Origin of the sequence: Dokdonia sp. Asnod1-B02, assembly GCF_045063955.1 — a bacterium.
In the GTDB taxonomy this organism is placed as follows: domain Bacteria; phylum Bacteroidota; class Bacteroidia; order Flavobacteriales; family Flavobacteriaceae; genus Dokdonia.
In genome coordinates, this window is the sequence record NZ_JBEFNW010000002.1 from 288,358 (window position 1) to 346,028 (window position 57,671).

48 protein-coding genes (2 of these 48 only partly in view) are annotated in these 57,671 nt (G+C 38.7%); 29 read left to right on the plus strand and 19 right to left on the minus strand.

What is annotated here, in order from left to right:
• Together ACJJVU_RS01285 and ACJJVU_RS01290 are read right to left on the minus strand one after the other, a co-directional pair.
• Window positions 1–2,979: the 5' portion of a glycosyl hydrolase gene (locus ACJJVU_RS01285; protein WP_405221443.1), read on the minus strand. It extends 129 nt beyond the left edge of the window; only the first 2,979 of its 3,108 coding nucleotides appear in the window; its start codon is at window positions 2,977–2,979; its stop codon lies beyond the left edge, outside the window.
• 438 nt (window positions 2,980–3,417) lie between these two features.
• Entirely contained in the window at window positions 3,418–4,800 is a 1,383-nt protein-coding gene (locus tag ACJJVU_RS01290; protein ID WP_405221446.1) for an MATE family efflux transporter, read from the minus strand.
• A gap of 158 nt (window positions 4,801–4,958) precedes the next feature.
• On the opposite strand from ACJJVU_RS01290, the gene ACJJVU_RS01295 reads away from it, so the two are divergent.
• On the plus strand, window positions 4,959–5,369 hold the full coding sequence (locus tag ACJJVU_RS01295) for a hypothetical protein (RefSeq protein ID WP_298323121.1): 411 nt from the start codon (window positions 4,959–4,961) through the stop codon (window positions 5,367–5,369).
• A gap of 56 nt (window positions 5,370–5,425) precedes the next feature.
• Here ACJJVU_RS01295 and hemH read toward each other — a convergent pair whose 3' ends face one another.
• Together hemH and ACJJVU_RS01305 are read right to left on the minus strand one after the other, a co-directional pair.
• Window positions 5,426–6,466, minus strand: a complete 1,041-nt coding sequence (hemH, locus tag ACJJVU_RS01300) for a ferrochelatase (protein WP_339845881.1) — start codon at window positions 6,464–6,466, stop codon at window positions 5,426–5,428.
• 121 nt (window positions 6,467–6,587) lie between these two features.
• Window positions 6,588–7,478, minus strand: coding sequence for a helix-turn-helix transcriptional regulator (locus ACJJVU_RS01305; protein ID WP_405221451.1), 891 nt, complete (start codon window positions 7,476–7,478; stop codon window positions 6,588–6,590).
• Between the two features lie 210 nt (window positions 7,479–7,688).
• Here ACJJVU_RS01305 and hemA point away from each other — a divergent pair, with 210 nt between their 5' ends.
• From hemA to ACJJVU_RS01345, 8 genes are all read left to right on the plus strand, one after another.
• On the plus strand, window positions 7,689–8,933 hold the full coding sequence (hemA, locus tag ACJJVU_RS01310) for a glutamyl-tRNA reductase (RefSeq protein WP_108877569.1): 1,245 nt from the start codon (window positions 7,689–7,691) through the stop codon (window positions 8,931–8,933).
• Window positions 8,926–9,840 carry a hydroxymethylbilane synthase gene (hemC, locus tag ACJJVU_RS01315; RefSeq protein ID WP_405221456.1) on the plus strand — a complete coding sequence of 305 codons (915 nt, stop codon included), beginning with the start codon at window positions 8,926–8,928 and terminating at the stop codon, window positions 9,838–9,840. The genes hemA and hemC overlap by 8 nt, the downstream gene beginning before the upstream one ends.
• Window positions 9,837–10,517, plus strand: a complete 681-nt coding sequence (locus ACJJVU_RS01320) for a uroporphyrinogen-III synthase (protein ID WP_405221459.1) — start codon at window positions 9,837–9,839, stop codon at window positions 10,515–10,517. The genes hemC and ACJJVU_RS01320 overlap by 4 nt, the downstream gene beginning before the upstream one ends.
• Before the next feature lie 100 nt (window positions 10,518–10,617).
• Entirely contained in the window at window positions 10,618–11,646 is a 1,029-nt protein-coding gene (gene hemE / locus ACJJVU_RS01325; RefSeq protein WP_405221462.1) for a uroporphyrinogen decarboxylase, read from the plus strand.
• On the plus strand, window positions 11,646–12,140 hold the full coding sequence (locus ACJJVU_RS01330) for a DUF6973 domain-containing protein (protein ID WP_405221465.1): 495 nt from the start codon (window positions 11,646–11,648) through the stop codon (window positions 12,138–12,140). The genes hemE and ACJJVU_RS01330 overlap by 1 nt, the downstream gene beginning before the upstream one ends.
• 63 nt (window positions 12,141–12,203) lie before the next feature.
• Entirely contained in the window at window positions 12,204–12,962 is a 759-nt protein-coding gene (locus tag ACJJVU_RS01335; protein WP_405221468.1) for an EI24 domain-containing protein, read from the plus strand.
• 131 nt (window positions 12,963–13,093) lie between these two features.
• Window positions 13,094–13,999: an oxygen-dependent coproporphyrinogen oxidase gene (gene hemF, locus ACJJVU_RS01340; RefSeq protein WP_405221471.1), complete on the plus strand. Its 906-nt coding sequence runs from the start codon at window positions 13,094–13,096 to the stop codon at window positions 13,997–13,999.
• A gap of 61 nt (window positions 14,000–14,060) precedes the next feature.
• The gene (locus tag ACJJVU_RS01345) at window positions 14,061–14,834 is read left to right on the plus strand and encodes a T9SS type A sorting domain-containing protein (RefSeq protein ID WP_035334972.1); all 774 of its coding nucleotides are present in this window, start codon (window positions 14,061–14,063) and stop codon (window positions 14,832–14,834) included.
• 48 nt (window positions 14,835–14,882) lie between these two features.
• Here ACJJVU_RS01345 and ACJJVU_RS01350 read toward each other — a convergent pair whose 3' ends face one another.
• Window positions 14,883–17,546 (minus strand): DEAD/DEAH box helicase family protein, encoded by a 2,664-nt coding sequence (locus ACJJVU_RS01350; protein WP_405221474.1) that lies wholly within the window; start codon window positions 17,544–17,546, stop codon window positions 14,883–14,885.
• Window positions 17,547–17,673: 127 nt separating this feature from the next.
• On the opposite strand from ACJJVU_RS01350, the gene hemB reads away from it, so the two are divergent.
• Together hemB and ACJJVU_RS01360 are read left to right on the plus strand one after the other, a co-directional pair.
• A complete protein-coding gene (gene hemB / locus ACJJVU_RS01355; protein WP_035334975.1) occupies window positions 17,674–18,657 on the plus strand; it encodes a porphobilinogen synthase in 984 nt (327 codons plus the stop codon).
• Between the two features lie 175 nt (window positions 18,658–18,832).
• Complete coding sequence (locus tag ACJJVU_RS01360; RefSeq protein WP_405221478.1) at window positions 18,833–19,282, plus strand: DUF3291 domain-containing protein; 450 nt, start codon at window positions 18,833–18,835, stop codon at window positions 19,280–19,282.
• A 29-nt stretch (window positions 19,283–19,311) separates the two neighbouring features.
• On the opposite strand, the gene ACJJVU_RS01365 is transcribed toward ACJJVU_RS01360, so the two are convergent.
• A complete protein-coding gene (locus tag ACJJVU_RS01365; protein ID WP_405221481.1) occupies window positions 19,312–19,983 on the minus strand; it encodes an HAD family hydrolase in 672 nt (223 codons plus the stop codon).
• Between the two features lie 184 nt (window positions 19,984–20,167).
• On the opposite strand from ACJJVU_RS01365, the gene ACJJVU_RS01370 reads away from it, so the two are divergent.
• Entirely contained in the window at window positions 20,168–21,283 is a 1,116-nt protein-coding gene (locus ACJJVU_RS01370) for a CNNM domain-containing protein (protein ID WP_298323167.1), read from the plus strand.
• 2 nt (window positions 21,284–21,285) lie between these two features.
• On the opposite strand, the gene ACJJVU_RS01375 is transcribed toward ACJJVU_RS01370, so the two are convergent.
• Window positions 21,286–23,475, minus strand: coding sequence for a response regulator (locus tag ACJJVU_RS01375; RefSeq protein ID WP_405221485.1), 2,190 nt, complete (start codon window positions 23,473–23,475; stop codon window positions 21,286–21,288).
• 132 nt (window positions 23,476–23,607) lie between these two features.
• Here ACJJVU_RS01375 and ACJJVU_RS01380 point away from each other — a divergent pair, with 132 nt between their 5' ends.
• The 3 genes from ACJJVU_RS01380 (at window position 23,608) to ACJJVU_RS01390 (ending at window position 25,193) form a co-directional block, all read left to right on the plus strand.
• Window positions 23,608–24,081, plus strand: coding sequence for a methylated-DNA--[protein]-cysteine S-methyltransferase (locus ACJJVU_RS01380; RefSeq protein WP_405221488.1), 474 nt, complete (start codon window positions 23,608–23,610; stop codon window positions 24,079–24,081).
• Between the two features lie 181 nt (window positions 24,082–24,262).
• The gene (locus ACJJVU_RS01385) at window positions 24,263–24,979 is read left to right on the plus strand and encodes a 3'-5' exonuclease (protein WP_405221491.1); all 717 of its coding nucleotides are present in this window, start codon (window positions 24,263–24,265) and stop codon (window positions 24,977–24,979) included.
• 16 nt (window positions 24,980–24,995) lie between these two features.
• Window positions 24,996–25,193 (plus strand): gliding motility protein GldL, encoded by a 198-nt coding sequence (locus ACJJVU_RS01390; RefSeq protein ID WP_405221494.1) that lies wholly within the window; start codon window positions 24,996–24,998, stop codon window positions 25,191–25,193.
• Between the two features lie 121 nt (window positions 25,194–25,314).
• Here the strand turns inward: ACJJVU_RS01390 and ACJJVU_RS01395 are convergent, their stop codons facing one another.
• Window positions 25,315–29,280, minus strand: a complete 3,966-nt coding sequence (locus tag ACJJVU_RS01395; RefSeq protein ID WP_405221497.1) for a M36 family metallopeptidase — start codon at window positions 29,278–29,280, stop codon at window positions 25,315–25,317.
• 349 nt (window positions 29,281–29,629) lie between these two features.
• On the opposite strand from ACJJVU_RS01395, the gene ACJJVU_RS01400 reads away from it, so the two are divergent.
• Window positions 29,630–31,318, plus strand: a complete 1,689-nt coding sequence (locus ACJJVU_RS01400) for an ABC transporter ATP-binding protein (protein WP_405221500.1) — start codon at window positions 29,630–29,632, stop codon at window positions 31,316–31,318.
• A gap of 815 nt (window positions 31,319–32,133) precedes the next feature.
• Here the strand turns inward: ACJJVU_RS01400 and ACJJVU_RS01405 are convergent.
• From ACJJVU_RS01405 to ACJJVU_RS01430, 6 genes are all read right to left on the minus strand, one after another.
• Window positions 32,134–32,790, minus strand: coding sequence for a CoA transferase subunit B (locus ACJJVU_RS01405; protein ID WP_298323187.1), 657 nt, complete (start codon window positions 32,788–32,790; stop codon window positions 32,134–32,136).
• A gap of 2 nt (window positions 32,791–32,792) precedes the next feature.
• Entirely contained in the window at window positions 32,793–33,494 is a 702-nt protein-coding gene (locus ACJJVU_RS01410; protein WP_108877549.1) for a CoA transferase subunit A, read from the minus strand.
• Window positions 33,495–33,636: 142 nt separating this feature from the next.
• A complete protein-coding gene (locus ACJJVU_RS01415; protein ID WP_405221504.1) occupies window positions 33,637–35,967 on the minus strand; it encodes a penicillin-binding protein 1A in 2,331 nt (776 codons plus the stop codon).
• Window positions 35,968–35,977: 10 nt separating this feature from the next.
• Entirely contained in the window at window positions 35,978–36,454 is a 477-nt protein-coding gene (locus ACJJVU_RS01420; RefSeq protein ID WP_339845946.1) for a gliding motility lipoprotein GldH, read from the minus strand.
• Window positions 36,447–37,934, minus strand: a complete 1,488-nt coding sequence (gene ricT, locus ACJJVU_RS01425; protein WP_405221507.1) for a regulatory iron-sulfur-containing complex subunit RicT — start codon at window positions 37,932–37,934, stop codon at window positions 36,447–36,449. Before ricT ends, ACJJVU_RS01420 begins: the two co-directional genes overlap by 8 nt.
• A gap of 159 nt (window positions 37,935–38,093) precedes the next feature.
• Window positions 38,094–39,125: a rhodanese-related sulfurtransferase gene (locus ACJJVU_RS01430; RefSeq protein WP_405221510.1), complete on the minus strand. Its 1,032-nt coding sequence runs from the start codon at window positions 39,123–39,125 to the stop codon at window positions 38,094–38,096.
• A gap of 404 nt (window positions 39,126–39,529) precedes the next feature.
• On the opposite strand from ACJJVU_RS01430, the gene recA reads away from it, so the two are divergent.
• The 3 genes from recA (at window position 39,530) to ACJJVU_RS01445 (ending at window position 42,767) form a co-directional block, all read left to right on the plus strand.
• Entirely contained in the window at window positions 39,530–40,537 is a 1,008-nt protein-coding gene (gene recA / locus ACJJVU_RS01435; RefSeq protein WP_298323206.1) for a recombinase RecA, read from the plus strand.
• A 197-nt stretch (window positions 40,538–40,734) separates the two neighbouring features.
• Window positions 40,735–41,310, plus strand: coding sequence for an RNA polymerase sigma factor (locus ACJJVU_RS01440; RefSeq protein WP_298323209.1), 576 nt, complete (start codon window positions 40,735–40,737; stop codon window positions 41,308–41,310).
• Window positions 41,310–42,767: a hypothetical protein gene (locus ACJJVU_RS01445; RefSeq protein ID WP_405221514.1), complete on the plus strand. Its 1,458-nt coding sequence runs from the start codon at window positions 41,310–41,312 to the stop codon at window positions 42,765–42,767. The genes ACJJVU_RS01440 and ACJJVU_RS01445 overlap by 1 nt, the downstream gene beginning before the upstream one ends.
• A 147-nt stretch (window positions 42,768–42,914) precedes the next feature.
• On the opposite strand, the gene ACJJVU_RS01450 is transcribed toward ACJJVU_RS01445, so the two are convergent.
• Window positions 42,915–43,646, minus strand: a complete 732-nt coding sequence (locus ACJJVU_RS01450) for a lysophospholipid acyltransferase family protein (RefSeq protein WP_405221517.1) — start codon at window positions 43,644–43,646, stop codon at window positions 42,915–42,917.
• A 70-nt stretch (window positions 43,647–43,716) separates the two neighbouring features.
• Between ACJJVU_RS01450 and trpS the strand changes: the two genes are divergently transcribed.
• The 4 genes from trpS (at window position 43,717) to ACJJVU_RS01470 (ending at window position 47,056) form a co-directional block, all read left to right on the plus strand.
• Window positions 43,717–44,688 (plus strand): tryptophan--tRNA ligase, encoded by a 972-nt coding sequence (trpS, locus tag ACJJVU_RS01455; protein WP_405221520.1) that lies wholly within the window; start codon window positions 43,717–43,719, stop codon window positions 44,686–44,688.
• Window positions 44,689–44,857: 169 nt separating this feature from the next.
• Entirely contained in the window at window positions 44,858–45,310 is a 453-nt protein-coding gene (locus ACJJVU_RS01460; RefSeq protein WP_013750569.1) for a 6-carboxytetrahydropterin synthase, read from the plus strand.
• 6 nt (window positions 45,311–45,316) lie between these two features.
• The gene (locus ACJJVU_RS01465) at window positions 45,317–46,078 is read left to right on the plus strand and encodes a UDP-2,3-diacylglucosamine diphosphatase (protein WP_339846517.1); all 762 of its coding nucleotides are present in this window, start codon (window positions 45,317–45,319) and stop codon (window positions 46,076–46,078) included.
• A 45-nt stretch (window positions 46,079–46,123) separates the two neighbouring features.
• A complete protein-coding gene (locus ACJJVU_RS01470; protein WP_405221523.1) occupies window positions 46,124–47,056 on the plus strand; it encodes an alpha/beta fold hydrolase in 933 nt (310 codons plus the stop codon).
• Between the two features lie 64 nt (window positions 47,057–47,120).
• On the opposite strand, the gene ACJJVU_RS01475 is transcribed toward ACJJVU_RS01470, so the two are convergent.
• The 4 genes from ACJJVU_RS01475 to ACJJVU_RS01490 form a co-directional block, all read right to left on the minus strand.
• Entirely contained in the window at window positions 47,121–47,315 is a 195-nt protein-coding gene (locus ACJJVU_RS01475; RefSeq protein ID WP_298323230.1) for a hypothetical protein, read from the minus strand.
• Between the two features lie 196 nt (window positions 47,316–47,511).
• On the minus strand, window positions 47,512–49,206 hold the full coding sequence (recJ, locus tag ACJJVU_RS01480; protein WP_339845970.1) for a single-stranded-DNA-specific exonuclease RecJ: 1,695 nt from the start codon (window positions 49,204–49,206) through the stop codon (window positions 47,512–47,514).
• Complete coding sequence (locus ACJJVU_RS01485; protein WP_405221527.1) at window positions 49,206–50,747, minus strand: SPOR domain-containing protein; 1,542 nt, start codon at window positions 50,745–50,747, stop codon at window positions 49,206–49,208. The genes recJ and ACJJVU_RS01485 overlap by 1 nt, the downstream gene beginning before the upstream one ends.
• A 4-nt stretch (window positions 50,748–50,751) precedes the next feature.
• The gene (locus tag ACJJVU_RS01490) at window positions 50,752–51,204 is read right to left on the minus strand and encodes an OsmC family protein (protein WP_035335019.1); all 453 of its coding nucleotides are present in this window, start codon (window positions 51,202–51,204) and stop codon (window positions 50,752–50,754) included.
• Window positions 51,205–51,310: 106 nt separating this feature from the next.
• On the opposite strand from ACJJVU_RS01490, the gene ACJJVU_RS01495 reads away from it, so the two are divergent.
• The 6 genes from ACJJVU_RS01495 to ACJJVU_RS01520 all read left to right on the plus strand — a co-directional run.
• Window positions 51,311–51,901, plus strand: a complete 591-nt coding sequence (locus ACJJVU_RS01495) for a carboxymuconolactone decarboxylase family protein (protein WP_035335022.1) — start codon at window positions 51,311–51,313, stop codon at window positions 51,899–51,901.
• A 28-nt stretch (window positions 51,902–51,929) separates the two neighbouring features.
• On the plus strand, window positions 51,930–52,565 hold the full coding sequence (locus tag ACJJVU_RS01500) for a porin family protein (RefSeq protein ID WP_405221531.1): 636 nt from the start codon (window positions 51,930–51,932) through the stop codon (window positions 52,563–52,565).
• 106 nt (window positions 52,566–52,671) lie between these two features.
• A complete protein-coding gene (ileS, locus tag ACJJVU_RS01505) occupies window positions 52,672–56,079 on the plus strand; it encodes an isoleucine--tRNA ligase (protein ID WP_405221534.1) in 3,408 nt (1,135 codons plus the stop codon).
• A gap of 2 nt (window positions 56,080–56,081) precedes the next feature.
• Entirely contained in the window at window positions 56,082–56,465 is a 384-nt protein-coding gene (locus tag ACJJVU_RS01510; protein WP_035335029.1) for a TraR/DksA C4-type zinc finger protein, read from the plus strand.
• A gap of 98 nt (window positions 56,466–56,563) precedes the next feature.
• Window positions 56,564–57,190: a hypothetical protein gene (locus tag ACJJVU_RS01515; protein WP_405221537.1), complete on the plus strand. Its 627-nt coding sequence runs from the start codon at window positions 56,564–56,566 to the stop codon at window positions 57,188–57,190.
• Window positions 57,191–57,224: 34 nt separating this feature from the next.
• Window positions 57,225–57,671: the 5' portion of a lipoprotein signal peptidase gene (locus ACJJVU_RS01520; protein WP_405221539.1), read on the plus strand. Its footprint extends 189 nt past the window's final position; the window shows 447 of its 636 coding nt (coding positions 1–447); it begins with the start codon at window positions 57,225–57,227; its stop codon lies beyond the right edge, outside the window.

Sequence of the window (57,671 nt, forward strand, 5' to 3'; positions counted from 1 at the left end):
TTCATTCTTTACAGCTACGTCTTGATCTGTAGGCCCAAAATCTCCCATACCCACAAGACTATTTAAGTGCCCTAGTTTGTTTGTTAACTTAATAGGGAAGTTAAGTGGATCTTGTCCTGAGCGATTCTTAGTTTGATATAATTCCTTCTCAATCTTACCAAACTCTTCTTGCATTGTATTTGCTTTCTCACGCAAATCTGCAGTACGTCCATCGTCTTTGTATTGCGTAGTAAACGACTTGAGCTGATTATTAATTTTCTTAATCTTTTTTATGCTTTGGTGCGCTCTGTCTACAGATTTATTTACATCAGATATAAAGTCATGTTGCTTTTGCATATCTGCTACCGTAGCCTCTGCATTTGGATTTGCCACTATCTCAAACGTTTCTGTTTGCACCTCACCATTAACATTAAGAGCTACTTTATAATTTCCAGGTACCGCTTTAGGTCCTTCTAAACTTGCCCACCATAATACCATTTTATCAAGCTTTTCGGCGCCGTCTGTACGTGTGTTCCATGCAAACATATTCCCACCTTTCTTAGCTTTCAGCTTTTCACCTTTTTTCTTAGCACCTGTGCTAAACGACTTGAGTGTATCACCAGCCATCGTCATATAAGATAGCGTCACGGTATCTTTCTTAGTGTCAAACTCTTTCAAGTTGAAGTAAGTCATCACACCACCTGGATGATTAGTTCCAGTAGTCAGGCTTGATTTTCCACCGTTTCCGCCCATTCTGTAGGTTGGTTTTGGCTTAAATAATTTATTTGTTCCAGCTTTCGCGAAAGCGGACTGATGCAACATCCCAAGGTCATCTATAATCCAAAGGCTACGTCCTTGTGTTGCTACTATGAGGTTATCATCCTTAATCGTAAGGTCTGTAATAGGAACGATAGGCAAGTTAAGTTGGAACGATTTCCAGTTTTTACCATCGTCAAAACTGATGTACATTCCCGTTTCTGTACCGGCGTATAATAATCCCTTTTGCTTAGGATCCTCTCGCACTACACGTGTAAAATGCTCTGCTGGTATACCATTGGTGATTTTTTTCCACGACTTTCCGTAGTCTGTGGTTTTATATAAATAAGGAGCAAAATCACCTAGTTTGTATCTAGTTCCTGCCACGTAAGCAGTTCCTTCTTCAAAGGCAGATGGCTCTACGCTATTTATCATCATATTTTCTGGCATCCCTTTAGGCGTTACGTTTTCCCAAGATTGTCCTCCATTACGAGTAACGTGTACAAGTCCATCATCACTACCTACATACAATAGTCCTTCCTTCATAGGAGACTCTGCTGCTGCAAATATGGTACAGTAGTACTCTACAGAGGTATTGTCTTGTGTGATAGGTCCTCCAGAAGATTTCATTTTTTCTGGATCGTTTGTCGTAAGGTCACCACTTATTACTTCCCAGCTTTGACCTTCGTTTTCACTTACATGCACGCTTTGTGAGAATGTGTACAACCTCTTAGGGTTATGTTTTGAGAAAATGATAGGAAAATTCCACTGGAAGCGGTATTTCATATCTTCTACACCATGTCCCATCGGGTTATCTGGCCATACAGATACGCTACGTACCGTGTTTTTCTCGTGGTTTACACGCGTTAAGAATCCGTCGTAACTACCTCCATACACAATTTCATTATCCTCTGGATCTACCGCAATATGTGCCGACTCTCCTCCCGCGGTGCTTTCCCAGTCTGTCTCTCCTATAGATCCACCTTCTGTTCTGTGTGGGATGCGTATTGTACTATTATCTTGCTGTGCTACATAAATTCTGTATGGAAATGCATTATCTGTGGTCACACGGTAAAACTGAGCCGTAGGCTGATTCATATACGTACTCCAAGAACGCCCACCGTCATAAGACACTTGTGCGCCACCGTCGTCACCTATAATCATTCGGTTAGGATCTTCTGGAGATATCCATAAGTCATGGTGATCTCCGTGTGGTGCGTTATGCGTACTAAAAGTTTTACCTCCATCTGTAGATTTATGGTAACGCACGTTTAATACGTACACCGTATTCTCATCCTTAGTATCTGCATATAGACGTGTGTAATACCAAGCACGCTGGCGCAATTTGCGCTCATCGTTTATTTTTTTCCAAGTTGTTCCTGCATCTGTAGATGTGTATAAACCACCCTCTTCTTGGTTTTCTACCATTGCATATAGTCGGTTACTGTTTGCTGGTGAAACAGTAATTCCCATAATACCCAAGATACCTTCGGCAAAACCATCATTTGTAGAAATCTCTTTCCACGTTTCACCACTATCTGTACTTTTCCATACGGCAGATCCTTCTCCACCAGAACTCAAGCTATAAGGTGTTCTTCGAGCATTCCAAGTTGTTGCATATAACACACGTGGATTGTTTGGGTCTATAATTAAATCTACTACACCACTATCTGCATTTGAAAATAAGGTTCTTTTCCAAGTCTTCCCTCCATCTGTACTTTTATAAACACCGCGCTCTTGTGTAGGCTTATAGATATTACCTAAAACGCCAGCATATACAATATCAGAATTAGTAGGATGGACACGTATTCTTGGCACGTGGCGGCTTTCTTTAAGACCCGACTGGATCCACGTTTTTCCTGCGTCTTCAGACTTCCAGATTCCGTATCCAGAAGATACGTTCCCTCTGAGAGTTTTCTCTCCACCACCTACGTAAATAACGTTTGGGTCGCTTTTTGAAACCTCAACAGCTCCTATACTACCTCCAAAATATCCATCGGAGATATTTTCCCATTCTTTACCACCATCTGTAGTGCGCCACACACCGCCACCAGTACTTCCCATATAAAATAAGTCAGGCTGACCTGGCACTCCAGTAACGGCAGCACTTCGACCACCTCGGAAAGGACCAATGAGTCTATATTCTAAAGCTTCGTAAGTAGAAGGATCTGGTGATTGTGCGAACGTATCAAAAGATAGTACTGAACACACTGCCAGTAATAGGTAGCATAATTTTGTCTTCATTTGGATTGTGTTTGTTATAGCTAAGAAAATTACACAATTCTCTATGAAGTAAGAAGCAAGGATGAGTTTTTAACGCTTTCGCGAAAGCGTATACCCTATAATCTCTATAAAATTAACGTCATTATTATCATCTCAACAAAGGAGAAATGACAAACAATCGTCATCTCGACGAAGGAGAGATCTCACATCAAGCTCAGGATATTATCAATAAAACAATATTCAACTGTAACTGCTCACTGTTATGAGATTTCTCGTCAAGCTCGAAATGACAAGCAATAGTCATCTCGACAAAGGAGAGATCTCGCATCAAGCTCAGAAAAATTCTAATAAATCATTCTCATCAACAACTGCTCACGTCATGTGATTTCTCGACAAGCTCGAAATGACGGAAATAAGATTTTTTAAAGTAATTCACATTTTCGCGAAAGCGTAGTACTTCTATTCTTCTGCTACTGTAAGATTTTTAGTCACATCACGCCTTAAGAAATATCCTGTAACCATTGTGGATAGTACATCTGCAATAGGAAATGCAATCCAAACGCCAAAAACTCCCAAGTAATTAGGTAATATCAATACAAGCGGAATTAAGAAAAAACCTTGTTTTGTAAGACTGAGTAATAATGCAGGAACGGCCTTACCTATCGCTTGGAAATAGACAGCGCCTATTAATTGAATCACAATTACTGGTGTCGCCGCAAAAACCCATCTCAAAGCATCTGGTGTGCGCTCCATTAGTATATTATTATCTGCAATAGCCTGAGCGTCTGCATGACTATCACTTATAAACCATGAGACAAAGAAATCTGGAACTACCATAATAATGATAAAAATGGCGAGTGCTAATCCTCCTGCGTAAATGATAGATGTTTTAATAGTTTCTCGCACCCTATCATATTGATTTGCGCCATAATTATAGCTAGCGATAGGCATAAAACCTTGTGTAACCCCTATCACGGGAAACAGGGCAAACATTAACATCCTACTTATAATCCCATAACTCGCAACGTCAAGAGCGTCTCCATAATTGATAAGTACATTATTAAGTAAAATAGTAAGCACAGATATCACTCCTTGACGTGCAAGGGTTACTGCGCTAAGCCCTGAAATCTCTGAAACGACTTTCTTTTTAAGTTTGAGACATTCGGCTACGATTCTTAGTTCGCTCTTGAATATGAAAAACCAAACGATAAATGCAAAGCATATAGCATAACTAATAAAAGTTGCCCAGGCGGCACCTTCCATGCCATAACCTAGTACATTTATGAGTACGTAGTCCATACCTATATTACCTATTGCAGGAAGAATCATAGCATACATAGCAAACTTAGGCTTGCCTTCTGCGCGTATCACGTTATTACCCATCATGCACATAGCGAGCATGACAATGCCATAAAGCACAATACGATAATAAGTAAGCGCCATATCTTTAAAGGAGTCATCTGCTCCAAAAAACTCAATGAGCGTATCTTGAAATACAAGCCCTAAGACTGCTAGAAGCCCAGATACTAGAAAGGTAAGTGTGATCTGATTACCAAAAACACGAAGTGCCTTATCATCATCACCAGATCCTAAGGCGCGGGATAGTACAGAACTACCTCCTATACCTACTGCTAGCCCTATAGCTGCTATAAAAAATGTTACAGGAATAACAACTGTAATAGCACTAATTGCAAGAGGGCCTATCCATCTCCCTACAAAAATGGTATCTACAATCATATTGAGCGACATTACAAGTATTCCTATAGATGCAGGAACGGCTTGCTTAACCAATAGTTTTGAAATGGGCTCTGTGCCTAAGGCTGTAGAATTTTTATTTGCCAAGTTAATATTGAGTTTTAATACTAGTTGCTATGGTACAATTAAAATATTATTTAGTGTGTAGTTAACAGTCAATCAAATATATAATTCTTAAATTACCTACTATCCCTATTTAAACTGATGTTTTTCAAGACATTGAAACCTCCCAAACTAGTGCAACTATGGATGATTTACTACAAAAAAAAGATCTCAATTTTGCTATAATTGAGTTTTACAAAACCTATGTGGTTTGTAAAATGAATGAAGGTATCGTTCTAGATGTTCCTAAAGCAATAGCTCTTCATGAGCAATCTCGCCCCTTCTACAACGGTTTAAAATATGGATTCATATTTGACAGAACCATTGATTATACAATCGACCCTATTGTTTATATACAGTGTCCTTATTATGCAGATATTAATGCAATGTTTGTGGTTGCACAAAAGTTTAACACCAAGCAGATAGTGCAGTTTGAGCAAAATTTTTCAAAATATAAACTCACTGTTTTTGATACCCTTGAGGAGGCACAAAAAGAAATAAAGAAAGTGAAATTTGGTGAAAAATCACCACTCACAGAAGAACCGTTAAGGTAATTATATCAAGCAAAATTCACTTTCCATTACTTCAAGTAATGTATTTATAGCTTTTATTAAGCTATAGCTTTGCCACTTTCTACAAGTGCCCACTCATTTGCCCATTTGGCGATAAGCGCAGCCCAGTCATCTCGATCATTTATGCAAGGAATGGTATGGAAATCCTTTCCTCCAGCTTCGTGAAAGATCTCTTCTCCTTCCATCGCAATTTCTTCTAAGGTCTCTAAGCAGTCTGAAACAAAAGCTGGTGTAGCAATTGCCATTTTCTTAAATCCTTCTTTTCCCATGCGCTCAATAGTACGATCTGTATAAGGTTGTAACCATGGATCAAAACCTAAACGAGACTGGAAACTAGTAGAAAACTTTAAAGGCTCCCATCCTAGATATTCTCCTACCATTCTAGTAGTCTCATAACACTGGTGCCTGTAGCAAAATTCATGTGCTGCAGACTCAGACATACAACATGAACCATCAATTTTACAGTGTACCTTAGTTACATCGCTTTTACGTATGTGGCGCTCAGGAACTCCGTGATAAGAAAATAATACGTGCTCATAATCTACACCCTCAAGACTCTCTGCAATAGAATCTCCTAATACTTTAATGTAATCTGCATCCTTGTAGAATGGTTTTACATCTGTAATTTTCATCTTTGGGAAAAACTCAGCTCTTAACTCCTCTGCAAGTACCGTAATGGTTTCTGTGGTTGCCATTGCATAATGAGGATATAGTGGTAAAAGCATCACCTCATCTACTCCTTGATCATGCAATTTCTGGAGTCCTTCTTTAATAGATAGAGAACCGTAACGCATCGCAATCTCAACAGGCAACTTTGTATGCTCTTGCACTTTTTTCTGAAGGCGCTGTGTAAGTACAATTAACGGTGATCCTTCATCCCACCATATTTTACTGTAAGCCTCTGCACTCTTCTTTGGACGTGTATTTAATATAATTCCCTTTACTAGTAATGCGCGTGCTGCATAAGGAACATCAATTACGCGTTCGTCCATTAAGAACTCGCCTAAATATTTTTTTACGTCTTTTGGGTCTGTACTATCTGGTGATCCCAGATTTACCATTAAAACTCCTTTGTTCATTTATTCTCAGTTTTTCCTTAACAAAAATACAGTATATCAATCGTATCATCCTCATGTTATCCATAAGACTTTATGATACTGGTATTGTCTTTTTTATGCTTTCGCGAAAGCGTGATAACTTTTACCCTAAGCTCATTAAATACTTTTTTGGCGTAGTACCAAATTTCTTCTTGAATGCCGTAATAAAGTGACTTGCGGTGCTGTAGCCTACCTTTAATCCTACTTCGTTCACATTGTGGGATCCTGTTTCTAGCAGCTGGCGCGCAACTTCCATCTTATAATCAAACAGAAAACTAAACACCGAATCTCCATAAATCTGCTTAAAACCTTCTTTAAGCTTATTAAGTGATAAACCTATCTCATCTGACAGTTCGCTCAATGTAGGTGGTGCATCCATTCTAGCAATAATAATTTGCTTAGCACGCTTTATTTTCTGAACATTATCCTCATCTACAAGGAAAGGACATTGCTCAATATCTGCATCTGCAGGACGATTAAAATATAGACTAAGCAGCTCATAAGCCTTTCCTTTAAAATATAATTTCTGGATAGAAGGATGCAGGCTGTAATTCATTAACTGATTAAGCACAATCGCCATACTAGGAGAAATGCTACCATCTTTATAGTATTTACGATCTTTATTTTCATCACTCAAGAAGTGTATAAAACTCGCCTCGTTTGAAAATAAATTGTGAAACTTTTTAATAGACATCAAGAGTGTAACGACCCAAGTTTCTGGAGCTAGCTCTAAATTCATAGGTAAATCCCGCTGCGGATTGTAGAGTAATAATGAGTTTTCTTCTTGTATAGGTAGCTGATAAGCGCCATCATTAAAATTAAAAATAGCTGCCCCTTTCAAGCAAAAGTGAAACTGGATGTAACTACTATTTACCGTACGCTCAACTTGCTGTTTTTGAGCAGATTCATTATCAAATCTTAATATAAAAAAGCCATCTTCTATGAGGGTTTCATTAATTAGGCTTTCAGCGTTGTTTTTTTGTGATACATCCATAGCAAAAGTAATTATTTTATTTAGAATCGCTCTAAATAAACAAAATAGCAAGGGCATCTACTTTACTGTAAACACTGTGCTTCATGTAAAATTACGTCTTCTATCGTTCATTTTACACCTTGTACGATATAAATGATACCGCTAGCGTTATTTTTTTAAGAAAGTGACTATTACTTTTGCGTCCCTGATAGTATCAGAGGAAATGAATATTTGCTTTTGAAAAGACAACGATTTTACGCCATAGGTATTAGTTACAAAAAAGCCGACGCAACTACGCGCGGTCATTTTGCAATATCTGAAACTGCTCAAGAGGCAATTCTTAAAGGTGCCAAAAATGAAGGAGTAACTGCTCTTACTGTTATTTCCACTTGCAATAGAACAGAGTTATACGGCTTTGCTCCAGACGCAATGACGCTTGTTAAAATTCTCTGCGAGCACACCCACGGAACCATTGAAGAATTTCTTGACGTTGCATATTTACATAAAGGCGACGATGCAATTGCACACCTCTTTAAAGTAGGGACTGGTCTTGATAGTCAGATTCTAGGTGACTTTGAGATCATTGGCCAACTCAAAATTGGTTTTAAGCGTGCTAAGAAATTACAACTTATCAATCCATTTATGGAGCGATTAGTAAATGCTGTTATCCAAGCTAGTAAACGTATTAAGAACGAGACAGAGATTTCCAGTGGAGCTACCTCTGTGAGCTTTGCAGCTGTTCAATATATTATGGCTCGCGTTCCTTATGTTTCAGATAAGAATATCCTTCTCTTTGGTACTGGAAAAATAGGTCGCAATACTTGCGAGAATTTAGTAAAGCATACTAAAAATGAGCATATCACGCTCATTAATAGAACTAAAGAAAAGGCAGAAAAAATTGCAGGTAAATTTAATTTACTCGTAAAGGAATATGCAGATATACAAAGTGAGATTGCACAAACTGACATCCTTGTAGTTGCTACAGGTGCTCAGAAACCTACAATAAGTAAAGAATTACTACACAGTAAAAAACCGCTACTTATTCTGGATCTCTCTATTCCTAAAAATGTGTCTAATGATGTAGAAGAGCTTGAGAATGTCACGCTCCTTCACTTAGATCAATTATCAAAAATGACAGACGCGACCTTAAAACGTCGCCAGGGTTATATTCCTCAAGCAGAGGCGATCATTGCAGAAATCACAGACGAGTTTAATGTGTGGTTACAAACTAGAAAGTTTGCTCCTACCATGAAAGCTCTCAAAGTAAGACTTCAAGAAGTACAAGCTGCAGAGATTGAAAATGTACGTAAGAAAACGCCAGATTTTAGTGAGGCGAGTGCAACTGCTATGAGTGACAAGATTATTCAAAAAATTACAAATCAGTTTGCTCACCATTTACGCAACGCAAACGGATCTACAGATCAAAGTATAGCACTTATACAATCTATATTTCAACTCGAAAACGACAATGAGTAAAACCATACGAATTGGTACTCGAGATAGCGAACTAGCACTCTGGCAAGCTAAAACCGTGCAATCACAACTAGAAGCAAACGGATACAAGACTGAACTTGTACCAGTAAAATCTACTGGAGACCTTATCTTAGATAAGCCACTCTACGAGTTAGGAATCACAGGTATTTTTACAAAAACGCTAGATGTTGCAATGCTTAACGGCACCGTTGACATTGCTGTACACAGCATGAAAGATGTTCCCACCGCATTGCCTATAGGGATTGTGCAAGCTGCAGTTCTCAAAAGAGCTGCAACCGAAGATATTCTTGTACATAAAGGAGCACCAGACTACAAACAACCATGCACAATTGCTACGGGAAGTTTAAGAAGACAGGCTCAATGGCTCAATAGATACCCTAACCATCAGACTACAGATTTACGCGGTAACGTAAATACACGACTTCAAAAACTGGAAGATAGTGACTGGACGGGTGCCATATTTGCAAAGGCTGGGTTAGAGCGTATTAATGTACTTCCAGAAAATTACGAAGTACTAGACTGGATGCTTCCTGCTCCAGCACAAGGAGCCATGCTCATTGTCGCAATGGAAGAGGATCAATTTTGTCTAGATGCATGCACCACACTAAACCACAAGCCTACGGCTTTGTGCACTTATATAGAACGTGAGTTTCTAAAAACCCTTGAAGGTGGGTGTACAGCACCTATAGGAGCTCTTGCAGAAGAAATAGGAGACGACATACGATTTAGGGGAGTATTATTCTCTCTAGATGGTGCCACAAAAATTGAAGTAGAGCAGGTTGTTTCAAAAGCAAATGCTGTTGGTTTTGGTACAGATTGCGCCCTTGATATTCTTGATGATGGAGGACGAGAGTTAATGAAGGAGATTAAGAGTAGTTTAAAAAAATGACCGTGCTATCCACAAAAAAATTAAAACCAAACCAGCGAGAATTACTTCTCAATGCAGGTTTACAATTTGTGGAATATGATGCGATACGCACACAAGAGGTTGCTTTTACGCTTTCGCGAAAGCTTAAAAATGTAATCATCACTAGTCAAAATGGAGCACGCGCTTTACTTAACAATCTTTCTAGTGAACAATTAGAAAGTATAAAAAGTTGTTTTACTGTTGGCGAAAAAACAACAGCGCTTTTAGCCGAAATCGGGATAAAAACGACAAAAACAGCTCGAAATGGAGAAGAATTGGCTCGTTTTATAATAGAAAACCATAAAAACGAACCATTCACCTATTTCTGCGGGAGACAGCGCAGAGATGAATTACCTACATTACTCAAAGAAAATAATGTAGTGTGCGATGAAGTGGTAGTTTATGAAACACATCAAATAGCTCAGTCTTTTGACCGTTCATTTGATGGTATATTTTTTTTTAGTCCGAGCGGTGTTAACGCTTTCGCGAAAGCGAACAAAAACACACGAGCAATAGACAGCACAGCGTTTTGCATAGGCGAGACCACTGCAACAACGGCAAGACTACACTTTAAAGAGGTAGTTGTGTCTAATGCAACAAGTATAGAAAGCACGATTGCTAAGGCGGTGAAAACATTGAAAGAAGAATCTAGAATTTAAGCGTCTAGAAAAACATAAAATCGTCCCCTCGAGCGCAGTCGAGAGGTTTATCATAAGAGTACAATTAAGTTCTCGACTGCGCTCGAACAGACCTAGAGATATGAGCATAAAAAACGACCTATTTTTAAGAGCACTTAAAGGAGAAACTGTAGACCGTCCACCAGTATGGATGATGCGTCAAGCTGGAAGATATCTTCCAGAATTTATGGAAATCAAAGCAAAGTATGATTTCTTTACACGCTGCCAGACTCCTGAGCTTGCAAGTGAGATTACCGTACAGCCTATACGTCGTTATGGTATGGATGCTGCTATTTTATTTTCTGATATCCTGGTGATACCACAAGCGATGAATATTGAGGTAGAAATGAAACCTAATATAGGTCCATGGTTACCTAACCCTATACGATCTGCAAAGGATGTGGAGCAAGTAATTGTTCCAGATATCGATGAGACTTTAGGGTATGTGATGGACGCTATCAAGATGACTAAAGAGAAACTTAATGATGAGATTCCATTAATTGGTTTTGCAGGTTCTCCATGGACGATTCTTTGTTACTGTGTGCAAGGTCAAGGCTCAAAAAACTTTGATAAAGCAAAGGAGTTTTGTTTTACACAACCACTAGCAGCACACGCTTTACTTCAAAAAATCACAGATACTACCATTGCTTACCTTAAGAAAAAAGTGGAAGCAGGAGTAAATGCAGTACAAGTTTTTGATAGCTGGGGAGGGATGCTCTCACCAGTAGATTATCAAGAATTCTCGTGGCAATATATTCAGCAAATTATCGATGCGCTTAAAGATGAGGCTCCCGTAATTGCTTTTGGGAAAGGATGCTGGTTTGCACTTGATAAAATGGCAAAATCTGGAGCATCTGCACTAGGAGTAGACTGGACGTGCTCTGCACGCAATGCCCGTTATCTTACTGGTGGTAATATCACATTACAAGGAAACTTTGATCCTACTCGTTTATTCTCTCCTCCTAGTGAGATTAAGAGAATGGTGCACGAGATGATTAATGAATTTGGAAAAGACAAGTACATTGTAAATCTTGGTCACGGTATTTTACCTAACATTCCTATTGAAAATGCAGGAGCGTTTATTGAGGCGGTAAAAGAATACAAAGCATAATGAACCTAAGAGCTGTCTTACGATCTATGGATTATAGACAGCTCTTGAGTTTGTTCTGGCTCAGTGCGCGCCACCCCAGATTCATTTTACCCACAATAAGAGGAACACGTCGCACGATCACAATTTGCGATGAGTTATATGGTGACAAGCAGCACCTCAATGGGCCAGAGAATGCCTTTCGCCATGCATTGTGGAATGTCCTTCTCGTTCATTATAGCACTCAAAAAGGCTTGCCTTTACAACGATCACTAGCCTGGTCAAAAAAAATCACAGACTGGCATGAAGATTTTTCACCAAACGCTGCCCTAGCAAGAGCGATGGACTTGCACAATAACCGTGTAGGCCGTGATATAATAGCTCAGTTTCACCCAGAAGAAGAGCATTTCTTTGTCGCGCACTTACTTAAAATGGTTCCGCTTTCGCGAAAGCGTACTGTAGAAAATCAGTTTAAAAATCATTGTAATGAACTCATTTACATAGAAGAGACCCTCTAATAATTGATAAACTGTGATTATCTTTAAGCCTAATTTGTACTGAAAACACGCTAAACGCACCTCATGATAAAAGGCATTCTCAACGGACTACAAACCTATAGAACATCATTTGGATTAATTTCAAAGCTGGGACTTTGGAAATACTTTGCCATCCCTATGATCATAAGCTTTATTACAGCAGCAGCTATAGGATTATCTGCATGGGGATTTTCTGATAATCTAGGCCACTGGATTGCCCAAATATGGCCTTGGGAATGGGGCGCACAAGGTTTTGACACCATTGCTCAAATCTTAAGCGCACTCTTAATAATTGCCATAGGTCTTATTCTATACAAACACATTATCATGGCGTTAAGCGCGCCATTCATGAGTCCTGTGTCAGAAAAAATAGAGGCATATTTAAAAGGAGAACATCACGCACACAGAGACACAAGTAATGCAGAGCAACTGGTGAGAGGTGTGCGTATTAACGTGCGTAACTTAGGGCTGGAATTACTCATCACCATCCCAATTTTATTACTCAATCTTATTCCAATTATAGGTAGCATAGCGGCAACCGTATTACTTTTTCTCACACAATCCTATTATGCAGGTTTTGGTAATATGGATTACACTCTAGAACGTCATTTTAAATATCGCGAGAGCATTGATTTTGTAAAGAGTAACAAAGGACAAGCCATTGGGAATGGGATGGTATTTATGCTGTTTTTACTAATTCCCATAGTGGGAATTATATTAGTATTACCTGTTTCTGTAACTGCAGCAACTGTGCAGACGGTAACACTCCTCGATAAAAAGAAAAGTATAGTGCCTGTAAATTAGCTTGTAATTGCCAGGTATAGATTGAGAAGTAAAAACTAAAAATTCCAGAACATCCTAAGCTAAGAGGTATAGTCAGAGTAAAACATAACAATTAACAATACACCCACTATTTTGGGTTTGAAAAGCATATAATGAAAGAACAATTTGTAGCCTACATTCTCAATCTTCAAGATCAAATCACTTCAAAACTGGAGCAACTTGACGGTAAAGCAACATTTCAAGAAGATAACTGGAAACGCCCAGAAGGTGGTGGTGGTCGCACACGTGTGATTGAAAATGGAAATATTTTGGAAAAAGGAGGTGTAAATACCTCACAAGTGCATGGTATACTTCCTGAGGCAATGCAAAAACACTTTGGTGTGAAAGATGCAAATTTCTTTGCCTGCGGTCTCTCACTGGTGCTTCATCCTAGCAGTCCTATGGTACCCACAGTACACGCAAACTGGCGTTATTTTGAGATGTATGACAAAGAAGGAAACATTGTAGACCAATGGTTTGGCGGAGGTCAAGACCTCACACCATACTATCTTTTTGATGAAGATGCCACTCATTTTCACCAGACGTGTAAAAATGCTTGTGATACACACGATGCCGACTTTTACCCAAAATATAAAGCGCGTTGTGATGAGTACTTTTACAACGCACACCGCAACGAAGGTCGCGGTATAGGAGGTTTATTTTTTGATTACTGTAAAGCTACCGAAGAGCGCTCTATGCAAGACTGGTACAACTTTGTGACCACTGTGGGTGACAGTTTCTTAGAGGCATACGTCCCTATTGTGGAGCGTAGAAAGGATACCGCTTTCGCGAAAGAACAAAAAGACTGGCAAGAGGTACGCCGTGGTCGTTACGTAGAGTTTAACCTCGTACACGATAAAGGAACCCTCTTTGGTCTAAAAACTAATGGCCGCATTGAAAGTATCTTAATGAGCCTTCCCCCCGTAGTACAGTGGAAATATGATCACCACCCAGAACCTGGAAGCGAAGAAGAACGATTAATTAAAGTGCTGCAGGAGCCGAAGGAGTGGGTTTCTTAATAAAACTATCCGAACTATTTAACGGACAACAAGATAATTATAAGAAAACAATCTTAAGAAGATGATTCAAAACATTCAGAAAATCCTATTTCTACTATTAATATTCTCTTTTAAAGTACATTCCCAAATCACAATAGAACAGTTAGTAGACAATTCGCTTTATTCATCAAACGTCGGGGTTGGCCAAATATTTACTGTTTCACAAGAAGCAGCAATTACTAATTTAACTATCTACTCAGATGAAGATCAATCTAAAAATTTATTTTTTAAACTATTGCAAGGTCCTAACTCTGATATTATTTACGAACATGACCTAGTGGCTATAAATAGTAGTCCAAATGAAACTTCCATAAGCATAAATGAAAATATAATACTCCAACCCGATAATCAATATGCTTTCCTCTTCTGCCTGAATCAAGAATGTGAAATAGCCGGGAGTAATACCATTAGGTTTAAAGCAGGGTGCATAAACCCTACTGGTGAATTTTATCAAAACGGTTACGCTATAAGCTCAACTGATCTAGATGAATTTGACGCTAATGCAAGTTTTAACCATTGTGACTTAACTTTTATAATAAATTTAGAAGAAACAATTTTAAGCAACAATAATGGGGTTACTTTAAATACTAAGAGCATCTTTCCTAATCCAACGTCAGGCTTTTTAAAATTACCAGAAAATATTGAAAGCATAGTTTTAATATCAATGACCGGTCAAATAACAAAAATGCAAGCAATTGATAACGAATTAAATATTTCTTTTTTAGAAAGTGGACTGTATTTTATACGTTATAAATATCAAAATTCAATTATAACAAATAGGATAGTTAAACTTTAAAAAATTAAAATTTTTATTAAGCCCATTTTCGCGAAAGCGAAAAACCTCTTACCTCCATATAGCACTCGTCTTGGTTTTGAGGCCATTCTCGGTATTCAAATAGTGAAAACGTGCTTTAAGTAATTGCTTCCTTCCATCCCGTGTTCTTGTAAAAGTCAGTCGTGCGTCATCACTCACAAAAATCTGCCAGTACTTGAAAAACAAGGCAGCATCTTTCTTATTGGCTGTAAATATAGACGGGACGCTGTAGTAGTTTGCAAGTCCAAATTTCTCTTGAAACCAACCCGATTGTTCAATCATATAGCGTGCATTATCTACGGGTTCTAGAAGTTCTTGCAGGCAGTTTACAAAAAGTATTTCCTCCTTTGCCGTGGCGCCTGTGAGAAAACAAGCAATCTCCCCGTTAGGTAAATACTCTACGCCGAGCTTAATTTGTTGTAGTTGGGTGGTAATGAGTAATCGCTCACGCAGTGACTTTAACACCACTTGCCCCATTTTATACACTTGCTTATCGATACGCCCAAATTTAAGATACTTGACAATCGCCTTGTAAGTTTTAGGTGCTAATACGAGAACAATAGAGCCAAGAGTAGCATAAATAAAAAACAACATCCCTTTAGAAAAATAGCTGCCTACATTATTAATAATCACCTCCGGGATAGTCATAGTAATAACGGCGCCTAGCTGCATAAAACTATACTTTACAGCATCTTTATAATAGACCTTTTGTGTTTCGGATTCTTTCTTCTTGGTACTGGGGCTAAAATCAAACTTTAGTTCTCTTACGAGTAACTTTCCAGTCCCTATAGCTTTATTCCAGCGCTCTTTAATATGGCTTCTCTTTGCTGCTAGCTGCAGCATTTTATTATTAAGTACTTCTTTATTGACAATAGTTGTAGGCAGTGCAAAGCGATCGGCGCCATTTTCTATAAAAGGATCATTTTCAAGGGATACTCCACAAAAGGCGTCAAAACGTTTTACAAGTTTTGCCACATCTTCACCACCGCCATCTATGGTAGGATCTATACACGCGAGATGCCAGATGGAAGCCACTTTATCTGGATTACCAGATTGCACACGTATAGCACGACCACGCATCTGATTAGACATTACAAAAGAGCTTACGTAGGAACCAAGTACTAAAGTATTAATAGCAGGAGCATCCCATCCTTCTCCTAGCAAGGCAGCGGTGCCTACCAGAATTTGTATGTGACCACCTGTAAATAACTGAGTAATCACACTCACAATAATGCTCTTTGCTCGTTCCTTTGTTTTTACAATGATAAACTCCGTCCCATCAAGAGGTGTAATGGTATAATCATCATTAGAAAGTACTTTGATGATTTCGCTTTCTAAGCGTTTATGCACAATAACAAGTGTACCCGTGAGAACGGCTAGTTTTTCTAATTTGTTTATTCCTTGCCAGCTTTCTACGTGTTGCACAAGCGAGTGCCGTAGGTGATGAAAAATTGGAACAACACCAAGTTTATTTACATCTTCCAGGTCATCATTTACACTTTCTAAAAATTCTTTACGCACATAATCAGTGAGGATTACTGCACGAAGATCTGCTCCCATTTCTTGGGATTCAAAATTTATGATCTCGCAAATACTTTTAAGTTTATTTGGACTTTGCGCAAGTGATTTATAGAGCTGACGCTCTCCTTTAAAGTTCACCCTATTATTATCAAAGGCGCCAACTCTACGCAACTGCTTTTCTACATCCAGCAGCATTTCCTCATCTTCTAGAAAAAGCTCTCTGTCTGTAACAAGTATAGGTTGTAATAATCGCTCTGCCCATTCTTGATTAAAAAGTGGTAATTGAGCCTTCTCAGTATCTACTCCCAGCACCTCTATTTTCTCTTTTGGGATCTCATGACCACGTGCTTGAAGATACACGAGAATGGCAACGTAAAAATCTGGTTTCTCGTAGATAGGATCAAGTAATCCATCTGTCAATGTGTACAAAGTATGTTCTAAAACGAACGTTCCAAAATTATCATTTTCTACCAATGAATCAATGAAACCCTTTGATTTTACTCGGTATTTAAGAATGTATTGAATTTGAGCTTCGTCTGGTTCGGAGAAATAAATGTAATCTTGGTGTGCGCATAGATTTCCCTCTCTTACTAATTCTGGAACGCTTATTTCAATATCTATCGGGCCGCATAATTGGAAGTATTTGGCTATTTCTCGTTGCTCACTATCATAAGGTGGTGTGGCGGTCAATGCGGTGAGTGTTCCCTCTAGTGTTTTGAGGGCAAAAAGTGGTTTCCACCACTCATTTTTAAGGTGATGTGCTTCGTCTAATACAATATGTTTGATGCCCGCTTCCGCGAAAAAAGCTACCAGCCGATCCATGTCGCCTTCCATTTCATTTTTTGAAAAAGCGTGTAGTGATTGGTAAGTTGCAAAAGTGATGTGTGCAGGCTCTTTTATATTTCGCGAAAGCGGAATAGTACAATCTTCCTCGCTCACAAAGCACTCAAACATACGTTGCTCCCACTGGTTTCTTATTGTAATTGTAGGTGCAAGTACAAGCGTCTTCTGGTTAACACGGCGCATCATCTCAAGGCCAAGCACTGTTTTACCAGAGCCTGGAGGTGCGACTACATGCAAATGATCATCTGAAGCATGGCTTTTAAAATCCTTTAAAAATCGCTCCTGATAGGTGCGCCACGGGTATATGAAATGAAAGGCTTCTTTAAGCAAAGGGAGTGGTAAATTAATTGGTAAATTTGTTTAAATATAAGGCACACAATTCGAAGTACGAACGACTATTTGTAAAAGAGTTGTGGTCACCTAACGAGACGATTATAAATCTATATACCTCTTTTTTATGCTACGCAGAAATCGCAGACTACGCACCTCAGAAGCTATACGTTCTATCGTGCGTGAGACATACATCACTCCTAATGATTTTATTGTTCCACTTTTTGTGGTGGAAGGAAAGGGTGTGAAAGAAGAAATTAACTCTATGCCTGGGTATTACAGGTATAGCTTAGAACTCATAGCCAAAGAGGTAAAAGAGTTGTGGTCAATGGGATTAAAATCTGTACTGCTTTTTGTAAAAGTGCCAGATAACCTTAAAGACAACTCTGGAACAGAGGCTCTTAATAGTGACGGACTTATGCAGCGTGCAATTAAGACGGTTAAGGATGCATGCCCAGAAATGGTTGTGATGACAGATGTGGCATTAGATCCGTATTCTTCTTTTGGCCACGATGGGATTGTAGGAAGCGGAGAGATTGTAAATGATGATACCGCCGCTGTTCTTGCCGAAATGGGACTAAGCCACGCTCGTGCAGGTGCAGATATTCTTGCGCCAAGTGATATGATGGATGGTCGTATTTTTGAGATGCGCACATTGCTAGAAGATGAAGGTTTTTATAACACTGGTATTATGAGCTATAGCGCAAAGTATGCAAGTTCCTTTTATGGCCCTTTCCGTGATGCCTTAGATAGCGCCCCAGTTGATCTCAAAGATGTTCCAAAGGATAAGAAAACGTATCAGATGGATTTTGCAAATCGTGATGAGGCGATTAAAGAAACGCTCATGGATATTGAGGAAGGAGCTGATATCGTTATGGTAAAACCAGGCCTTTGCTACCTAGATATCGTGCGTGACCTACGAGAAGCAGTAAATGTACCTATTGCCGTATATCAAGTGAGTGGCGAGTATGCAATGCTAAAAGCCGCTGCCGAAAAAGGTTGGCTAGATCATGATAGCGTGATGATGGAGCAAGTAATCGCCATTAAACGTGCAGGAGCAACCATGATGGCAAGTTACTTTGCAAAGGATGTCGTAAAGCTGATTAGTTAATTAGAATAACACAACGACCTGCGAGGTATAGTCTGAGGAACGAAGACTTCCTTGTAGGTCTGAACGACAAGCATTACCAAAAATTAATAACAACTTGGTTTGGTAAATCCGCTGTAATAACCAGACCTACAAGGTTGCCTATTGGCAAAACCTCGCAGGTCTAGAAAGTAACTATATGAACTACCACCTCGCTCAAGTAAACGTCGCCCGAATGAAAGGGGTCTCTATAAATGATCCCGAGATGAAGGATTTTAGAGATCATACTGATGAGGTAAACGCGCTTGCAGAACAATCTAAAGGTTTTGTGTGGCGGGATGTCTTTGATGAGAATGCCGCACCTCAACCTAATGCGCTAGCAAATGAGCAGATACTTATAAATTTCTCCGTGTGGGAAGATGTTGAGTCGCTTAGAGCGTATACTTATACGACGTTCCACACTGCCATCATGAAACGCCAGAAGGAATGGTTTCAAAAGTATGGTGAAGCACATTATGCGTTATGGTGGATAAAAGCTGGAACTACTCCCACAGAAAAAGAGGCGATTGAAAGACTCGGTTATCTCCAAGAAAATGGTGCTAGTGAACACGCATTTACTTTTAAAGAAGTTTTTGAAAAGCCTAAGTAAAGTTTCCGCTTTCGCGAAAAAATAAGTTTCTAGAAAGAAAAGTACTCTTCAATATGTGCTCTTGCTTCTCTTAAATCTGTGAAGAGTGCATCTGCTCTTTGCAACCTCTTATGTTGTGTAATGTCGTGTTGTACTATTAAACACTGCAATCCTGCGTCTTTTGCAGAAGTCATACCGCTGTGTGTATCTTCTATAGCGATGCAATTTTCTGGCTGGAGACCTAGATCACCAAGTGCTTTGAGGTAAGATTCTGGATTAGGTTTTGTATCCTTTACATCTGAGGAAGTCACTGTAATCTCAAAAAAGTGTGCGAGATCTTCCTTACCAAAAATAATGTCTACCATCTCACGATCACTTCCTGTGACAAGCGCTAGGGTGATTCCCTTATCTTTATAATAATTGAGCGTCTCTATTGCATGAGGCATAAATGTAACTGGCGAGTTACGAAGATTTTTATAAGACAACGCTTCCTTTCTCTTAAGCGTTTCTTCAAATGGAACATCAAGATTATGTTCCTTGATAATTTGTTCTAATGCATAGTATGCTGGCTTTCCAGCCATAGTCGCTGCATATTCCTCCCAAGAATACTCGATATTAAACGGCTCAAGCAACTCATTAAATGCATCAAAATGCAATGATTCGGAGTTTACTAGAGTTCCGTCAAAATCAAAAAGTACTGCCTTTAATTCTTGCTTTTTCATATCTAATTATAAGAGATGCGAACCTACCCAAAAATCAAGTGTTTGGTCTTAAATTATTGTTATGATTTAGCAATGATGTGATTAATTACGCTTTCGCGAAAGCGTGCCTACATATAAAGTACGTCTAACACCGCTAAAGTATCGTCGCTTTTTCCATACATTTACATAAAACAATCACTTTATTATGGGTCAATTACTGTTGTGGGCAACTATATCAATCTTTTTTTCATTCTTGTGTTCTATACTTGAAGCTGTACTTCTGAGTGTGACACCTACGTTTATAAACATCAAGAAAAACGAGGGAAAAGCCTATGCTGAAACTCTTGAAGAGCTTAAAAAAGATGTAGATAAACCACTTATCGCAATCCTTACCCTAAATACGCTTGCCCATACTGTGGGTGCAATGATGGTGGGTACTGTCGCTGCAGATTTATACCCGGAATTTGTTATTAACCTTGGATTTACAGAGATCAATTTTCTTGGTTTTGTATCTGCTTTAATGACGCTACTTATCTTAATTGCGAGTGAGATTATACCAAAAACTATAGGTGCAAAATTCTGGAAGTCTCTTGCAAATTTCTCTGCAAAGACGCTCACAATTATGGTGGCCAGTTTAAAATACACAGGTATTTTATGGTTACTACAGCTTTTTACGCGTATGGTAGGTGGCGGTGGTCATCACGAGAGTGTGTTGAGCCGTGAAGACTTTACTGCAATGGCACAAATGGCGGGTGAAGATGGTGTTTTTGAAGAAAGTGAATCAAAAATTCTTAATAATCTTCTTACGTTTAAAGAGGTGCTTACTAAAGATATCATGACGCCTCGTACGGTGATCAAAATGGCAGACGCATCAACCACCGTTGCCGACTTTTTTGCTGAGAATCAATCATTACGTTTTTCTCGTATTCCTATTTTTGAAGGAACAAGAGATCATATCACAGGTATTGTTTTAAAAAGCGAAGTGTATCGCGAAATGGCTTTAGACAAACATTCAACTACCCTAAAAGAGATAGAACGTCCTATTCTTGTTACGAAGCGCAATTTGCCTATTCCAGATCTATTTGATCAGCTTATTTCTACTAAAAACCATGTAGCGCTAGTGGTGGATGAGTATGGAACTATGAGTGGTCTCGTTACCATGGAAGACGTTATTGAAACTTTACTAGGACTAGAAATCATGGATGAAAGCGACAGCGTTGCCGACTTGCAAACACTAGCTAGAAAAAACTGGCAAAAACGCGCAAAAACGTTGGGTCTTTATGATGACAGCAATCCAGAAAATAAGCCTTCTGGTTTATAACATCAATTTAGAAGCTCTTCTCCAGTAGGTAAAATTGTTTGTGCCTTTTTGTTTTTTATATTACGAAGTATTACACTTAAGAATAGAGATACATCGTAAGGCTTAACTAGAATGTCATCCATCCCTGCCTTGTAGATTTTATGACGTATCTCATCAATCTCCACAGCTGTGAGTGCTACTATTGGGATATCTGTGTCAAATTTTCTAATATCCTTAGTCGCTTCGACACCGTCTTTTTTAGGCATATGGATATCCATAAGGATTAAGTCATATGTTTCCTTTTGAGCCATAGTTACTGCTTCTATACCATCACTAGCGAGGTCACATGTAAAGCCTTTGTTTTCCAGAAGCTTTTGAGTGATCTTTTGGTTAATGCGGTTATCATCTACTACTAGAAGATGCGCTCCTTGCAGTGTATGTACACTTTCTATAGCGTCTAGTTGTTGTTGCTCTACAGCTGCTATTCCCGTGGCTTTCTCTAGGTTAATTACAAATGAGAATGTCGCACCATTTCCTTCTTCACTTACCAATGTTATATCGCTATCGTAAAGCGCTAGTAATTTCTTCACAATAGGTAATCCTAGGCCAGTACCTTGATAGTTGTAGTTTTTATTTTCTACTTGAGAGAATTCTTCAAAAACACTTTGCTGGCTATTTTTAGGAATTCCCATGCCGTCATCTTCTATGCTAAATGCCGTTCTATAAAACCCATCAGCAGTAATAGACTCCTTTTTTATACGCACCCATATATTTCCATTCTCATTAAATTTAATGGCGTTTCCTATCAGGTTCATTAAAATTTGAGATAGCCTTACTGAGTCTCCCACAAGTTGGTTAGGAAGGTCTTTATCTATCTCTAAGTGTAACTTGTTATTGTTTTGCTCTAGACTAAATTCAAATGAATGCGTAATACTTCGTAAGAGTGTATTGAGTTTAAAAGGAGTGTGCTCAAGCTTAATGTTTTTTGCCTCCATCTTACTCATAAGGAGCACATCGTTAATGAGTGCAAGCAGATAATCTGCAGAGAATTTAAGCGACCTCAAATCATGTCTATGCTTATTTACTTCGGTATCTTCAAGCAAAATTGAGGCAATCCCTATAACACCATAAAGCGGTGTACGTAACTCGTGGCTTATTGTTGAGAAGAATTGGGTTTTAAGCTTTGAAAGCTCTTCGGCGTCATTTTTTGCTTTTTCTAGTTGCTTATTTTTTTCGCGTAAGCGCAATAAGTTTTGCTTGCGTGCTCGATACAATGTGAAAATTATAAAAAGCGCCACAAGTAATATGGATGAAGCAAAAAGGAGTGCTGTCGTGGTCTTAAGCGAACTCTCAGCCAATCTATCTAAAAGTTCTTTTTCCTTTGTTGCTATCTCAAGGTCACGTTCATTCTCTCGAGAGTAAAACTGAGCACTTGCTACTTGTAACTCCTTTTGGTTTTCATTTTTAAAAACCTCGTTTGCTAGCTGTAATTGTCGCTGTGAATGGTAGTATGCTGCCTCAAAATTATTATTGTTTTCATAATATTTTGCAAGATGCTTTTGAGCTTCCTCCTCTTCGGCTACTAAGCCTTCTGAGAAGCTGATGTCTATCGCTTCCATAAAAGCATCTTCGGCGAGTGTTTCTTGTTTACTGCTAGTGTAGTATCTTCCTAACAATGTGAGTACTCGTGCACGACTTTTACGATCTAAAGAATCTCTTAAACTGGCAAATTTTGCTTGCATTAAAGCAGGGTAAGCTTCTTCAAAATTTTCTTGTTTTAAGTACAGTGTTGCGAGGTTTATGCGGGCTGCAAGTGACTTATCTGAGCCATCTAACTTCTCTATGAGTTCGATGTTTCTTTGCAAGTAGTTAATTGCCTTTTCTTGATATTCCTCAGAGGATGCATATAACTTTCCTAAATCGTTGTAGGAGGATGCTAGTAGTGTATCATTTTTAAGCTCTTGAGCTATCACTAATGCCTTCTCAAAAACATTACGTGACTTTGTGGTGTCTTGTAATGATAAATACACATTACCTAGAATGGAGTAACCACTATACTGCTTGTTTTTATCATCTTGATTTTGCGCTCTTTTAAGAACCTCATCGAGCGTTTGGATAGCACTTTTATATTCTTGATTCTGCAATTGGATAGCAGCAAGATCCAGAGTATTGCTTTGATAATTTTCTATGTTTTGTGATGGCGTTTGCGCCATTATTATGAAAGAAAATAAGCTGAAAATAAGATAAGTAAGGTGTTGCGCGAGCCGCATATGTAGATATTATAATCTATAAAAGTACTGATTGGTAGTAAGATAAACAACTTCTTAAATGGTATATTTGAGATAATGGAACACGCAGTTATAGCTACACCTATGGGATTATTACAGCTAGAAGGCACCAGCGATGGTCTGAGTTCTGTGCTATTTATCGAAACAGATGTAACGCCTTCTTCTACAATTCCAGATGTACTGGAGGATGCTGCCACCCAACTTCAAGAATACTTTTCGGGAGAGCGCACTACTTTTTCTCTAAAGCTTGATCCGTTAGGAACAGATTTTCAACGTCGAGTGTGGAGGGAGTTAGAGACGATACCATTTGGGAAGACTACCTCGTATCTCGCCATGGCAAAACAGCTGGGTGATGCTAAGGTCATACGCGCAGCAGCAAGTGCAAATGGCAAAAACCCCATTTCTATAATAATTCCTTGTCACAGGGTAATAGGCAGCGATGGCTCTCTTACTGGTTATGCTGGCGGATTGCATCGAAAAAAATGGCTATTAGCACATGAAAGTCCCGTTCTTCAGGGCTCATTGTTTTGAGGTAATGCTTTAAATCTCGCTTTCGCGAAAGCAAAAAAAACTAATATGTATCTACCGAAAATGATCTTACGGATAACCTAATTGCAAATTTCAAAATACATAAACCACTGCCAATTAGCATTTTATTGTATTTTAACATCATTAAATAAGGCTTTAGGCTTGAAATTAACCAAATAGACAAATGATAGATACGTTACAACTAGAACATATTCTTTTTCTTGATATTGAGACCGTACCTCAGCATGCTTCTTATGATGATCTAGATGAAACTGAAAAGTTACTTTATACAGATAAAACAAAATATTTACGCAAAGACGAGCATACACCAGAAGCTTTTTATGAGCGTGCCGGAATCTGGGCAGAATTTGGAAAAATCGTATGTATCTCTGTAGGCTACTTCAACGCTAGTGTGGAAGGCAAAAGATTTAGAACCACCTCTTTTGCCGGAGATGATGAAGCATTCCTCCTTAATAATTTTAAAACCCTATTAGAAACACATTTTAATGGCAAACAGCATCTTCTTTGTGCTCATAATGGTAAGGAGTTTGACTTTCCATATATCGCTCGTAGGATGATTATAAATGGCGTTACATTGCCTCATAAGCTTAACCTCTTTGGGAAAAAACCTTGGGAGATACCTCACATTGACACCTTAGATTTATGGAAGTTTGGAGATTATAAACACTACACCTCCTTAAAACTGCTCACAAAAATACTCGGCATCCCTTCTCCTAAGGACGATATAGACGGCAGCCAAGTAAGGGCAGTCTACTACGAAGAAAAGGATATAAAACGTATTGTAGTATATTGTGAAAAAGATACCGTTGCTGTTGCTCAAATTGTATTGAGACTGCGCAATGAGAAACTACTCGAAGAGAGTGAAATCATTTCTGTATAACTAGTTACTACTCATCATGAAGGTAAAACACATTTTAGCAATATTTATAGCAGGACTTATCTGTACAGTACTAGGTGCCATGTTTAAAATATTACACTGGCAGTTTGCTCCAGAATTATTAAGTGGCGGTACGTTTTTACAGCTCATTGCAGGAATACTAGGTATCTGGAAAATATACACCACAGAAGAATTTAAGAAATTTCTCAATAAGTGATAATGTTGTTTTATTAAGTTGAGTACGCTTTCGCGAAAGCATAATTATTCACATAGAAAAAGCCCGATATCAATTTGATATCGGGCTTTTATTTATAGTCTACTACACTAAGAAATGAACACTATTTCTTAATAAAACGTTTTACCATTTTTGTAGTTGCAGTTTCCACTTCAAGAATATAAACACCAGTCTCTAATCTTGAAACATCAAGTGTGTTTTCAAAATTACCTTTGTGTACTACCTGACCTAATAAATTATAGATAGTCACAGCGGTTGCTTCTGTGCCGTTTAAGTTAATTGAAAGTTCTCCGCGAGTTACAGGATTAGGGAATATAGAGAATTCTCCACTTCCTGCTGTTTCGGTTAGACTGCTCTGAGCATCATTTGCTCCAAATCCAGCACTACTTACCACATTTACAATATAATCCTCTACTTCTCCATACTGGAAGCTCTCACAAGCTGTAGGGATCCCATTATACTTCATAGAGACTCTCATTCTCGTTGCTCCTTGAGATGCTCCAGAAGGCACGCTAAATGTTCCTGTTATTGGAGTAGCAGATGTTGCTGCTCTCGTGTATACGGTCTCTCCTGCATCTGTAAAGTCTCCATCACGGTTCCAGTCTACAAATACTGCGTATCCCTCATTGTATATAGTTCCCGTCCATCTTGGAGTAATTGTGATTGTATTACTACTTCCTAATGTTGTAGAAAGGTTTGTAAAATCTCCGTAACCGCCAGCAGATGCTCCGGTTGCATTATTAATACTTCCTATTTGTACACGTTGTATATACTCATCATTAGTATTATTTCCATTTGATGCACAGTATCCAGATGGCGCTCCTGTGTCACCTCCTCCCCCTCCAGCAGATAGTACTACATTATCAATAGCAACGTCAGATTGCCATGTACTTCCAGTAATACGGTTGAAACGTAATTGCACTGTTCCGCCAGTGTATCCATCAAGATTGATTGTTACAGCATTCCACTGGTTACCTTGGTTTCCAGTTTGGTTCCATAGGCTTATCCATGTCGTACCTCCATCTGCACTTGCTTCAAGATCTATACGACCACCGTCTGTAGATCCAAACATGTGATAATCAAAGGTAAAGTTTGCTTCTGTTTCTCCTGTTAGATCAAAACAAGGTGAGTTTATAATCGCTCTTTTGTTAGGAAAACCTGTTCCATTACCTGACGCTTCTACATATAAATAGAAAGATCCATCAGCTCCAGAACTTGGCCCTGTATTATTAGATGGCGTTCCTGAAGCATCACGTGTCCAATTTATATCATCTCCTGTAGCTTGTGACCACTGACCTAATCCTGACTCAAAACTCTCACTATATGGAGCACTTGCTGTACCTACACACCCACTAGGTGGTGCAGTAGTATCAGTTGTCGCACTTACAGTATTACTATTTCCTGAAATATTACCTGCTTCATCTTTGGCGCGAACCGTGAATTGATAGGTAGTTCCTTCTACTAAACCTGTAATATTTGCCGAAGTAGCAGTTACTTCTCCTAGGTTATTAGTTCCTTGGAAGACATCGTATGCTGTTACTGCTACATTATCTGTAGCTGCTGTCCATGATAAAGCTACAGATGTTGTAGTAACATCTGTTACTGCAAGATTAGTAGGCGCAGTAGGTGCTTGAGTATCTGCCGGAGCAGTACCATCAATAGCAAAGCCATCAATAGCAATATCACCCTGCCAAGAAGTTCCAGTAGTAGCACGGAAACGTAATTGTGTGGCTCCATCATAAGATGCAAGACTTACGGTTGCATCTAGCCAAGCCGCTCCTTTATCTCCAGATTGCACCCATAATTCATCCCATGTTTGCGTTGCATCATCTCTTGCTTCAAGACGTACAGTCCCTACAGCACTACCTGTCATCTGGTAACTAAATGTTACTTCTGCTCCGTTTACTCCTGTTAGATCAAAACAAGGAGAATTTAAAGTTGCTGTCTTAGTCGGGAATCCTGCACCGTCACCAGATGCTTCTACATAGATGTAAAATGATCCCTCATTTGCAGCTGCTGGTCCTGTACCAGAAGATGGTGTACCAGATGAGTTTACTGTCCAGTCAATATTATCTGATGTGTCTTGAGACCATGCTCCAATTGTGTTTTCAAAACCTTCAGCATACGGGAACGACGCTACGGTACTAGTACAAGATACTGGCGCTGGTGGTCCAGAACATCCACTTGTAAATGATACTACTTGATCTGAATTTGTGTTTGTTCCTCCGTTGCTATTTTCTACGGCATCTACACCTACTCCACGTCTAGCAAAAGCATCCCATATTAAACAGTTGTACTGACCTCCGTAAAGATCTTGGTCTGCTTGTAAGATTCCATTACGACCAGAAACATATCCTGGATTATTTGCAGTGTTTTTGAGTCCCTCTATTACTAGTGACATTGCGATGTTATTACCGCCATTACCACTGTATTGATTAGGGTCATATCCTTCTTGATCAATAAGATCCCAAGTCATATCCCAAAGAATAGTTGCAAAACCATACCCCACTCCGTGTGGTGCTACTAATCCCGGAACATCACTGTATGTTGTTCCATTAACAGCAAAGTCTGTAGCATATCTCGTAGGACGTATTCCTGCCCCTGTTGTAGGCTCTCCTATTGCATAGGTTCCTACTCCTCTCGCGGTATCTCTTGTATCTCCTGGTCGTATAGTCATTACCATACCTAACCAGTCTGACCATCCTTCACCCATTTGTTCAGAACCTCCTAATGCGTTTGTACCAGGTCCTCCTACAAGACGTGTAGAAATACCATGACCATACTCATGTGCAATAATTACATTGTCAAAATCACCATCACGAGTAGGTCCAGTAAATAAAAACATTTGCATTCTAGGGTTTTGACCATCTGGTGGTGTTGCAAAGTTTGCATTGTTAGTCCCGCTGCCGTCTTGAGCATCTGCATTTACAGAATCACTTCCTGCTCCGCCTTTACCATAGTTGTTTTCTTGAAAATTACCTGCCGCCTCTGTAAAACCATATTGGTACCATACATCATGCATGATATTATTCCAGTAAAATAAGTTTGTAGTAGCTGCTGGTAAGAAAGTAGACGGAGTGTTATTTAAATTAAGGCTAAAATCAAAGTTAAGAGCACTTCCTCCATTAGGACTTGTACCTGTTCCATTATTACCATTAGTATCATCTTGCGCGAGTACATTATTACCACGCGTTGTTGTAAACTCTGCACCAGCAGCTCCGTTTGTGTCGTGCCATCCATAAGGAGAAGCATTAGCATTTGCTGGATCTGTTACGACAACACGGTTACCGTGACTGGGACTTTCAATCCCTAGCGGGAATACGTTATAAGAACCTCCTCCTACTGCAGCTGCGCTATAGCTCGCTTCAGCAGCACTGCGCGGCCCATAATTTACTACTGGCTCTTCTGTAGTTGTATGACCATGCTCTGTGTGATTAGGATCTTCAAAAGAACAAGAAATCACCCAGTCTGTAGTTTTGAGAATTTCTCCTGTAGATGCGTCTACATTTACATTCCACCAGTGCTGCGCGTCAAGTTGGTAAAGAGATACATTCCAAGTGAGGTGCATTTTATCACCTATTGCTAGGTATGTTTTTTCTACTTTGATAGGCTCTAAGCTTATTCCAGAATTTGCATATTCAAGAAGATTACCAGAAGATTTTGTAACTCCTAGATTGCTTGGTGTCTTAAGACTATGAGCATTTACAACCTTTAAGATTGCGTTTTCTGGAGACAATGAAAGTGATGCTCCAGCAGCTTTTTGAGCAACATCTTTTGCAAACTGGTTTATCTCGTAGGTAACTTTACCATCTCTTACGGTGAGTTTGTATGTTCCGTTTTGTACTGGAATACCTTGATACATTTGCTTTACATAAACGTGCTGTATTTCAGGATTGAGAGAAGGTACGATGTCAGTAATTTTCCATTGAGCAACGTCTGTAGACTTCAAGCCAACTTCTTCTGCATTGCTACTTAGATAATTTTGGACGATTCCGTCCACACTGGTCTGTGCATAAACGGTGGTTCCTAATAGTAATGACATTAGGAAAAAGGAGTAGATTTTCTTCATACTGTAGTTTTAAATTAATTATAGGGAAATCTTAATAAAATACATTTTACAGCAAAAATTCTGCTAAAATTATATGCTTACTCAGTAAATGACGTCATTTCATTGAAGAAATCATAATCTTTTCGACGAACTACACAAAAATTTTTAAGATTTTTTTAAGAAATACGATTTGTGTGAAGAACTGGATGAATCCCTAAACAAGAACTACTCATTTTCTATAGCTGAATACATTTAATAATGTTTGAAATATTATGATAACCATAAAAGTCTCAAATCAAGCTCATTTTTGTGTTACAAATTGCGATGTATCCTTTTAATAACAGACCGTAAGAAATCGTATTTTTGAAGTATGCAGCCACAAAAAATCCTTACTGTAGATCAACTATCTATATCCTTTAAACAGCAAGGGGAAGTACAAGAAGTAATACATAACATTTCATTTGATCTTTATAAAAATGAAATTCTTGCGATTGTGGGTGAATCCGGGTCTGGAAAGAGTGTGTCATCACTTGCCATTCTAGGGCTTTTACCTAAGAAAAACACACTTATTGAAGGCACCATAGTTTTTGAAAATCAATCATTACTAGATACTAGTGAAAAGGATTTTCAGAAAATACGAGGTAATGAAATCTCCATGATTTTTCAAGAACCTATGAGTAGTCTCAATCCGTCAATGCGTTGCGGTGAGCAAGTGGTAGAAATTCTTTTACAACATACTTCGCTCAACCGAAAGTCTGCCAAAGAAGAAACGCTACGCTTATTTCAAAAGGTAAAACTACCTAGTGTGGAGAAGATTTTTCGCGCGTATCCTCATGAGATTTCTGGAGGTCAAAAACAACGCGTAATGATTGCAATGGCTATCGCTTGTAAGCCTAAAATTCTTATTGCAGATGAGCCTACTACTGCCCTAGATGTTACCGTTCAGCAGGAGATTATACTACTACTTAAGGAATTACAGTTAGAAAATCAGATGAGTATTATTTTCATCTCTCATGACCTTTCCTTAGTGAGCGAGATTGCAGACAGGGTTGCTGTGATGTATAAAGGAGATATTGTTGAGTACGCTTTCGCGAAAGCGTTATTTTCAAACCCACAACATGAGTACACAAAAGCATTATTAAGTGCAAGACCGTCTCTAGATGAACGTCTTAAAAAGTTACCAACGATAAAAGATTACCTAGATAAAAAACCACTTTCTAAAGCCGAAACAACATCTGAAAGAGCCGAACATTTAAGAAATCTGTATGCACAACCACCTTTACTAGAGGTGATTAATGTAGAAAAAACATACTTTTCTAGTGCCGGAATCTTCGCTCAAGATATCGCTTTTAAAGCCGTAGATGATGTTTCATTCTCCATTTATGAGGGAGAAACTCTTGGGCTAGTAGGCGAGTCTGGTTGTGGTAAATCTACCCTGGGAAACGCCATCTTGCAATTAGATAAAGCGACTGCAGGAACCATTTTATACAAAGGAATGGCTATTAATGAGATGCGTGGAGCAGCGCTGAGAAGTTTAAGAAAGGAAATACAAATTATTTTTCAAGATCCCTTTGCCTCTCTCAATCCAAGGCTTACTGTAGGACAAGCTATTATAGAGCCTATGGAAGTCCATAAACTTTACGATTCTAGATCTTTGAGAAAACAGCGCGTGCTAGAGTTACTAGAACGCGTAGGTCTCGAAGCATCGCATTATGATCGTTATCCTCATGAGTTCTCTGGAGGGCAGCGACAGCGCATAGGGATTGCTCGTACGATTGCCGTAAACCCTAAATTAATTATTTGTGATGAGTCTGTGAGTGCGCTTGATATTTCTGTACAAGCACAGGTGCTTAATCTTCTTAATGAACTCAAGACAGATTTTGGGTTTACCTACATTTTTATCTCGCATGATCTTGCTGTGGTAAAATACATGTCTGACCAACTAGTGGTTATGAATAAAGGAAAAGTAGAAGAGATAGGAGATGCAGATCGTATTTATGAACAGCCAGAAAAGGAGTATACTCAAAAACTTATTCATGCCATTCCAAAAGGAATGTAAGCGTTACTAGATCATAAATAGAAATACCTTCTTTGCTAGCCTAGCACAATTTGTGGTAAAATCTGCAGCATGTTTTACACCAGAGACAAATGATCTCGTGGAGTTTGTTATTTTTTCCATAGTAGGGATGAAAGACAAATGAGATTTAAAACAAAATCCGCAGGGCTCCCCCCGCGGATTTCTAACAAATCATAACTTAAAACACTCTTATACGTTTAAGTCATACTATAAAACTAAATTACCACGTTCGTTAACGAACTTACTTAGCATTTAATCGAAATCAATTACTTGATTTGGGGGACTGCTAAAGTACTATAAAATTACACATCTGCAAGGCTTTTGATTAAGAAAATTTGCTGTAATGTTAAAATATTGTGTATTTCATCGAAATATTGAGTTTTTAAACGTCATTAATAGATTTTTTCGAATTTAAGCTAGGAAACCTCTCTTTTAATTTGTGTAGATAAAACACAGTGCAAAATGTAGGAATATTCTCTATTAAGGCAAAATCAAGGAGCAAGCGCTCTACATTTTTAACAACTGATAAATAGTCATATAGAGCTCATTAAAACCATCTTGAGGGAAGCGTTTTAAATAAAGCATATTTATTATTAGAGCATCCATATGCTCTCACACAAATCAAAGGATTGTTTATGAAGAAAAAATAGAACCTGAGAAGGGTAAAACCTGTGTGATCTTAAGACGAGAATACAACCACAAGGTTTCTTTAAAATAAAAATCTCCAACTATCTCAAAAAACCATTTTTAATGGTCGTAAGATAATTGGAGACTATGTTTTACTAAACTGAAGTATATTAAAACTTCATTTCTGGGATATCACCATCTATAATTAACGTTCCTTCGGTTGCTGCTTGAATCTCTTCTACAGATACTCCTGGAGCTCTCTCAAGCAGTTTAAAACCTGCTTCGGTAACTTCTAGTACGGCAAGATTACTCACTATCTTTTTTACGCATCCTACACCAGTAAGTGGCAGGCTACATTTTTTCAAAAGCTTTGATTCTCCTGCGCGATTGGTATGCATCATGGCTACAATAATATTCTCTGCACTTGCAACGAGATCCATTGCTCCACCCATACCCTTGACCATTTTACCTGGTATTTTCCAGTTTGCGATGTCACCATTTTCTGCAACTTCCATAGCACCTAGAATGGTAAGGTCTACGTGTTTACCACGTATCATACTAAAGCTAGTAGCACTATCAAAAAAACTTGCTCCTGGCAAGGTTGTGATGGTTTGTTTTCCTGCATTGATAATATCTGCATCCTCTTCTCCATCATATGGAAAAGGTCCCATTCCCAACACTCCATTCTCACTTTGAAACTCTACGTCAATATCTTCACGTACATAGTTTGCAACAAGCGTAGGGATACCGATACCTAGGTTTACATAATATCCATCTTGTACTTCTCTTGCAATGCGTTGTGCAATTTGATTTTTATCTAAAGCCATAATTAGTCTCTTGTTCTAACGGTGCGTTGTTCTATTCTCTTTTCATACGTTTCTCCTTGGAAAATACGTTGTACAAAAATCCCTGGAATGTGTATTTGATTAGGGTCTAGTGTCCCTACCGGCACAAGCTCTTCCACCTCTGCAACAGTTATGGTAGCTGCCCCACACATATTGGGATTAAAGTTTCTTGCAGTCCCTTTAAATATTAAGTTACCTGCAGCGTCACCTTTCCATGCCTTTACGAAAGCAAAATCTGCTTTAAAGGCATGTTCTAGCACATACATCTTTCCGTCAAATTCTCTCGTTTCTTTTCCTTCGGCTACTTCTGTTCCGTATCCTGCTGGTGTATATATGGCTGGAAATCCTGCTTGCGCGGCTCTGCATCGCTCTGCAAGTGTTCCTTGTGGTATAAGCTCTACATCAAGCTCACCACTAAGCATCTGGCGTTCAAACTCGGCGTTTTCACCCACATAACTAGAAACCATTTTCTTTATTTGCTTTTTCTGTAACAACAGCCCTAGTCCAAAATCATCGACTCCGGCATTATTAGAAATACAGGTGAGATTATTGACATCAAGAGCTACTAGTTTAGCTATAGAATTTTCTGGAATACCGCTGAGACCAAAACCTCCTAGCATCATTGTCATTCCACTTTCAACACCTTCTAGTGCGGCGTCTACTCCAGTCACTTTCTTTGTTATCATATTCTTAGTTTATAAGTACTAAAAGTACGGATTTTGTATCAAATTACGCTTTCGCGAAAGCGTAATTGAACATCTAAAAATGAATCCAAAAAAAAAGAGCGCGATTGCTCGCACTCTTTATCATTATGTCTGTATTATACTATTAAAAATCTAGCTCATCTGGTAGCTCGTCGCTTACACCAGAACTCTTATAATCATCACAATTAGTTGTGATTGTTAAGTTACTAGGCTTTGAAAATTCGCTTTTAGAAATCTCCAAGTCTTCATTCTTATATACTTCTTTCATATACATTCCCCAGATAGGTAATGCCATTGTTGCTCCCTGACCATAACCAATACCTGGGAAGTGAACTGCACGATCATCACCACCTACCCAAACTCCAGTAACAAGGTTAGGGACAATCCCCATAAACCATCCATCACTTTGATTTTGTGTAGTACCCGTTTTACCAGCTATTGCATTATCAAACCCGTATGGATAACCCGTTACGGCATTGCGATATATTGCATCTTTACGCCATGTGTGACGTAATCTTGCTCCAGAACCTGAGCGCGTTACTCCTTCCATTAACTGCAATGTCACATAAGCGCTCTCTGCACTTAACACATCCCTAGTTTCTGGAACATGCTGGTATAAAATAGTTCCATTTTTATCTTGTATGGTACTTACAATCTGTGGTTTTACATACACCCCTTGGTTTGCAAAAGCTCCGTAAGCAGATACCATCTCGTACACACTTAAATCTGCTGTCCCCAGCGCGATAGAAGGTACTACTGGAATATCCTTTGTATCTACTCCTAGCTTACCTACTAAATCAATTACTGGTCTAGGCCCTACCTTGTCCATTAATCTCGCAGAAATTGTATTTACAGATTGAGCAAGTGCTTCCTTCATAGTAATCATACCACCCATCTCTCCTCCAGAGTTTTCTGGTGTCCAATTCTTTGTGTTACCGTGTGCCCCTGCAGGTATTGTATAAAGCGTATTAGGTAATGTATCACATGGAGATAAATGAAGTTGATCTACAGCAGTTGCATATAAGAAAGGCTTGAAGGTAGATCCTACCTGGCGTTTTCCTAACTGTACGTGATCATATTGAAAGTGGTTCATATTAATACCACCTACCCATGCTCTCACTTCTCCAGTTTGAGGCACCATAGACATCATCCCTGTACGTAAGAATTTCTTGTAATAACGTATAGAATCACGCGGAGTCATTAATGTATCTACATCTCCTGCCCATGTAAAAATGGTCATGTCTGTCTTTACATCAAATGATTTTCTAATTGCAGCCTCGGTTTTTCCTTGCGCCTTAAGTTTGCGCCAGCGAGATGAACTCTTTATAGCATTATTAAAAATGCGCTCTACATCCTCCTCTTCGATATCTCTAAAAGGAGCTGTTTTGTTTTTCTCGTTTTGTCTATCAAACTCGGCTTGTAATCTTGGCATGTGAGCAGCAACAGCATCTTCTGCCATTTTCTGCATACGAGAATCTATAGTTGTAGTTATTGTAAGACCGTCACGGTAAATGTTATAATACGTGGTATTACCCTCTGCATCTTCTCCTTTAGGATTCTCTTTAATCCATGAAGCCATAAATTTCTTAAGATTTTCTCTAAAGTACGTTGCCGTTCCATCTGCGTGTCCTTCTGGAGTAAACTTTACTTCCATAGGTAATGCTGTGAGGGAATCTTTTTCGGCAGTAGTAATCATCCCGTTTACTTCCATCTGCTTGAAGACTTGATTGCGCCTTCTTAGTGATTTTTCCTTAGATATCTCACGGTATGGGTTATACTGTCTTGGATTCTTAAGCATTGCTACAAAAACAGCGCTTTCATGCAAATCAAGATCTTTTACATCTTTATTAAAGTAAATACGAGCGGCAGAACTTATACCAATAGCATTAAAAAGAAAATCAAATTTATTGAGATACATCGCAATGATTTCTTGCTTTGTATACTGGCGTTCTAGCCTTGTTGCAATTACATACTCTTTTGCCTTCTGAAGAAGACGCTCCAGTGTAGAGCTAGGAGGGTTTGAAAATAACAACTTAGAAAGCTGTTGTGTTACTGTACTTGCACCACCGTTTTTACCTAGATAAGCCATCGCTCTGGCTGTACCTCTAAAGTCTATACCAGAGTGCTCATAATAACGCTCATCTTCTGTTGCAACTAGTGCATCAACAAGGTTTTGCGGTAATTGATCATATTTAATAGGAGTCCTATTTTCATTATAATAAGTACCCAGTTGCTTTCCATCTACAGAGATTATTTTTGTAGCAAGGTTGCTTTCTGGATTTTCAAGTTCTTCAAAGGTGGGGAGTGTTCCAAAAACATTCCAACTTGCTAGTAAAAACAATAGTATTGCTAGTGTGACTCCTCCTGCAAATAGTCGCCAAAACCAAGAAATATATTTACTGTAATCTCCTTCGCTTTTTTTTGGAGCTTTTTTTGGAGGTGTTTGTTTTGCCATTATGATCTTTTTATTCTTGCTTTTCAATACGTAATCCTACTTCGGTAATTCCTTCTAGATAGGCATCTCCGGCGATGTTTCCGTTTTTTCTTACTGCATGCTCTATAGTAAAGGTGTAGGTTCCGCTTTCGCGAAAGCGTACTCCTTCCCTATACAACAATTTACTTTCTTTAATATCTCCAAAACCAGTACCCATCCATGTTCCATCTGGATTTGCCATTTCGTACTCAAGAGTATCTGTGTACGTACGCCCTTGTGGAAACTGCATTTCTGTAATCAAAAAAAGATTACTATATGGGTATTGATTATTGTTGCGAACGGTGATATATGCATTATATAATGGCACACTATCAAGCTCGTTTACTTCTAATATCACAGGTTCATTAATATTCCATGAGCTACCTAACGACGTGTATGAATGATACACTTGTTTTGAATCACATGAAACACATAAAATAATGAGTATCAATAGTAATACGTTACGCATTAGGTTTTGGTTTTTGAGGACGCCTTTTATTTTTATTTGCAGGCTTTGATCCTCCAGCTTTTTGACCTTCTTGAGTTGGTTTTTGGCTCGTTGCATCTTTAGGTTTGTTTCCCTGAGCTTGCGGCTTTGGGCCTCTGCTTTTAGGCCTAGGTCCTTTACCTTCAGGTCTCGGTCCTTTTGCTTGAGGCTTTGGGCCTTTACCTTCTGGTCTAGGTCCCTTTGCTTGAGGTTTTGGTCCTTTCTTTGCTGCAGGTCTTGGACCTTTTGCACCATCTTGATTAGGTTTTCTGGGAGTTCTATCCTTAGCTTTTGGTCTATCTCCCTGAGGCTTGTTTCCTTTACCAGCAGGTTTTCTCTTACGACTATTGCGACGCTTGTTTGTAGTTTTAGGCTTGTCAAAACGAGTAAGACTATCTTGTCCCACTACATTGCCAAAGTCTATTACTGTTTCTTCTATAAGTTCGGCAGCAAATTCTTCCAGACTTGCAACCGGCTCTTTCTTTTTATTTGCAGCTATAATCTCATTTGCATGATCTGTAGTAAGCTTATGCCAGTTCATCCATTCTCCCTCGTAGGCATACCATAGATGTCCTTGAAAAATGTCAATTTTCTGGCAGACTGCAGTTCCTTTTTGAGTGTATAATTTTGTCTCACTTTTTGGAAAACTTTTGAGCGCATCCATGTAAGCATCTAGCTCATAATTAAGACAGCACTTCAATTTCCCACATTGTCCAGCAAGCTTTTGCGGGTTAAGTGATAATTGCTGGTATCTAGCAGCACTCGTAGTTACAGACCTAAAATCTGTTAACCATGTAGAACAACAAAGTTCGCGACCACAAGAACCTATACCACCCAGACGTGCCGCTTCCTGACGCAGACCTATCTGTCTCATCTCAATACGAGTGCGGAAATCTTGAGCAAATTCTTTTATGAGTTGGCGAAAATCTACACGATCTTCTGCCGTATAATAAAATGTCGCTTTAGAACCGTCACCTTGAAACTCAATATCTGAGATTTTCATTTGGAGATCTAGACGTATCGCTATCTGTCTAGCGCGCACCTTCATACTTTCTTCTTTCTCGCGCGCCGTAGTCCAGATGTCTATATCTCTTTGTGATGCCTTGCGATAAATTTTAAGCGTTTCTGGAGTGTCTTGCCTTACTTTTTTGCGCTTCATTTGCACGCGCACAAGCTCACCGGTAAGAGTTACCATACCAATATCGTGACCAGACTCTGCTTGAGTGGCTACAATATCACCTATACTTAAGGTGATTTTTTCTTCGTTTTTATAGTAATCTTTACGTCCGTTTTTAAAACGTACTTCTACGTAGTTAAAAGCTTCTTGTCCATCAGGAAGGGACATATTAGAAAGCCAGTCAAAGACTGTAAGTTTATTACATCCGTCGGTTCCGCAGGTTCCATTGTTCTTACAACCTTTAGGAGATCCGTCTTCACCTGTGCCACAACTGCCACATGCCATATTTTGTATATTTAAATGTACATCGCTCTATATCAATCGTTAAGAGAGTAACAGCCGCGTGTACGCGTTATATTTATGTTCACAATGAACTATCGATAAAGATAGGTAATCTATAGCGCCTTTTCCAAAATCAAAATCAACAGATTCTTTTTCTGCTTTTTACTTCTTAAAAGCCAGCTTTTCTGATCTACCTTTCTTAAAAATCTTATTACTATTTCCTTTACCAGAACGTAATTTCTTTTGCTCTTCGTATGGCAGTGCATTAATCTCTGCACACTCTGTAGAGCAGCATTTTTCATTGGCCTTTGCACATTCATCACATTGTATAAAAAGTAAGTGACAAGCTTCATTTGCACAGTTTACGTGCTCATCGCAAGGAGTACCACACTGATGACAGTTTGAGATAACATCGTCTGAGATACGCTCTCCACGACGGTGATCAAACACAAAATTCTTACCCTTGAACTTATTATCAAGCTTCTCTGCTTCTACCTGGCGAGCATACTCAATGATTCCTCCTTCTAGCTGGAAAACATTTTTAAAGCCTTTGTGCTTAAAATAAGCACTTGCTTTCTCACAACGTATTCCACCTGTGCAGTACATCACAAGTTTTTTATCTTCCTTGTGATCTTTTAGATCTTCTTCAATAATATCAAGACTATCCCTAAAAGTATCTACATCTGGAGTTACTGCATTTTTAAAATGCCCTATCTCACTCTCATAGTGGTTACGCATATCAACGAGCACTGTATTCTCGTCTTCTATAAGCTCATTAAAAGTAGAAGCGTCTACGTGAACTCCTTTGTTTGTTACATCAAAAGTATCATCTACCAGTCCATCTGCAACAATCTTGTTACGCACTTTTACTTTGAGTTTTAAGAACGACTTATCGTCTTGCTCTCTCGCAATATTGAGGCGTACATTCTCTAGGAAGTTTATCCCATCAAGAAATTCCTTAAATGCTGTAAATTTTTTGGCTGGAACAGACATCTGGGCATTTATACCCTCATTTGCCACATAAATACGTCCCAAGGCTTCCATCTCATCCCAAGCCACAAAAAGGTGGTTTCTGAAAAGTTCTGGGTTTCCAATCTTATGATACTGGTAAAAAGAGAGTGTAAGGCGTTCTTCTCCCGCCTCTTCTATAAGCTGTGCTCTCTCTTTTGCGCTTAATTTGTTGTACAGTTGCATGCTATACCTTCGTTTTAAGTTAAAAGAATTATTTCTTCGGCAAATATAAGTCTTTGAATTAAGGGAACAAAAAATGCCCGGAGGTCTATCCTGCGGGCATTTTTTTGTGAATTTTGGCTAATTCAGGTTTACATTTTATTTAATGTCGTCGTAATTTTTTTAATACTTTGTAGCTGTGGCCTTCCTAATTTTAGTAAAGATTCCAAATTTTAGTATCTTTGACAAAACGTCGGGAATAATGTGTTTGGTGTGCGTTAGACTTATTCTCGTTGCTAAGATGCAATAATAATTAAATGGTTGCGTCATCATCGACAAGAATTATGTTAAAAATATTACGCTTTCGCGAAAGCGCACCTTGTTTACCCATTATTTAACAATTAAATTTACAATACAAAACTGAAGATATGAGTAGTGAAAAAGATGCAAAATTAAAAGCCCTTAAACTCACCCTAGACAAGCTAGACAAGACTTACGGTAAAGGAGCTGTGATGAAAATGGGAGATCAAGCTATCGTAGATGTAGAGTCTATACCAACGGGTTCTCTAGGGCTAGATGTTGCTTTAGGTGTAGGAGGATATCCAAGAGGTCGTGTAATTGAAATTTACGGGCCAGAATCTTCGGGTAAAACCACCTTGACATTACATGCCATTGCTCAGGCTCAAAAAGCTGGAGGGATTGCAGCATTTATTGATGCAGAGCACGCTTTTGACCGTTTCTATGCAGAAAAGCTAGGGGTGGATATTGATAACTTGATCATATCACAACCAGATAACGGAGAGCAAGCACTTGAAATCGCAGACAATCTTATACGCTCTGGAGCTATTGATATCGTCGTAGTAGATTCTGTTGCTGCACTTACTCCTAAAAGTGAGATAGAAGGTGAGATGGGAGATTCAAAAATGGGACTTCACGCTCGTTTAATGTCTCAAGCACTTCGTAAACTTACTGGATCCATTAGTAAAACTAATTGTACTGTGATTTTCATTAACCAACTTCGTGAGAAAATTGGGGTTATGTTTGGAAATCCAGAAACTACAACGGGAGGTAATGCACTTAAGTTTTATGCTTCTGTACGCCTTGACATACGTCGTTCTACACAGATTAAGGATAGTAACGCAAACGTAATGGGTAATAAGACCCGAGTTAAAGTTGTAAAGAACAAGGTTGCTCCACCTTTCCGTATGGCAGAATTTGACATCATGTATGGGGAAGGAATCTCAAAAGTGGGAGAGATTATTGATATAGGTGTAAACTATGAGATTGTAAAGAAAGCTGGATCATGGTTTAGCTATCAAGATACTAAGTTAGGTCAAGGTCGTGATGCTGTAAAAGCATTATTACTAGATAATCCAGACCTTATGGATGAGTTAGAAGCAAAAATTCATGAAGCTATCAAATTATCTAACGAGTAAGCAATTATATCATATTGATAATAAAAACCTCCCATAAGGGAGGTTTTTGCATTTTAAACGCAACCTTTTTATTTTTTTAGCATCTACGTAGTGTTAACCAGGTAAAATTTTATAGAAAGTATACGAGTAGACGTCCATAAATGATATCATAATGTAGCTCATGAGCACTTTAAATAGATATCTGTTCTTATCTTGTTATGAGAACATTAAAACCAAACAACCGGTTGAGTCAAGACCAACTCATAAAGAACTGTAAGAAGAAGCAACCTAAGGCTCAAGCAGAATTATACAATCGCTATTCAAGCGTTTTGTTTTCTGTATGCTTAAAGTATGCTCCTAATTATGCAGAAGCAGAAGATATTCTGCAAGATGCCTTTATGACCATTTTTGACAAAGTAAGTCAGTACAAAAACAAAGGTTCGTTTGAAGGATGGCTTAAAAGAGTTGTTATAAATACTGCGCTACAGCGCTATAGAAAACCAGGTGTTTTTAACCTAGTTAATGAAGAAAATATAAAGGAAGTAGAAGTTGAGATAGAAGAAGAAAGTGTTCCTCTCGATTTCCTACTTAAGATTATACAAGAGCTTCCAGATCGATACAGAATGGTTTTTAACCTTTATGTACTAGATGGGCATTCGCACAAAGAAATATCAGCATTGCTTACAATTTCTCAGGGTACTTCAAAATCAAACCTTGCACGCGCCCGAGGAATATTAAAAGAAAAAATAGAGATGAGCCAGTTTAACCCCAAAAGCAAATCTCACATACAATAATGAAGGAGAAGAAGAACATAGATAGATTATTCCAAGAGAAATTCAAAGATTTTGAATCGCATCCTAGCGACCATGTGTGGAGTAATATTCTTGCAGCACAAAAAGAAAAAGAAGATAAAAAGGTAATTCCATTATGGTGGAAGTTGGGCGGTATAGCTGCTGCGCTCCTATTGCTTTTTGGAATAGGTAGCTTATTTATCAATACTCCTAATCAAGAGAATACTCAGGTTGTAGATACTCCAATCATAAATGATGAAAACGCAGTTTTAGAAGAGAACACGGCAACAACGTCAATTACTCCTCAAGTATCAACAAGTAATGAGGAAAGCAATAAACTTGCAACTACTACCAACTCCCAAACTACTTCGAATACAAAAAGCAATACGACAGTAAGATATCCTGAAAGTGCTACTCTAGCATCTAGAAGAGACGACAATAACTCTAGGAATGGATCTCAAAACAGTCCAAACAAAGCAAACCTCGCAACAACTGAGCAAAACACTGCGGGAATTACTTATCAAGCAAATTCATCTCAACCAAATACAGGAAACACAGATAGCCCGCTTCATCTAAATAAAGCTGAAGTTGAAAATAATGACTCTCCACAAAAAATTACCAATGCGATTGCTCAAACAAGCACACTAGACGAGAGTTCTAATAACAATAAAAACCTCATCGACGAAGCTCAGAAAATAGAAACCTTGCAAGAGGACGAGCTTGCTCAAGTAGATGACAACACTGCAATAAAGCGCTGGGATGTAGGTGCTGTAGCCGCTCCTGTTTACTATGGAGATTTTGGTGGCTCTGGATTAGACAAACAGTTTGCAGATAATGATAAATCTGGTGATGTGAATTTAAGTTATGGGGTTCAAGTGAGTTATGCTATAAGTCCAAAATTCAAGATACGTACTGGAGTGAGCAATGTAGATTTGAGTTATAATACTAATGAGATATCCTTTTCGACCAATGGATTAGGACGCAGTGTGCGAGGTATTTCATTTAATGACAATGCAAAAGTACTGGCCATTTTAGACAATCCCGCTACTCAACATAGTTTTACTGCAGACAACGCTATATCAAGAATAGGCGCATCCTCAAATGGCTCCCTACAACAGCAACTAAGCTACTTAGAAGTACCGCTAGAAGCTATTTACGTAATTTCAGATAAACGCGTAGGACTATCTCTTATAGGTGGAGTAAGCACTTTATTTCTTAATGAGAATGACGTTGTCTTAAAGTCATCACAGCTCACTACAAGTTTAGGGACAGCAAATGGTGTAAATGAGGTGAGTTTTACCACAAACTTAGGTGTAGGCTTAGATTATAAATTCACAAAAAAAATCATATTTAATATAGAACCTTCACTTAAATATCAACTCAACAGTTTTGATAATAAGGTGGTAGATTTTCAGCCGTATTACATAGGTGTATATACTGGCGTAAGCTATAAGTTCTAGTAAAGAAGCTATACCAAGTGTAGTTTACTTGGTATTAGGTTAGTTTTTTAGTTGGTTAGGTAATCGTTGCTCTTGCAATGATAACAAGAAAGGCTCCGCTGGTTACGGAGCCTTTTTATGTATACGCTTTCGCGAAAGCGGTCTTATCTACTTGGTTAATTCATGTAAGATAACCTCACGTGTTTGCTCTCTTAAGGCTCTCTTATCATCTTGCGTCATCGCTACCGTAGGGATAAAACGGTGCACCTTTGCTCTCATCACCCCTGGAATTCCTTTGAAAAATGAGTAAGGAAATCGCTTCTTATTATCATAAAAGGTGATGGGTACAATAGGAAGATGATGGTCTATTGCTAGTCTAAAAGCTCCATCCTTAAAAGTATCTAGCACTAGTGACAAATCATTAGGAACGCCACCTTCTGGAAAAATACAGATACTAAAACCCTGACTAAGGCGTCGTTGTGCTTGATCAAATACTTGCTTACGACTGCGCGCATTACCTCTATCTACTAAGATACAAGTGCGCTTATAAAAGAAACCAAAGAGTGGCAGCTTTGCTAGCTCTGCTTTACCCACAAATACAAAAGGACTTTTTGCAAGGTGAAGCATTAACAGAATATCCATCATAGAGGTGTGGTTACTCACCAGCATATATCCTTTGCCTCGCTCAAACTTCTCTTCTCTTACTACTTTTGGAAATAATCCCATGAGTAACATAATCGTACGAGCCCATATTTGCGCTAGACGAAAAAACATTCCGTACCACGTTTCTTTGAGGATACTAATAATGAGAAGTGGAGATAAAATCAGTATCACCACAAGCATTAAAAAGTAAAACCATACTTTCCAAACAGCAACCGCTATGTTTCTTAAAAAATGCATGGTGCCAAAAATAGGTAATTCGCCCTAGCCAATGCGTAGAAAAAGTTAACTTTGCTTTTTACTTAATTTTATGTCAAGAATACTTACTGGTGTACAAAGTACAGGTACACCCCACTTAGGAAATTTATTAGGAGCGATTATCCCTGCCATCGAGATGGCAAATAATCCTGCAAACGAGGCATTTCTCTTTATTGCAGATATGCACTCGCTTACTCAGATAAAAGACGGCGCACAGCTCCGTCATAATACCTATAGCACGGCAGCTACCTGGCTTGCTTTTGGTCTTGACATTAACAATACTGTATTTTATAGACAGAGCGATGTGCCTCAAACTACAGAGCTTACTTGGTATTTGAGCTGTTTCTTTCCATACCAGCGACTTACACTCGCTCACAGTTTTAAGGACAAAGCAGATCGCCTAGAGGATGTAAATGCTGGATTATTCTCCTACCCTATGCTTATGGCGGCAGATATCTTGCTGTATGATGCAGAGGTTGTACCCGTAGGTAAAGATCAAGCGCAGCATATAGAAATGACTCGTGATGTTGCTAGCCGTTTTCACGCAGCAACAGGTAAGGAGGTTTTTGTATTACCAGAAGCTAGTCACAATGAAGAAACCATGTATATTCCAGGTACAGACGGCGCAAAGATGTCTAAGTCTAAAGGAAATATTATTGATATCTTCTTACCAGACAAGAAGCTACGTAAGCAAATTATGGGGATTAAAACAGACAGCACCCCTATGGAGGAACCTATGGAAACAGAGGGCTGTAATGTGTTTAACCTTTATAAATTACTAGCATCACCAGAACAAATAGACCGCTTACGCGAAAATTATAAACGCACAGACTTTGGCTACGGTCACGCAAAGCAAGCTGTCTATGAAGTGATTATAGAGAGATATGCAACACAGCGTGAGAAATACCATTATTATATGGACAACCTCAACGAGATTGATGCTGCATTAAAAATAGGAGCAGAAAAAGCAACCAAGGTTGCAAATGGAGTGATTGAGAGGGTGCGTGAAGTGGTTGGATATTAATAAACTAAAATTGAAATATTATGGACTTCATGAGCTTTTTAAGCGGTAACGGTTTGTTCCTCATCTTGGGACTTGTATTGATTATCGTAGTTTTGTACAACAAATTTAGAAACAGACGCTAGGTCGTTCAAGTTTCAATTTTCGCGAAAGCGAAAACCAATAATACAGTATGTCAAAAATTAGAATTACAAAACAATTTACCTTTGAGACTGGTCATGCCTTATATGGCTATGATGGAAAGTGTAAAAATGTGCACGGCCATAGTTACAAACTAAGTGTTACCGTGATAGGACAGCCTATTTCTGATACAGGTAATGCTAAACTGGGGATGGTTATCGATTTTGGCGATTTAAAGAAAATTGTAAATCGTGAGATTGTAAATGTTTTTGATCACGCCACCGTTTTTAATAAAAATACGCCTCACGTAGAGCTTGCAAAAGAACTATCTGACCGCGGCCATGATGTGCTTCTAGTAGACTATCAGCCTACAAGTGAAATGATGGTAATAGACTTTGCTGCAAAAATTCAATCATTTTTACCAGATAGTATAAAATTACACTCACTACGGCTGTCTGAAACGGCAACCAGCTATGCCGAATGGCACGCTGCAGATCAAGATTAAATGAAGATAACACTCCCCAAAGGAAAGAAAATCTATTTCTCAAGTGACAATCACTTGGGCGCTCCTACTATGGAAGAAAGTCGCCCTCGTGAACGTAAATTCTTGCGATGGCTAGAGATGGCACGCAAGGACGCACAGGCCATTTTCTTAATGGGAGACCTCTTTGATTTTTGGTTTGAGTATAAGACTGTAGTACCCAAAGGCTTTGTGCGCACACTAGGTAAACTAGCAGAGATGCGTGACGAAGGTATTGAGATTTACTTTTTCGTGGGTAACCACGATCTCTGGATGAACGGCTATTTTCAAGATGAGCTAGGTATCCCTGTTTATCATGATCCGGAAGTTTTTACAATAAATGATAAAAAGTTCTTTTTAGGTCATGGTGATGGATTAGGTCCTGGAGACATGGGTTACAAGCGCATGAAAAAGGTGTTTAGAGGGAAGTTTTTTCAGTGGCTCTTTCGCTGGGGACATCCAGATATTGGGATGAAAATTGCTCAATACATGTCTGTAAAAAACAAACTCATATCTGGTGATGATGACCACGTTTTTCTAGGCGAAGATCAGGAATGGCTGGCTACGTATGCTAAGCGCAAACTAGAGAAGGAGCATTTTGATTTTTTTATTTTTGGACACCGTCACTTACCTATGACTATCCAAGTGGGCGAGCGCTCCACATATTATAATCTAGGAGACTGGATACATCATTACACTTATGGAGTATATGATGAAAATGGATTTGAACTCAAGGAATTTGAGAAGGAATAGTCTGTAAAACTTCTTGCTTAGTTATCTTTAAGCAAATACTTATCCATGCGTTTACTTCTTATTGCCCTATGTGGTTTTGCTTTATTTTCTTGTAAACCTTATCAATCTGCGATTTTAAGAGAAGGACAGACTACCTATGATAGTTTTAGAAAGGAACAGAAAACATTTACATCTAGTGATGGCGCTATTACCTATATAGATCGCGGTCAAGGAAATCAAGTCATACTCTTATTACATGGTGTGCCTACTTCTGGATGGTTATATAGAAAAATGATTGACCCACTTGTAGCTCAAGGTTACCGAGTGATTGTGCCAGACATGCTAGGTTATGGTAATAGTGATAATCCTAAGGGTTATGAGATATATTCTGAGAAGGAGCACGCAGAGCGTCTTCTAGCACTTATGGAATCATTAAACATAGACAGCTGGACGCATGTTATGCATGACGCAGGTGGCTTATGGACATGGGAACTTATAAAGGAAAACCCATCAAAAGTAGAGCGACTCGTGCTTCTCAATACCATCATTTATGAAGAAGGCTTTGAGCCTCCTGTTCGTTTTAAAAAAGGTTTTATGGCGCGTACCGCAATGTGGAGCTATCGCAACGGCATTACTACAAACATGATGCTTAAGAAGCTTTTTAAGTCTGGAATGATGGAGAACAACCTCAACAAGGAAGATATTACTGGTTATAAAACACCACTAAGAGAAGGAAAAACTAGAGGTATGTATTACTTCTTTACACAAACTTGTAATGACTTGCCAGATTATAGCGATATGATAAAAGAACTGGATATCCCTACGGCAGTAATATGGGGTGGTGATGATTCCTTTCTACTCATAGAACCTCAAAAAGAAAGGCTTAAAAAGAACCTACAAGTTAACGATGAGAACTTCCATATTATAGAAGCAGAGCACTTTATTCAAGAGGAAAAGCCCAAGGAGGTTGTCAAGTTAATCTTGGATTTTTTGAAATAAAACTTAAAAAGTAAAAACCCCTTCAATTGAAGGGGTTTTTACTTTTTAATAGATATGGAGCCTTTTAATTATTTATTGTACTCGTTATTTGCTTGTCCCAAGTATCCATGGAGCTTGCAAAAGATGAATGAGCATCTTCAATAGCATTTGAATCATTGTACTGATAAAATACAATCATTACTATAGCCAAACAAAAGGTCACTAATGCTACTTCAATGATTTCGTAAATCTCATTGTTTGATTTTTTTGTGGTTGCCATAGAGGTGTATTTATGTTAAGTGTTAACATAAATTTAAGAAAACATAACCCATATCACAAATTTTTAACATATTTATCGAACAATTTTCTAAATGAAGCAAGAATACCTCCTGCACTAAACAAAAGCATAGACATGCTCTTTTATTCTAACAAATGCATGCAGATTAATTATTCCTTATCAAATGAAAAACTTGATCTCAAGCCTTAATATCTTTTAATCGCAACTGCAAACTCACATTCCCATTCCATTCATTTTCATCAAGGGAATAAGCGGCTTTAAAGACTTTTTTATCTTCAATAAGTTCGTATTTATCTCCTAGATTAAAACCTATACATCCTATACGTTGCCCTCTATTATTCTGTGCTACAGTAGCTTTTAAGTGTGTTTGATCTGCCCCTACTTTTTTACCATAACCTGTGTCTACTAGGTTTTGAGTCATAAATGTAGGTGACATATTCTGAGGTCCAAAAGGAGCGAACTGCTTTAAAATACGGTGAAATTTCGGCGTGATATCTGCAAGGTCTATCTCTGAGTCAATGGCAATTTCTGGAACCAGCAAGCGCTCATCACAACTAGCAGCAACTACCTGTTCAAATTTTTCCTTAAATGCTTCATACTGCTCTGGAGCTAGTGTAAGTCCTGCGGCATATTTATGCCCACCAAATTGCTCTATATGCTCAGCACATTCGTGCAAGGCGTTATATACATCAAAACCTTTTACAGATCTTGCAGAAGCCGCATATTTATCTCCGCTTCTTGTAAATACTAGCGTAGGACGATAATATGTTTCTATTAATCTTGAAGCTACAATCCCTATCACTCCTTTATGCCAGTCTTCCTGAAAAACAACGGTGGTTTTATTTCCTTCTTCTTTGCTCTCTATAATTTGATCTAAGGCTTGCTGCGTAATACTCTTATCTGCTTCCTTTCGGTCGGAGTTGTATTGCTCTATTTCTGATGCAAATTTGATGGCTGCATCAAGATTTGTCTCCCGTAATAAGGTTACGGCATGGTTACCGTGTACCATTCTTCCCGCGGCGTTTATACGCGGTCCTATGATAAAAACTACATCTGTGATGGTAAGCGTTTGCTTTTTGACTTGCTTTATAATGGCTTCAAAACCTGCTCGAGGCGCTTGGTTTATCACATTTAGTCCATGGTAAGCAAGGATTCTATTTTCTCCTGTAATAGGCACAATGTCTGCACCTATTGCCGTAGCAACAAGATCTAGATAAGGAAGAAGCTCTTCAAAGTTTTGCTTTCGCGAAAGCGCAATTGCACTTATTAATTTAAAACCTACACCACAACCGCATAACTCATCATATGGGTATGAACAATCTTCTCTTTTTGGATCTAAAATAGCAACCGCATCTGGTAGCTGATCACCGGGTCTATGGTGATCACAAATAATGAAGTCAATTCCTTTTTCTTTTGCATAAGCCACCTTTTCAATCGCTTTTACACCACAATCTAGTGCGATAATGAGTGTCATATCATTATCTGCAGCAAAGTCAATCCCCATATAAGAAACACCATAACCCTCTGCATAACGGTCCGGAATATAGGTCGCCACCTGCGGATGGATTGTATCGAGATAGGAGCTCATCAAGGCGACACTCGTGGTACCATCTACATCATAATCACCAAAGACAAGAATATTTTCGCCTTGAGCTATTGCCTGTTCAATACGTGCTACCGCAACATCCATATCTTTCATTAAGAATGGATCATGTAAGTCATCTAGAGACGGACGGAAAAATTGTTTTGCCTTTTCAAACGTGTCTATGTCACGCTGTATGAGTAAACGAGAAATAGGCTCCTCTACTCCAAGTTCTTTGGCAAGATTAGTAACTTTTTGTGCTTCTGGTTTTGGTTTTAAAGTCCAACGCATTAATCAAGATTAATTTTAAGCATCCATGATTCTTTTAAGTCGGGCATTGTTCTTACTTCTTCAAGTTTTTTATAGAGTGCGGCTGCATTCATTCCAGCATCTACAAACACATAAAAGTAGTTGTTATCTGGGCGGTAGAACATTTGAGGCTCGAGACCTTTTGTGGCAAGAATAGCCATCCAGTTTTCGGCATTTGTTGCGTTTGAAAATACGTTAGTCACTACGTAATATCCGGCTCCTATATTTCCAACCTTAAGCGACGGTTTTTCAAGTAGCGAAGCAAGTTCTTTGTTTACCACTTCTGGCGCAACATATGCTGGCTTAGGCTCGTCTGGAGCTGGAGGTACCGCAATAGCTACTTGCTGATTTGTGATCACCTTCTTAGGTGGTTGCGCCGTTACCACTTGCTCAGTAGAGGCAACGCTAGTGGCATTGTTATTTTTCTCTTTATAATAACGCTCACTTATCGTTGTTTGGAATGCAGTAAAGAATAAGAAAAACCGATCTGATCTTGTCTTAAATCTCATTTTTACTCCTCCTGTACTATTTGCTATAATCGTATTCTGAGCAGTTGGGATCTTTATCTTTGCAAGATCAAAGCCTAACGTATTTAGACTATTAGGAATTCTATTTGTGGCTCTCTTGTCATTAATAGTTACGGTGCTATTAAAGAAATTACTTGATGCTCTCACGCTATTATCTAGCGTAACAAAAACCTTCGTTTTAGGATCAAAAATACCGATCTCATCACGACCTAGTGTGCCATCACCTTCTAAAGCTCCAATGGTAATCGCTGTTTCTAACTCTCCTTTTTCTGAAGATTGAAAATTACCAAAATCGACTTCAATAGCTTTTTTATTTACAAATTCAAATCCGTGAAAGGTAGTCACATATTGCAATGGCTGTGTCTCATCTTCATACACCACATACAACAACCATCCAGCAGAGCTTCCTCCTATGATTTCACCTTGGGTTGCACTTACATTTGCTACAGTCACTTGGCCTTTAATATCACCTTGTACTAATGCTGTAACGTCTGCCATGCATGCATAAGGCGCTCGAGAGCTTATAGAGTTATGTGTCGCATCCTCGCCATCATAAATGAGCGAGCCTTGTATATTCTCATACGTGCCACCAGGTAATTTTAATTTTACGGCTCTTATATCATGAGCACGATCGTCTAATTTTTTGTGGTAAACCTGACCATCTTTGAGACGTTTTCCACTGCGCTCACCATGATAAGTTCCCGACCAATACAATCCAGCATACACAACCTTTACTCCTTCTCTTAACGCTAAGTGAGCGCTACTTGAACTCCATGTGCTTTGATCATTATCAATATCCACATAGCGCATTTTGAACTCGTCGTTTATTTTCTCGAAATCATTAAATGGTTTTTCTGAGTCTTTGCTTAATATATTATTACCCACCACGGCAGTGTTGCCGCGTATGTAAAATTCCTTATCTCTAGTAAAAGTTTTTGAATCCTGAGCAGTTGCTATTATAGGAAGCATGCACAGGAAACTCAATAGTTTTTTCATTTTTCTAGTTTTCGCTCTCTTCATTTAATTCAGAAAGTGCGTGAAAGTGTACGCCTACTTTTAAATCGGCAAATTTTCGGAACATTTCCATCACTCCACAGTATTGCTCTTCAGAGAGTGTTACTGCTTTTTGGATTTTTTCTTCATTTAAGTCATCACCATAAAAGTGATAATCTAGCCATACGGTGTGATATGTTTTAGGGTGCTCCTCTGTGAGTTCTCCTTTTACAATCATTTTAAATTTAGGCACGTCTACCCTCATTTTATTTAGCACAAAAACAATGTCTAAACCAGTACATCCCGCAAGACCAGAAAGCATCATCGCCTTAGGCCCCATTCCATCGTTATTACCTCCATTTTCTGGAGAAGTATCTATTAAAACCTTATAACCCGTAGGGCTATCTGTTTCAAATTGCATTCCTTGCTTATAAATTGTAGTTACTGTATGTCCAGCCATTTTATGTGTGTTTTGCTTGAAATATGAAGGTACAAAATTGGTAGATAAAATGCCTATATTGCTTTCGCGAAAGCGTAAATAAGAACATTAATTTAAAATATATACGATGCCATTAGTAACACCACTCTCTGCCGAACATGATGAGACAACCAAAGAACTTGCGCTATTTTTTAATGAGACGCTAGGTTTTTGTCCTAACTCTGTACTTACAATGCAGCGCCGTCCAGATATCTCACGAGCATTTATAAATCTTAACAAAGCCGTGATGGCAAATCAAGGCCGAGTAACTTCTGCATTGAAACGTATGATTGCTTGGGTTTCTAGTAATGCTACTGGATGTCGTTATTGCCAGGCGCACGCCATACGTGCTGCAGAACGTTATGGCGCAGAGCAAGAACAACTAGATAACATCTGGGAATACAGACATCACGCTGCTTTTTCTGATGCAGAGCGTGCTGCGCTTGATTTTTCACTTGCAGCAAGTCAAGTGCCAAATGCCGTAGACGCAAAAATCAAGGAAGAATTATATAAATACTGGGATGAAGGTGAGATTGTAGAAATGCTGGGAGTGATTTCACTCTTTGGATACCTTAACCGCTGGAATGACTCCATGGGAACTACCCTAGAGGAAGACGCCATAGATTCTGGAAATCAATACCTCGGAAAGCACGGTTTTGAAGTAGGAAAACACGTGTAAGTTTATATTTGAAATTTAATTTAAAAGAATGAAAAAAATAATTTTCTCATTAACAATTTGTCTTTTTATAGTTACAGTTTCTTATGCTCAAAATGATATAAGTTATGGCATAAGAGGTGGACTCAATTACGCTAATCTCGTTTATGAATTTGAAGATTCAAATAATGATTTTTTAGATTTCAATGCCAAAGTTGGCTTTTATGCAGGTGGTTTTATAAACATTAGCCTCAGTGATAAGTTCTCGCTACAACCAGAATTGCTTTACAGCAGTCAAGGAGCTAAACTAGACATAGATTATAGCCAAGTTCTAGTATTTGATCAAAACGACCCTACATTTTTTGAGAATGAAGAAGATGTAAATGTAAAACAGAGTAAGCTTCTGCTGCCTATACTATTACAATATAAGATTGGTAGTGACTTTAGCTTATTTCTTGGTCCGCAAATTACCTACACACTAAGCTTCGAAACAGAAGTAGAGAACGGTGATGAGCTAGTAGTTTCTCGATTTCAAGATGATGATAAAATAGGGGTTGATGCAAGCGCAAGAATAGGCTATAAAGCTTCGGAGAACATGATGATTGAATTAGGCTACTTTAGAGGTCTTACTAATCAAAATTCTGTGAAGGCTTCAGTATTTCAACTGGGGCTTGCTTACAAACTTTAGTCATTAATAGATTTCAAAGAAGTGCCTCAAGATGTTATCATCTTGAGGCACTTCTTTATTGCCTAAAAATCTCGTAAATTCGCGCACAACATTTAAAGACTACAAAATGAGCGCTAAGTTCACTGAATATAAAGGATTAGACCTTCCTAACATCGCTAGCGAGGTACTTGCCTACTGGAAAGAAAATGACGTTTTTGAGAAGTCGGTTACTTCTCGAGAAGGAGCAAAACCGTATGTGTTTTTTGAAGGACCACCTTCGGCAAACGGACTGCCGGGTGTACACCACGTACTAGCACGTGCGATTAAAGATATCTTTCCTCGTTACAAAACGATGAAAGGCTTTCAGGTAAAGCGTAAAGCGGGATGGGATACACACGGACTTCCTGTAGAACTTGGTGTTGAAAAAGAACTTGGTATTACCAAAGAAGATATTGGCACAAAAATCACTGTAGAAGAGTATAACGAAGCTTGTAAAAAAGCCGTGATGCGCTACACAGATATCTGGAACGACCTTACTGAAAAAATGGGCTACTGGGTAGATATGGAAGATCCATACATCACCTACAAGGCCAAATATATGGAAACCGTATGGTGGCTCCTTAAGCAAATCTATAACAAAGATTTACTGTACAAAGGGTACACCATCCAGCCGTATTCTCCTAAGGCAGGAACAGGCTTAAGCTCTCACGAACTTAACCAGCCTGGATGTTACCGTGATGTTACGGATACTACGGTGGTTGCACAATTTAAAATCACAGATCAAGGTGAAAACCCACTTGCAAAAGAACTTGCAGATGGGCAAACCTACTTTATCGCCTGGACGACGACACCCTGGACACTACCTTCAAACACGGCACTTACCGTAGGGAAGAAGATAGATTATGTACTCGTTGAGACATTTAACCAGTACACATTTGAGCCAGTAAAAGTTATCCTTGCAAAGAACTTAGTCTCTAAGCAGTTTGACAAAAAATTTGTTTCCGCTTCCGCGAAAGAAGAACTGGACACATACAATGCTGGAGATAAGAAAATACCATACTTCGTAGCTAGAGAATTTAAAGGAGCAGACCTTCTTGAACTTCGCTACGAGCAACTATTTGACTTTGTACAACCTAATGATAATCCTCAAGATGCTTTCCGTGTGATAGCTGGTGACTTTGTAACTACAGAGGATGGAACAGGTATCGTACACACGGCACCTACTTTTGGTGCAGATGATGCTTTGGTTGCAAAACTAGCTTCACCAGAAATTCCGCCACTTCTTATTAAGAATGAAGATGGTAATCTTGTGCCGCTTGTAGATCTTCAGGGGAAATTTCGCCCTGAGCTCAAAGAGTTTGGAAACAAGTACATCAAGAATGAATATTATGCAGATGGTGAGGCTCCAGAACGTTCTATGGACGTGGAACTTGCGATACGCTTAAAAGAAGAAAATAAAGCCTTTAAGGTAGAGAAGTACGTGCACAGTTACCCACATTGCTGGCGTACAGATAAGCCAGTACTTTACTACCCGCTAGATTCCTGGTTTATAAAAGTGACCGATTTTAAAGATCGTATGCACGAGCTTAACCTTGGCATCAATTGGAAGCCTAAGTCTACAGGTGAAGGACGCTTTGGAAACTGGCTTGCAAATGCAAACGACTGGAATTTATCACGTAGCCGTTTCTGGGGAATACCGCTTCCTATATGGCGTACCGAAGATGGAAAAGAAGAAATACTCATAGGCTCTATAGCCGAACTTAAAGCCGAAATCCAAAAAGCACTTGACAAAGGTGTGATGGATGCAGATCCTTTTGAAGGGTTTAAAGTGGGCGATATGAGTGAGGAGAATTATGAGCTTGTAGATCTTCATAAAAACATTGTAGATAAAATTACGCTAGTTTCAGATAGTGGGCAGCCTATGACACGTGAGGCAGACCTTATAGATGTATGGTTTGACTCTGGATCTATGCCTTATGCACAATGGCACTACCCTTTTGAAAATAAAGAACTTGTAGAAGACACTTGGCGTAAAGCAGATTTTATAGCCGAAGGTGTTGATCAAACTCGTGGATGGTTTTATACACTACACGCGATTGCAACGATGATCTTTGATGATGTTGCTTATAAAAATGTAGTTTCTAACGGACTTGTACTTGACAAGAATGGGCAAAAGATGTCTAAGCGTCTTGGTAATGCAACAGATCCTTTTGAGACCTTAGAAAAATACGGGCCAGATGCAACGCGCTGGTACATGATTTCTAATGCAAACCCTTGGGACAACCTCAAGTTTGATTTAGAAGGAATTGAAGAGGTAAAACGTAAGTTCTTTGGGACACTTTACAACACGTATAACTTCTTTGCACTGTATGCAAATCTTGATAATTTCTCTTTCGCGGAAGCGGAAATAGAACTTTCTCAACGACCTGAAATAGACAGATGGATACTATCAGAACTTCATAGTCTTATCACAACTGTAGATAAGTTTTATGAAGAATATGAGCCTACTAAAGCAACTAGAGCGATAGACACCTTTGTACAAGAAAACCTATCTAACTGGTTTGTAAGATTAAGTAGAAGACGTTTCTGGAAAGGTGAATATGCCACAGATAAAATCTCTGCATACCAGACATTATATACGTGTCTTGAGACCGTAGCAAAGCTTAGTGCTCCTGTTGCACCATTCTTTATGGAGAAACTCTATAAGGATCTCAATGCTGCTACTGGAAAAGAAGATTTTGAGAGCATACACCTTGCAGAATTCCCAGTGAGTGATGCAACTTATATAGATGCTGCTCTTGAGCATAAAATGCAAAAAGCACAAATAGTAAGCTCACTAACACTATCATTAAGAGCAAAAGAGAAGATAAAAGTGCGCCAACCTTTACAGCGTATTATGATCCCTGTGCTTAATGAAAATGATAAGAATGAGATACTTGCCGTAGCAGATTTGATTAAATCTGAGGTAAATGTTAAGGAGATTGAGCTTATTTCTGACGATTCTGGGATCTTAGTGAAGCAAATTAAGCCTAACTTTAAAGTATTAGGACCTCGTTTTGGGAAAGACATGAAGCTCATTGCTAGCAAGATAAACTCACTACAAGCTGAGGATATTGCAAAAATTGAGCAAGATGGAGAATTAACCGTCGAAATTAATGGAGAAAATACTATTTTGCAGGCTGGTGACGTTGAGATAACATCGCAAGACATTGAAGGGTGGCTAGTTGCAAGTAATGCTGGAGTAACAGTAGCTCTAGATGTTACAATAAGTGAAGAGCTCAAAAAAGAAGGTGTGGCACGAGAATTGGTTAACCGTATACAGAACCTACGTAAGGACTCTGGATTTGAAGTGACAGATCGTATCCATATACAGCTACAAGAAGAGCCGTCAATTGCTCAGACAGTACTGACTAACGCAGACTATATTAAAGCAGAAACACTAGCAGATTCTCTAGAACTAGTACCTAAATTAAGTGATGGACTGGAGATTGCTTTTGACGACATAACAACATTTTTATCCATTTCAAAACACTAGTAATGGCAGACGATATACAAGAAAGATTTAATGATGCGCAGCTTGAGGAATTCAAGCAGCTCATTCTTAAAAAGATAGATAAAGCACAACACGATCTTGAGCTTATCAAAAGTGCTTATCTCAATGATGGAGATAATGGTACAGATGACACCTCTCCACAATTTAAATCTTTTGAGGAAGGTAGTGCGACGATGAGTAAGGAGGCAAACAGCGCTCTTGCTATACGTCAAGAAAAATTTATACGTGATCTTAAAAATGCACTTACACGCATACAGAATAAGACTTACGGAATTTGTCGTGTGACTGGTAAACTTATTAATCCAGAGCGATTAAAGTTAGTACCACACGCTACATTGAGTATTGAGGCTAAGAATATGCAGGCGTAAGTCCTTTCTTAGATTAGAATTACAAAGTACTCCATTCTCAAAAGGATGTTATAAAAAAGCGCTCTCTGAGCGCTTTTAATTTTTACAAAGTTTTTATAATGAGAATATCTCTCGCTTTATTACTTACCTTATTTACTACTGCTATGGTTGCTCAAAAGCGGCTGTCGCAAACCTATGATGCTGCGAGTATAAAAGAATTATACATTAATAGTAATGAGATTTTTGAGATTACAATTACCGCTGCAGATACTGATCAAATTACCGTGCATACCATTATAGACGGAGAAATATTTGCGTCTACCTTATTAAACACTGATATCGCCAAAAACGTACTTAAAATTACAACAGGCAAGACACCAGATTACGAGCCTTTTAATGATAAACTCTCTGCGCATAAAGTGATGGCTATTGAGCTTGAAATAACTGTTCCTGTGGGACTAGACGTATCTGTATATAGCACTCTTGCAGGTGTAGATACGCAAGGAACCTTCGGGCAAGTACACATGGATTTGGGAAGAGGACACTTTAAGGGAGAAGGATTCCGCTTTCGCGAAAGCGCAACTATAAACACCATCTCTGGAAGTATCTATCTTGATATTGATAAAGCGAGTATTACTGCACAATCTCGTAACGGTATTATCGTTATATCGCCAGAAATCACACTAGGATCACCTATAACGCTAGAAAGTATACATGGTGATATCACGATAGCAAAATCGTTGTGAATAACCTATTTTTGTCCCTTGTCAAAATATAATTATGTCTCTTAAGAAAGTCGCCCTTATTGTTTTCCTGATTTTATTAGTAGATCAGGTATTGAAGGTTTATATAAAAACTAACTTTTACCTACGTGAGAGTATCCAGATTTTTGGTTTAGACTGGTTTCAAATCTTTTTTGTTGAAAATCAAGGAGCCGCATGGGGAGTAGAGTTGCCTGGTAAATACGGTAAGATTACCCTATCACTTTTTAGACTTATCATAGCGCCTGTAATTGGGTACTACTTATACAAATCTGCAGTAAATAACGCACCTAAGCTTCTTGTGATTGCACTATCGCTCGTCTTTGCTGGAGCAGTAGGTAATATTATAGATTCGCTTATCTATGGATCTATTTTTAGCGAGAGTACAACGAGTCAGATTGCAACTTTTATGCCTGATGGTGGTGGATATGCAGACCCTCTCTTTGGGAAGGTGGTAGATATGCTC

Bases quoted from the DNA above. Each gene is read 5' to 3' on its own strand.
- ACJJVU_RS01485 (WP_405221527.1), bottom strand. From the start codon at position 50,747: ATGAAAAAACTATTGAGTTTCCTGTGCATGCTTCCTATAATAGCAACT.
- ileS (WP_405221534.1), top strand. From the start codon at position 52,672: ATGAGCGCTAAGTTCACTGAATATAAAGGATTAGACCTTCCTAACATC.
- ACJJVU_RS01515 (WP_405221537.1), top strand. From the start codon at position 56,564: ATGAGAATATCTCTCGCTTTATTACTTACCTTATTTACTACTGCTATG.
- ACJJVU_RS01320 (WP_405221459.1), top strand. From the start codon at position 9,837: ATGACCGTGCTATCCACAAAAAAATTAAAACCAAACCAGCGAGAATTA.
- ACJJVU_RS01385 (WP_405221491.1), top strand. From the start codon at position 24,263: ATGATAGATACGTTACAACTAGAACATATTCTTTTTCTTGATATTGAG.
- ACJJVU_RS01450 (WP_405221517.1), bottom strand. From the start codon at position 43,646: ATGCATTTTTTAAGAAACATAGCGGTTGCTGTTTGGAAAGTATGGTTT.
- ACJJVU_RS01410 (WP_108877549.1), bottom strand. From the start codon at position 33,494: ATGATAACAAAGAAAGTGACTGGAGTAGACGCCGCACTAGAAGGTGTT.
- ACJJVU_RS01475 (WP_298323230.1), bottom strand. From the start codon at position 47,315: ATGGCAACCACAAAAAAATCAAACAATGAGATTTACGAAATCATTGAA.
- ACJJVU_RS01460 (WP_013750569.1), top strand. From the start codon at position 44,858: ATGTCAAAAATTAGAATTACAAAACAATTTACCTTTGAGACTGGTCAT.
- ACJJVU_RS01430 (WP_405221510.1), bottom strand. From the start codon at position 39,125: ATGCAACTGTACAACAAATTAAGCGCAAAAGAGAGAGCACAGCTTATA.
- trpS (WP_405221520.1), top strand. From the start codon at position 43,717: ATGTCAAGAATACTTACTGGTGTACAAAGTACAGGTACACCCCACTTA.
- ACJJVU_RS01365 (WP_405221481.1), bottom strand. From the start codon at position 19,983: ATGAAAAAGCAAGAATTAAAGGCAGTACTTTTTGATTTTGACGGAACT.
- ACJJVU_RS01470 (WP_405221523.1), top strand. From the start codon at position 46,124: ATGCGTTTACTTCTTATTGCCCTATGTGGTTTTGCTTTATTTTCTTGT.
- ACJJVU_RS01510 (WP_035335029.1), top strand. From the start codon at position 56,082: ATGGCAGACGATATACAAGAAAGATTTAATGATGCGCAGCTTGAGGAA.
- ACJJVU_RS01390 (WP_405221494.1), top strand. From the start codon at position 24,996: ATGAAGGTAAAACACATTTTAGCAATATTTATAGCAGGACTTATCTGT.
- ACJJVU_RS01490 (WP_035335019.1), bottom strand. From the start codon at position 51,204: ATGGCTGGACATACAGTAACTACAATTTATAAGCAAGGAATGCAATTT.
- ACJJVU_RS01305 (WP_405221451.1), bottom strand. From the start codon at position 7,478: ATGGATGTATCACAAAAAAACAACGCTGAAAGCCTAATTAATGAAACC.
- ACJJVU_RS01445 (WP_405221514.1), top strand. From the start codon at position 41,310: ATGAAGGAGAAGAAGAACATAGATAGATTATTCCAAGAGAAATTCAAA.
- ACJJVU_RS01380 (WP_405221488.1), top strand. From the start codon at position 23,608: ATGGAACACGCAGTTATAGCTACACCTATGGGATTATTACAGCTAGAA.
- hemC (WP_405221456.1), top strand. From the start codon at position 8,926: ATGAGTAAAACCATACGAATTGGTACTCGAGATAGCGAACTAGCACTC.
- ACJJVU_RS01295 (WP_298323121.1), top strand. From the start codon at position 4,959: ATGGATGATTTACTACAAAAAAAAGATCTCAATTTTGCTATAATTGAG.
- recA (WP_298323206.1), top strand. From the start codon at position 39,530: ATGAGTAGTGAAAAAGATGCAAAATTAAAAGCCCTTAAACTCACCCTA.
- ACJJVU_RS01370 (WP_298323167.1), top strand. From the start codon at position 20,168: ATGGGTCAATTACTGTTGTGGGCAACTATATCAATCTTTTTTTCATTC.
- recJ (WP_339845970.1), bottom strand. From the start codon at position 49,206: ATGCGTTGGACTTTAAAACCAAAACCAGAAGCACAAAAAGTTACTAAT.
- ricT (WP_405221507.1), bottom strand. From the start codon at position 37,934: ATGGCATGTGGCAGTTGTGGCACAGGTGAAGACGGATCTCCTAAAGGT.
- hemH (WP_339845881.1), bottom strand. From the start codon at position 6,466: ATGAACAAAGGAGTTTTAATGGTAAATCTGGGATCACCAGATAGTACA.
- ACJJVU_RS01335 (WP_405221468.1), top strand. From the start codon at position 12,204: ATGATAAAAGGCATTCTCAACGGACTACAAACCTATAGAACATCATTT.
- ACJJVU_RS01405 (WP_298323187.1), bottom strand. From the start codon at position 32,790: ATGGCTTTAGATAAAAATCAAATTGCACAACGCATTGCAAGAGAAGTA.
- hemB (WP_035334975.1), top strand. From the start codon at position 17,674: ATGCTACGCAGAAATCGCAGACTACGCACCTCAGAAGCTATACGTTCT.
- hemE (WP_405221462.1), top strand. From the start codon at position 10,618: ATGAGCATAAAAAACGACCTATTTTTAAGAGCACTTAAAGGAGAAACT.
- ACJJVU_RS01420 (WP_339845946.1), bottom strand. From the start codon at position 36,454: ATGCGTAACGTATTACTATTGATACTCATTATTTTATGTGTTTCATGT.
- ACJJVU_RS01500 (WP_405221531.1), top strand. From the start codon at position 51,930: ATGAAAAAAATAATTTTCTCATTAACAATTTGTCTTTTTATAGTTACA.
- hemF (WP_405221471.1), top strand. From the start codon at position 13,094: ATGAAAGAACAATTTGTAGCCTACATTCTCAATCTTCAAGATCAAATC.
- ACJJVU_RS01440 (WP_298323209.1), top strand. From the start codon at position 40,735: ATGAGAACATTAAAACCAAACAACCGGTTGAGTCAAGACCAACTCATA.
- ACJJVU_RS01330 (WP_405221465.1), top strand. From the start codon at position 11,646: ATGAACCTAAGAGCTGTCTTACGATCTATGGATTATAGACAGCTCTTG.
- ACJJVU_RS01375 (WP_405221485.1), bottom strand. From the start codon at position 23,475: ATGGCGCAAACGCCATCACAAAACATAGAAAATTATCAAAGCAATACT.
- ACJJVU_RS01400 (WP_405221500.1), top strand. From the start codon at position 29,630: ATGCAGCCACAAAAAATCCTTACTGTAGATCAACTATCTATATCCTTT.
- ACJJVU_RS01345 (WP_035334972.1), top strand. From the start codon at position 14,061: ATGATTCAAAACATTCAGAAAATCCTATTTCTACTATTAATATTCTCT.
- ACJJVU_RS01360 (WP_405221478.1), top strand. From the start codon at position 18,833: ATGAACTACCACCTCGCTCAAGTAAACGTCGCCCGAATGAAAGGGGTC.
- ACJJVU_RS01395 (WP_405221497.1), bottom strand. From the start codon at position 29,280: ATGAAGAAAATCTACTCCTTTTTCCTAATGTCATTACTATTAGGAACC.
- ACJJVU_RS01415 (WP_405221504.1), bottom strand. From the start codon at position 35,967: ATGGCAAAACAAACACCTCCAAAAAAAGCTCCAAAAAAAAGCGAAGGA.
- ACJJVU_RS01495 (WP_035335022.1), top strand. From the start codon at position 51,311: ATGCCATTAGTAACACCACTCTCTGCCGAACATGATGAGACAACCAAA.